56 protein-coding genes and 1 pseudogene (2 of these 57 only partly in view) are annotated in these 55,985 nt (G+C 56.4%); 11 read left to right on the plus strand and 46 right to left on the minus strand.

Translation table 11 applies throughout. From position 1 onward, the window contains the following. From rbsK to MMW58_RS23445, 8 genes are all read right to left on the minus strand, one after another. Positions 1 to 315, minus strand: partial view of a ribokinase gene (rbsK, locus tag MMW58_RS23410; RefSeq protein WP_133601381.1) — the start only. It extends 615 nt beyond the left edge of the window; the window shows 315 of its 930 coding nt (coding positions 1–315); it begins with the start codon at positions 313 to 315; its stop codon lies off the left edge, out of view. Continuing rightward, positions 312 to 1,247: an allose kinase gene (gene alsK / locus MMW58_RS23415; protein ID WP_241722218.1), complete on the minus strand. Its 936-nt coding sequence runs from the start codon at positions 1,245 to 1,247 to the stop codon at positions 312 to 314. The genes rbsK and alsK overlap by 4 nt, the downstream gene beginning before the upstream one ends. A 14-nt stretch (positions 1,248 to 1,261) precedes the next feature. Beyond that, entirely contained in the window at positions 1,262 to 1,942 is a 681-nt protein-coding gene (gene alsE, locus MMW58_RS23420) for a D-allulose 6-phosphate 3-epimerase (protein ID WP_133601379.1), read from the minus strand. 61 nt (positions 1,943 to 2,003) lie between these two features. Then, positions 2,004 to 3,044: an ABC transporter permease gene (locus MMW58_RS23425; protein WP_241723773.1), complete on the minus strand. Its 1,041-nt coding sequence runs from the start codon at positions 3,042 to 3,044 to the stop codon at positions 2,004 to 2,006. 37 nt (positions 3,045 to 3,081) lie between these two features. Continuing rightward, the gene (locus MMW58_RS23430) at positions 3,082 to 4,071 is read right to left on the minus strand and encodes an ABC transporter permease (RefSeq protein ID WP_133601378.1); all 990 of its coding nucleotides are present in this window, start codon (positions 4,069 to 4,071) and stop codon (positions 3,082 to 3,084) included. Further along, positions 4,064 to 5,596, minus strand: a complete 1,533-nt coding sequence (locus tag MMW58_RS23435) for a sugar ABC transporter ATP-binding protein (protein ID WP_159237651.1) — start codon at positions 5,594 to 5,596, stop codon at positions 4,064 to 4,066. The genes MMW58_RS23430 and MMW58_RS23435 overlap by 8 nt, the downstream gene beginning before the upstream one ends. 2 nt (positions 5,597 to 5,598) lie before the next feature. After that, entirely contained in the window at positions 5,599 to 6,585 is a 987-nt protein-coding gene (locus tag MMW58_RS23440) for a substrate-binding domain-containing protein (RefSeq protein ID WP_133601376.1), read from the minus strand. A gap of 59 nt (positions 6,586 to 6,644) precedes the next feature. Beyond that, positions 6,645 to 7,475, minus strand: a complete 831-nt coding sequence (locus MMW58_RS23445; RefSeq protein WP_133601375.1) for a DeoR/GlpR family DNA-binding transcription regulator — start codon at positions 7,473 to 7,475, stop codon at positions 6,645 to 6,647. A 337-nt stretch (positions 7,476 to 7,812) separates the two neighbouring features. On the opposite strand from MMW58_RS23445, the pseudogene MMW58_RS23450 reads away from it, so the two are divergent. After that, positions 7,813 to 8,183: pseudogene (locus tag MMW58_RS23450) on the plus strand (IS4 family transposase); the annotation flags it as partial. A 131-nt stretch (positions 8,184 to 8,314) separates the two neighbouring features. Here the strand turns inward: MMW58_RS23450 and MMW58_RS23455 are convergent. The 9 genes from MMW58_RS23455 to MMW58_RS23495 all read right to left on the minus strand — a co-directional run bounded on the left by MMW58_RS23455 (position 8,315) and on the right by MMW58_RS23495 (position 16,493). After that, positions 8,315 to 9,001, minus strand: a complete 687-nt coding sequence (locus MMW58_RS23455) for a D-lyxose/D-mannose family sugar isomerase (protein WP_241722219.1) — start codon at positions 8,999 to 9,001, stop codon at positions 8,315 to 8,317. Beyond that, entirely contained in the window at positions 8,998 to 9,915 is a 918-nt protein-coding gene (locus tag MMW58_RS23460; protein ID WP_241722220.1) for an ROK family protein, read from the minus strand. Before MMW58_RS23460 ends, MMW58_RS23455 begins: the two co-directional genes overlap by 4 nt. Before the next feature lie 48 nt (positions 9,916 to 9,963). Next, on the minus strand, positions 9,964 to 10,824 hold the full coding sequence (locus MMW58_RS23465) for a ketose-bisphosphate aldolase (protein ID WP_159237654.1): 861 nt from the start codon (positions 10,822 to 10,824) through the stop codon (positions 9,964 to 9,966). A gap of 81 nt (positions 10,825 to 10,905) precedes the next feature. After that, on the minus strand, positions 10,906 to 11,757 hold the full coding sequence (locus MMW58_RS23470; RefSeq protein ID WP_133601370.1) for a class II fructose-bisphosphate aldolase: 852 nt from the start codon (positions 11,755 to 11,757) through the stop codon (positions 10,906 to 10,908). A gap of 11 nt (positions 11,758 to 11,768) precedes the next feature. Next, positions 11,769 to 12,860 (minus strand): PTS fructose transporter subunit IIC, encoded by a 1,092-nt coding sequence (locus MMW58_RS23475; RefSeq protein WP_133601369.1) that lies wholly within the window; start codon positions 12,858 to 12,860, stop codon positions 11,769 to 11,771. 22 nt (positions 12,861 to 12,882) lie between these two features. After that, positions 12,883 to 13,197 carry a PTS fructose transporter subunit IIB gene (locus MMW58_RS23480; protein WP_039080096.1) on the minus strand — a complete coding sequence of 105 codons (315 nt, stop codon included), beginning with the start codon at positions 13,195 to 13,197 and terminating at the stop codon, positions 12,883 to 12,885. Between the two features lie 19 nt (positions 13,198 to 13,216). Further along, positions 13,217 to 13,687, minus strand: a complete 471-nt coding sequence (locus MMW58_RS23485) for a PTS sugar transporter subunit IIA (RefSeq protein WP_133601368.1) — start codon at positions 13,685 to 13,687, stop codon at positions 13,217 to 13,219. 26 nt (positions 13,688 to 13,713) lie between these two features. Further along, positions 13,714 to 15,267, minus strand: a complete 1,554-nt coding sequence (locus tag MMW58_RS23490; RefSeq protein ID WP_241722221.1) for a BglG family transcription antiterminator — start codon at positions 15,265 to 15,267, stop codon at positions 13,714 to 13,716. Between the two features lie 575 nt (positions 15,268 to 15,842). After that, positions 15,843 to 16,493 (minus strand): L-fuculose-phosphate aldolase, encoded by a 651-nt coding sequence (locus tag MMW58_RS23495; protein WP_241722222.1) that lies wholly within the window; start codon positions 16,491 to 16,493, stop codon positions 15,843 to 15,845. A gap of 270 nt (positions 16,494 to 16,763) precedes the next feature. Between MMW58_RS23495 and fucR the strand changes: the two genes are divergently transcribed. After that, positions 16,764 to 17,465 carry an L-fucose operon activator gene (gene fucR / locus MMW58_RS23500; protein ID WP_133601365.1) on the plus strand — a complete coding sequence of 234 codons (702 nt, stop codon included), beginning with the start codon at positions 16,764 to 16,766 and terminating at the stop codon, positions 17,463 to 17,465. On the opposite strand, the gene fucK is transcribed toward fucR, so the two are convergent. From fucK to MMW58_RS23530, 6 genes are all read right to left on the minus strand, one after another. Continuing rightward, positions 17,452 to 18,867 carry an L-fuculokinase gene (gene fucK / locus MMW58_RS23505; RefSeq protein WP_241722223.1) on the minus strand — a complete coding sequence of 472 codons (1,416 nt, stop codon included), beginning with the start codon at positions 18,865 to 18,867 and terminating at the stop codon, positions 17,452 to 17,454. The two genes, fucR and fucK, sit on opposite strands and share 14 nt — an antisense overlap. A 329-nt stretch (positions 18,868 to 19,196) precedes the next feature. Beyond that, positions 19,197 to 19,670: a NanQ anomerase/TabA/YiaL family protein gene (locus tag MMW58_RS23510; protein ID WP_241722224.1), complete on the minus strand. Its 474-nt coding sequence runs from the start codon at positions 19,668 to 19,670 to the stop codon at positions 19,197 to 19,199. A 229-nt stretch (positions 19,671 to 19,899) separates the two neighbouring features. After that, positions 19,900 to 20,730 carry an SMP-30/gluconolactonase/LRE family protein gene (locus tag MMW58_RS23515; RefSeq protein WP_241722225.1) on the minus strand — a complete coding sequence of 277 codons (831 nt, stop codon included), beginning with the start codon at positions 20,728 to 20,730 and terminating at the stop codon, positions 19,900 to 19,902. Positions 20,731 to 20,741: 11 nt separating this feature from the next. Further along, positions 20,742 to 21,842 carry a substrate-binding domain-containing protein gene (locus MMW58_RS23520; protein ID WP_241722226.1) on the minus strand — a complete coding sequence of 367 codons (1,101 nt, stop codon included), beginning with the start codon at positions 21,840 to 21,842 and terminating at the stop codon, positions 20,742 to 20,744. Between the two features lie 20 nt (positions 21,843 to 21,862). Then, positions 21,863 to 23,008 (minus strand): ABC transporter permease, encoded by a 1,146-nt coding sequence (locus tag MMW58_RS23525; RefSeq protein ID WP_241722227.1) that lies wholly within the window; start codon positions 23,006 to 23,008, stop codon positions 21,863 to 21,865. 22 nt (positions 23,009 to 23,030) lie between these two features. After that, positions 23,031 to 24,557: a sugar ABC transporter ATP-binding protein gene (locus MMW58_RS23530; RefSeq protein ID WP_159237659.1), complete on the minus strand. Its 1,527-nt coding sequence runs from the start codon at positions 24,555 to 24,557 to the stop codon at positions 23,031 to 23,033. 353 nt (positions 24,558 to 24,910) lie between these two features. On the opposite strand from MMW58_RS23530, the gene MMW58_RS23535 reads away from it, so the two are divergent. Then, complete coding sequence (locus MMW58_RS23535; protein ID WP_371822945.1) at positions 24,911 to 25,720, plus strand: IclR family transcriptional regulator; 810 nt, start codon at positions 24,911 to 24,913, stop codon at positions 25,718 to 25,720. 186 nt (positions 25,721 to 25,906) lie between these two features. Here the strand turns inward: MMW58_RS23535 and nagA are convergent, their stop codons facing one another. Continuing rightward, positions 25,907 to 27,004: an N-acetylglucosamine-6-phosphate deacetylase gene (nagA, locus tag MMW58_RS23540; protein ID WP_181955450.1), complete on the minus strand. Its 1,098-nt coding sequence runs from the start codon at positions 27,002 to 27,004 to the stop codon at positions 25,907 to 25,909. Between the two features lie 93 nt (positions 27,005 to 27,097). Between nagA and MMW58_RS23545 the strand changes: the two genes are divergently transcribed. Beyond that, entirely contained in the window at positions 27,098 to 27,964 is an 867-nt protein-coding gene (locus MMW58_RS23545; RefSeq protein ID WP_241722228.1) for a LysR family transcriptional regulator, read from the plus strand. Here MMW58_RS23545 and MMW58_RS23550 read toward each other — a convergent pair. The 3 genes from MMW58_RS23550 to MMW58_RS23560 all read right to left on the minus strand — a co-directional run bounded on the left by MMW58_RS23550 (position 27,955) and on the right by MMW58_RS23560 (position 29,275). Continuing rightward, positions 27,955 to 28,287: a DUF1294 domain-containing protein gene (locus tag MMW58_RS23550; RefSeq protein ID WP_133601355.1), complete on the minus strand. Its 333-nt coding sequence runs from the start codon at positions 28,285 to 28,287 to the stop codon at positions 27,955 to 27,957. The genes MMW58_RS23545 and MMW58_RS23550 overlap by 10 nt on opposite strands. A 126-nt stretch (positions 28,288 to 28,413) precedes the next feature. Further along, positions 28,414 to 28,800, minus strand: a complete 387-nt coding sequence (locus tag MMW58_RS23555; RefSeq protein ID WP_159237662.1) for a VOC family protein — start codon at positions 28,798 to 28,800, stop codon at positions 28,414 to 28,416. Positions 28,801 to 28,882: 82 nt separating this feature from the next. After that, on the minus strand, positions 28,883 to 29,275 hold the full coding sequence (locus MMW58_RS23560; protein WP_241722229.1) for a nuclear transport factor 2 family protein: 393 nt from the start codon (positions 29,273 to 29,275) through the stop codon (positions 28,883 to 28,885). A gap of 109 nt (positions 29,276 to 29,384) precedes the next feature. Here MMW58_RS23560 and MMW58_RS23565 point away from each other — a divergent pair, with 109 nt between their 5' ends. Both MMW58_RS23565 and MMW58_RS23570 read left to right on the plus strand, forming a co-directional pair. Next, positions 29,385 to 30,140: an AraC family transcriptional regulator gene (locus tag MMW58_RS23565; protein WP_241722230.1), complete on the plus strand. Its 756-nt coding sequence runs from the start codon at positions 29,385 to 29,387 to the stop codon at positions 30,138 to 30,140. 189 nt (positions 30,141 to 30,329) lie between these two features. Continuing rightward, entirely contained in the window at positions 30,330 to 31,379 is a 1,050-nt protein-coding gene (locus tag MMW58_RS23570; RefSeq protein WP_241722231.1) for a LacI family DNA-binding transcriptional regulator, read from the plus strand. Between the two features lie 54 nt (positions 31,380 to 31,433). Here MMW58_RS23570 and MMW58_RS23575 read toward each other — a convergent pair whose 3' ends face one another. From MMW58_RS23575 to MMW58_RS23595, 5 genes are all read right to left on the minus strand, one after another. Further along, positions 31,434 to 31,853 (minus strand): RbsD/FucU family protein, encoded by a 420-nt coding sequence (locus tag MMW58_RS23575; RefSeq protein WP_045854116.1) that lies wholly within the window; start codon positions 31,851 to 31,853, stop codon positions 31,434 to 31,436. Between the two features lie 46 nt (positions 31,854 to 31,899). After that, complete coding sequence (locus MMW58_RS23580) at positions 31,900 to 32,664, minus strand: SDR family NAD(P)-dependent oxidoreductase (protein WP_115193510.1); 765 nt, start codon at positions 32,662 to 32,664, stop codon at positions 31,900 to 31,902. A 172-nt stretch (positions 32,665 to 32,836) separates the two neighbouring features. After that, positions 32,837 to 34,711 (minus strand): TRAP transporter large permease, encoded by a 1,875-nt coding sequence (locus tag MMW58_RS23585; protein ID WP_133601350.1) that lies wholly within the window; start codon positions 34,709 to 34,711, stop codon positions 32,837 to 32,839. Positions 34,712 to 34,785: 74 nt separating this feature from the next. Further along, on the minus strand, positions 34,786 to 35,829 hold the full coding sequence (locus MMW58_RS23590) for a TRAP transporter substrate-binding protein (protein ID WP_241722232.1): 1,044 nt from the start codon (positions 35,827 to 35,829) through the stop codon (positions 34,786 to 34,788). Between the two features lie 403 nt (positions 35,830 to 36,232). Continuing rightward, entirely contained in the window at positions 36,233 to 36,565 is a 333-nt protein-coding gene (locus tag MMW58_RS23595; RefSeq protein ID WP_133601349.1) for a nuclear transport factor 2 family protein, read from the minus strand. A 274-nt stretch (positions 36,566 to 36,839) separates the two neighbouring features. Between MMW58_RS23595 and glaH the strand changes: the two genes are divergently transcribed. The 4 genes from glaH to csiR all read left to right on the plus strand — a co-directional run bounded on the left by glaH (position 36,840) and on the right by csiR (position 41,366). Continuing rightward, positions 36,840 to 37,817, plus strand: a complete 978-nt coding sequence (glaH, locus tag MMW58_RS23600; RefSeq protein WP_241722233.1) for a glutarate dioxygenase GlaH — start codon at positions 36,840 to 36,842, stop codon at positions 37,815 to 37,817. Positions 37,818 to 37,844: 27 nt separating this feature from the next. Further along, positions 37,845 to 39,113 carry an L-2-hydroxyglutarate oxidase gene (gene lhgO / locus MMW58_RS23605; protein WP_241722234.1) on the plus strand — a complete coding sequence of 423 codons (1,269 nt, stop codon included), beginning with the start codon at positions 37,845 to 37,847 and terminating at the stop codon, positions 39,111 to 39,113. A 22-nt stretch (positions 39,114 to 39,135) separates the two neighbouring features. Then, positions 39,136 to 40,584, plus strand: coding sequence for an NADP-dependent succinate-semialdehyde dehydrogenase (gabD, locus tag MMW58_RS23610; RefSeq protein WP_241722235.1), 1,449 nt, complete (start codon positions 39,136 to 39,138; stop codon positions 40,582 to 40,584). Between the two features lie 89 nt (positions 40,585 to 40,673). Continuing rightward, positions 40,674 to 41,366, plus strand: a complete 693-nt coding sequence (gene csiR, locus MMW58_RS23615; protein WP_241722236.1) for a DNA-binding transcriptional regulator CsiR — start codon at positions 40,674 to 40,676, stop codon at positions 41,364 to 41,366. Positions 41,367 to 41,385: 19 nt separating this feature from the next. On the opposite strand, the gene MMW58_RS23620 is transcribed toward csiR, so the two are convergent. The 6 genes from MMW58_RS23620 to gpt form a co-directional block, all read right to left on the minus strand. Beyond that, complete coding sequence (locus tag MMW58_RS23620; protein ID WP_241722237.1) at positions 41,386 to 41,658, minus strand: hypothetical protein; 273 nt, start codon at positions 41,656 to 41,658, stop codon at positions 41,386 to 41,388. 285 nt (positions 41,659 to 41,943) lie between these two features. Further along, entirely contained in the window at positions 41,944 to 42,498 is a 555-nt protein-coding gene (gene cas6f / locus MMW58_RS23625) for a type I-F CRISPR-associated endoribonuclease Cas6/Csy4 (RefSeq protein WP_133601344.1), read from the minus strand. A 578-nt stretch (positions 42,499 to 43,076) separates the two neighbouring features. Continuing rightward, a complete protein-coding gene (locus MMW58_RS23630; protein ID WP_133601343.1) occupies positions 43,077 to 45,362 on the minus strand; it encodes an FdhF/YdeP family oxidoreductase in 2,286 nt (761 codons plus the stop codon). 615 nt (positions 45,363 to 45,977) lie between these two features. Further along, complete coding sequence (crl, locus tag MMW58_RS23635; protein ID WP_133601342.1) at positions 45,978 to 46,376, minus strand: sigma factor-binding protein Crl; 399 nt, start codon at positions 46,374 to 46,376, stop codon at positions 45,978 to 45,980. Between the two features lie 57 nt (positions 46,377 to 46,433). Then, the gene (frsA, locus tag MMW58_RS23640) at positions 46,434 to 47,678 is read right to left on the minus strand and encodes an esterase FrsA (RefSeq protein ID WP_133601341.1); all 1,245 of its coding nucleotides are present in this window, start codon (positions 47,676 to 47,678) and stop codon (positions 46,434 to 46,436) included. A gap of 106 nt (positions 47,679 to 47,784) precedes the next feature. Further along, positions 47,785 to 48,243, minus strand: a complete 459-nt coding sequence (gene gpt, locus MMW58_RS23645; RefSeq protein ID WP_041144180.1) for a xanthine phosphoribosyltransferase — start codon at positions 48,241 to 48,243, stop codon at positions 47,785 to 47,787. A 257-nt stretch (positions 48,244 to 48,500) separates the two neighbouring features. Here gpt and pepD point away from each other — a divergent pair, with 257 nt between their 5' ends. Continuing rightward, a complete protein-coding gene (gene pepD, locus MMW58_RS23650; protein WP_241722238.1) occupies positions 48,501 to 49,958 on the plus strand; it encodes a cytosol nonspecific dipeptidase in 1,458 nt (485 codons plus the stop codon). Between the two features lie 40 nt (positions 49,959 to 49,998). Here the strand turns inward: pepD and MMW58_RS23655 are convergent, their stop codons facing one another. The 8 genes from MMW58_RS23655 to MMW58_RS23690 all read right to left on the minus strand — a co-directional run. Then, entirely contained in the window at positions 49,999 to 50,451 is a 453-nt protein-coding gene (locus MMW58_RS23655; RefSeq protein WP_133601398.1) for a GNAT family N-acetyltransferase, read from the minus strand. Between the two features lie 5 nt (positions 50,452 to 50,456). Then, entirely contained in the window at positions 50,457 to 51,512 is a 1,056-nt protein-coding gene (gene dinB, locus MMW58_RS23660) for a DNA polymerase IV (protein ID WP_133601339.1), read from the minus strand. Between the two features lie 136 nt (positions 51,513 to 51,648). Next, positions 51,649 to 51,864: a (Na+)-NQR maturation NqrM gene (gene nqrM, locus MMW58_RS23665; RefSeq protein WP_041147525.1), complete on the minus strand. Its 216-nt coding sequence runs from the start codon at positions 51,862 to 51,864 to the stop codon at positions 51,649 to 51,651. Positions 51,865 to 51,866: 2 nt separating this feature from the next. After that, positions 51,867 to 53,090, minus strand: a complete 1,224-nt coding sequence (nqrF, locus tag MMW58_RS23670) for an NADH:ubiquinone reductase (Na(+)-transporting) subunit F (RefSeq protein WP_128879000.1) — start codon at positions 53,088 to 53,090, stop codon at positions 51,867 to 51,869. A gap of 11 nt (positions 53,091 to 53,101) precedes the next feature. After that, a complete protein-coding gene (nqrE, locus tag MMW58_RS23675) occupies positions 53,102 to 53,701 on the minus strand; it encodes an NADH:ubiquinone reductase (Na(+)-transporting) subunit E (RefSeq protein WP_041144176.1) in 600 nt (199 codons plus the stop codon). Positions 53,702 to 53,704: 3 nt separating this feature from the next. Then, the gene (locus MMW58_RS23680) at positions 53,705 to 54,343 is read right to left on the minus strand and encodes an NADH:ubiquinone reductase (Na(+)-transporting) subunit D (protein ID WP_041144175.1); all 639 of its coding nucleotides are present in this window, start codon (positions 54,341 to 54,343) and stop codon (positions 53,705 to 53,707) included. Beyond that, positions 54,336 to 55,130: a Na(+)-translocating NADH-quinone reductase subunit C gene (locus MMW58_RS23685; protein WP_241722239.1), complete on the minus strand. Its 795-nt coding sequence runs from the start codon at positions 55,128 to 55,130 to the stop codon at positions 54,336 to 54,338. Before MMW58_RS23685 ends, MMW58_RS23680 begins: the two co-directional genes overlap by 8 nt. Beyond that, positions 55,123 to 55,985: the 3' portion of an NADH:ubiquinone reductase (Na(+)-transporting) subunit B gene (locus MMW58_RS23690; RefSeq protein WP_241722240.1), read on the minus strand. Its footprint extends 376 nt past the window's final position; only the last 863 of its 1,239 coding nucleotides appear in the window; the start codon falls outside the window, past its right edge — the gene reads right to left on this strand; it ends in the stop codon at positions 55,123 to 55,125. The genes MMW58_RS23685 and MMW58_RS23690 overlap by 8 nt, the downstream gene beginning before the upstream one ends.

A 55,985-nucleotide genomic window follows, 5' to 3' on the forward strand; every position in this document is an offset into this window, starting at 1 on the left:
ATCGGCGCCAGCAACGTAAATCAGCGCGTTGCCGGTTGGGCATTCGCCGGTGGTAAACAGCGTGACCGCGTCAAACCCCGCGTTGTCGAGATGGCGGCGCGCGAAAGTGCCGAAATCATCGCGCCCCACCTTGCCAATATAGTGTACCCGCGCTCCGGCCCGCAGCGCGGCAACGGCCTGGTTGGCCCCTTTACCGCCCGCGCCCATCATACTGTTGCGGGCAATCAGCGATTCTCCCGGCTGTGGAAAACGGCTCATCCCGGCGACAATGTCGAGGTTGAATGATCCAAACACACACACCTTGCCCTTATTCATGCCTCTCTCCTGAGTGGAAAATGCCGCTGCGATAGTTGTTGTGGTTTAAAACGCCGCTGCGCCGCCAGGCAGGCGCCGCGGCAGCCGGTTTCGTCGGAAGCGCCGCTGAGCGTAATGATCAGGCCGTTGGCCGGATACGGGCTGCGCAGGTGCGAACGAATCAAACGTTGCAGCGTCTCCTGCGGGAAACCGGCCATCGCCAGCACCCCGCCGCCGAGCACCAGGTATTGCGGGTCGAGAATATTCATCTCGCTGGCGATAGTGCAGGCCAGCCGCTCGACAAAGGCCTGTAAATCCGCACGATCGCCGTGCTTAACAAACAGCTCCGACATCGCCGTCTCCGGCGCGTGCCGCCGGGCCCAGCCGCTGAGCCAACTGCCGGAGGTCAGGGTTTCAACGCAGCCGGTTTTACCGCAGGGACAGGGCAGAAGATTATCCTTGAGAGGAATATGGCCAATCTCGCCCGCGCCGCCGTGCGCCCCGTGATAAAAATCGCCGTTCAGCCACAGGCTGTTGCCAAAGCCGGTACCGAGATAGACGCCCACCGCGACCTCGGGAAGCTCGTCGAGACGAGTTAAATCCCACCACATCAAATGGTTAACGTCTTTGTCCATACCGACGGGCAGCCCGAGCCGCGCCGTAAGCAGCTGCGCCACCGGCTGGCCGTCGAGGGCCGGGATAAACGGCAGCGACAGCACCGTCCTGCGGTCGTGGGATAATATTCCCGGCAGCCCGAGCATCACCCCGGAGACCGGGACGCTGACGCCCTGCAGGTACGCGGCAAGCAGCTGTTCAAGCCCGCCGATCGGGTCCGGCAGATCAGCCCAGCTGCGGGTGGCCACCTTCTGATAGCCCTGAAAGACCTGCTGGTCGTCCATCAGTATCAGCCGCGTACTGGTACCGCCAATATCTACACCGAGAAAATGCGCCATAGCCTCTCCTGCCCTCAGGCTGCCTGACGCGCCTGACGCATCTGATCGAGCATCTTGTCCCACGCGCGGTCCAGGTCCGTATCCAGATTGAACAGACCGGAGCTGCCGACGATCAGCACTTCCGCCCCTGCCGCCATCAGCCGCTGGTAGGTATTCACGTTGCATGAGCCGTCGATCTCAATCAGATAGCGGTGGTTGTGCTGCTGCTTGAGGTCACGCAGTTGGGCGATTTTCTGCAGCATCTCCGGAATAAAGGGCTGGCCGGCGTAGCCCGGATCCACGGTCATGACGGTGATCTTGTCCAGCAGGTGAATGTAGTGCTGGATAAACTCCACCGGCGTCGCCGGGTTCAGCACCACGCCGACTTTTTTACCCAGCGCACGGATCTGATTGATCACCCGGAAAGCGTCGCGGTTGATGGTTTCCGCATGCGGGCAGATGTAGTCCGCCCCGGCTCTGGCGATCGGTTCGATAAAGTCGGTGGGGTTTTCCACCATCATATGGACGTCGAGCGTCAACGGCGTGTGCGGGCGGATCTGTTCGATGAAGAACGGCGACAGCGTGATGTTTTTGACGTAATGACCATCCATGATGTCGATGTGCAGCATATCAGCGCGACGATTCAGCACCGCCAGCTGCTGTTTAATATCGATTAGGCTCATACACATCAGCGACGGAGATATTTTGTATTCCATGATGTTTTCCTGAAAGCAGAGAGATTGAAAATACGTGTCGTTAGTTCATCAAAAGGCAGGTCTAGGAGCGCGCCGCCCGGGCTTTTTCCGCGCTGAGCCTGCTCGCCCGCTTTTGCATATAGCGGGTGCGGAAGAATCGGAGGCCGAGAACCACAATCAGCACCGCGCCCCACATCGCCAGGCTGAAATGCGGGCTGACGTTCAGCAGGTTCAGGCCGGTTGAAATCACCTGTAAAACCACCAGCGAGAGCACCACGCCGCTCACCCGGCCGAAGCCGCCGAACGGATCGGTACCGCCGAGAATAATCGCCAGCACGGTGAGCAGCAGATAGGAGTCGCCGTAGCCCATGCGCGCCGAGTTAAAGCGCGCCATCATCACCAGGCCGGCGATCACGCAGAGCATGCTCGACAGTACGTAGATAGCGATCAGCACCCGGTGGGTATTCACGCCGCTGAAGTGGGTAGCGTTGATGTTGCTGCCGCTCATGTAGATATATTTTCCCAGCCGGGTGCGTTCGAGGAATACCGCGATCAGCACCGCCGTGGCCAGAAAGATAATCAGCGGCACCGGGATGCCGAGCAGGGTATCGGCGCCGATATAGCGCACGATATCAGGCATCCCGCTGATGGCCGCACCCCGGGAAAGGTAGATGCCAACACCGTTCACCATCGTCATGGTGGCCAGGGTGACCAGGATCGGATGGGCGCCGATATAGGCCACCAGCGCGCCGGTCAGCATGCCGATGGCCATCGCCAGCACCATGGCGCCCACCAGGGCCAGGGTCAGCCATACCGCCTGCAGACCGAGGCTGGCATCCGGCGGCAGATAGGTGAGAAATACCCACGCCATCAGCAGGCTGGTTAAGTTCGAGGTGGCGATGATGCACAGGTTCAAGCCGCCGCTGAGGATCGGAATAAACATCGCCAGCGTCAGCAGCCCCAGCTCCGGCAGCTGGAAAGCCACGCTCAGAAAAGTCGAGTCGCTGAAGAAGCGCCCCGGCAGCGCCAGACTGAAGCCGATAATGACCACCAGCAGCAGTAAACTCAGCCCTACCGTGGTGCTATCCACTTTGAAACGTAGCCCTGTACCGCTGGCGTTCATTTTCAGCCCCTTAGTTTTGCTTAACATTGCAGGTTCCTCATGCGAATCCGACATCGGTTTCTTTGCGTTTTTTGTAGTGCGTAACGGTGATAGCCACTACGATCGTCATGCCGATGACAACGTTCATGAAGTAGTTGGAAACGCCCACCAGGTTGAGGCCGTTCTTTAAAATGCCGATCAGGAAGACCCCCATCAGGGTACCGACGACGCTCCCCTTACCGCCGTTCAGGCTGGCGCCGCCGAGAACCGCCGCCGCCAGGACGTCAAGCTCGCCGCCGACCAGCGCATTCGGCACCACTTCCCCCACGCGATAGACCTGCACCAGGCCCCCGATGGCGGCCATCGCGCCGAGATAGCCGTAGGCAAACAGATGCAGCACGCCGACGCGAATGCCGATGCGTCGCGCCGACTCCTGGTCGCCGCCGACCGCAAACAGCTGGCGGCCAAGATGGGTTTTATTGAGCAGAATCCAGGTCAGAGCGGCGACGGCCAGCATCACCACCAGCGGCAGGCCAATCTGATAATGCCGGTCACCAATGTTGAACGGCAGCACCTGGAGCGGGGTAACCAGCCAGCCCGGCAGGTCGTACAGGCTGGTGCCGTTGGTGAACCACATCAGCATGCCGAACAGCAGCGACTGCATGCTGATGGTGACGATGATCGACACGATGCGCAGACAGTAGATAAGCACGGCGTTAATCATGCCGAAGAGGGTGCCGATGGCGATCGCCAGTAAGATCGTGCCGCTCGGGCTGGCCAGACCGTAATGAATCACCAGCGTCGCAATGATGTACTGCACGACCGAGGCGACGGCGGCGAAGGAGATATCGATCCCGCCGGTGACCAGCACCACGAACAGGCCGAGGGCAAAAATGCCGCTGACCGCATAGCTTTCCGACAGGTCCAGCAGATTTTGCAGCGTCAAAAAGCGATCGCTTAACAGCGAGAACGTGACGATCAGCGCCACCAGCACCCAGGCCAGGTAGCCCTCGTTGGTGGACGGACGTAACCGGTTGAGATTAAGCATTGACCGCCTCCGCAAGCTGTTGTTGGCTAATCATGGCGGGCAGGTACTCGCCTTTTACCGTTCCTTCGCTAAAGTGCAGGACGCGATCGCAATTGAAATAGACCTCCGGCACTTCGTCGGAGATCAGCAGGATCGAAATCCCCTCTTCCGCCAGCTGGTGGATCAGCTGGTAGATGCTGGCCTTGGCGCCGACGTCGACGCCCACCGTCGGCGAGTCGAGGATCAGAATCTTCGGCTGGGTCAGCACCCATTTCGCCAGCACGATTTTTTGCTGGTTGCCGCCGGACAGGGTGGAGATCGCCTGATCGGGGCTGGCGACCTTGACCCCCAGCTTTTCGATCCAGCGCTGGATGATTTTATTTTTGCGGTATTCGTCGATCAGATGAAAACGGCTGCGCAGCCGATCCATGATCGCCAGCACCGTGTTATCGCCGACCGACTGCTGCTGGATAAGCCCCAGCGTCAGGCGGTCTTCTGATACGTAGCCAATCCCCGATTTAATAGCGTCTTCATGTCCGCGAAAGCGCACCGGTTTACTGTCGAGGTAAATTTTGCCGCTGTCCGGGCGGGTCATGCCAAACAGGCTCAGCGCCAGCTCGGTACGCCCTGAGCCAAGCAGCCCGCACAGGCCAAGCACTTCGCCGGCGTGCAGCTTAAAGCTGACGTCGCGGTACTGGCCCGCGCGGCTCAGCTTGTCCAGCTCGAGCATGATCCGCCGATCGTTCTGGTTGGCGGCCTTCAGGCGGTAGTCCAGCTTGAGGCCGGTCATCAGTTCGGTGAGACGTTCGCTGCTGACCTCCGCCGCTGGCCAGGTGCCGACGCGCTTACCGTCGCGAATCACGGTCACGCTGTCGGAAATCTCCAGCACTTCGTCCAGGCGATGGCTGACGAACACCACGCTGATACCTTTATTCTTCAGATAATGTACGGTGCGCAGCAGCTGGTTGACTTCGGTACGGGTCAACGACGCGGTCGGCTCATCCATAATGACCAGCCGGGCATCGGCCACCAGCGCGCGGCAGATGGCCACCTGCTGGCGCTGGGCTATCGGCAGCGAGGAGACTTTAGCGTCGAGATCCAGGCTGTAGTTCAGCTCGCTGAGAATACGCCTGGCGGTGTCGCGCAGGCGCGATGGGCGATACCAGCCCATCAGCCCGTGCAGGTTATGATCGAAGGCGATGTTTTCCGCCACGCTCAGGTTCGGAAAGAGCGACAGATCCTGGTAAATCACCTGGACGCCAAAGCCGCGCGCCTGTTCCGGGCTAAGCCGACTGAATGTCTGGGTGTGGAAGTTCTTATCCGCGAGGGTGATGGTGCAACCGTCATCCGGCTGGTAGACCCCCGAGATAATCTTAATCAACGTACTTTTGCCGCAGCCGTTGGTACCCGCCAGGCAATGCACTTCACCGGGCATAAGCTGCAGAGAGATATCATTCAGCGCGCGCTGACCGCCAAAGGTCACCGACAGATTTTGCACAGCAATCAGCGGCGTCGTTTGGGTTGCGAAGATCCCGGAGATCGCCATCGTTACAGCCCCATTTTCACCAGTTTTGGCAGGTTCGCCTTGTCGAGACTTTCGGTTTTGTTCCCGAGGATGGTATGGGTGGTTTCGTCAACCTTCACTTTACCCATCCCTTCGATATCCATGCCGTCAACGATCGGCTGGCCTTTGGAGATCATGCTCGCCATGCGCACGAAGACTTCGCCGGCCACCATCGGGTTCCAGATATAGCCGCCGTTGATCGCCCCGCTGTTAACCAGCGCGATCCCCTGTCCCGGGCTGAACGAGCCGTAGACGCAGATATCGCCATTCTTACCGCGGTTCTGCACCGCCCGGCCGGCGCCGATCGGGCCCTGTGAACCGATCGCCAGAATGCCCTTCAGATTTTGATCTTTCGACATCAGGTCGTTGGTGGTGCGGATGGTGTCGTCAAGGGATTCGCCGACGCCAAACTTATCGCCAAGCTGGTGCATATTTGGGTAGTGCGCTTTCTGGTAATCGATCGCCGCGTCGGCCCACTTCTGATGCAGCGGCACGGTCAGGCTGCCGACGTAGACCGCATAGTCCCCGCTCTCTTTCATACACTTAGCGAGGGCGATCATGTGGTTAATACCGAGCTGGGCGGCATCGACCATTTCGAAGTCCCAGTTGGCGTATTTCTGGTTCGGCGACTCATGGGTAATCACTTTGATACCGGCATCGCGAGCGCGTTTCAGCACCGGCTCCAGCACCTTCGCGTCATTCGGCACCACGCCGATAATGTCAACTTTCTGGGCGATCAGGTCTTCAATGGCGCGAACCTGCAGCGCCGGATCGTCGCTGGTGGGGCCGACCTGCCATGCATCGATACCTTCCTTCGCCGCTTCGCTTTTAATCCCGGCTTCCATCGCGTTGAACCAGGCGTTGCCGCCCACTTTCACCACCACGCCCATGCGGATTTTGTCGGCGGCATGCGCCGCTGCTACGGACAGCACAGCGGAAGCTAACAAACAGGCCAGTACAGACTTTTTCATGTAGTTTCTCCACAGATGTTCAACTTATTCCGCAATCACCGGGCGAGAAGGCGCCGGCGCTACGGCTGTTTTTTGGTTTTCTTGTGTAGGGGTAAAGGAGCAACGTCAATCACGTTGACGTTGCTCCAGGCCAGCTCCTGTCGAAACTCCTCATCATCCAGACGATCGGTAATCAAAGTGTCAATTTCCCGGTAGTGGCATATCCGCGCAAACGAACTGCGACCGAATTTACTGGCATCCGCCAGCAAAATTTTGTGTTCTGAAGAGAGCAGCATTTGCTGTTTTAAACGCGCGTGGTGCTCGTTGCTTTCTCTGATCCCCCCCTCATGGCTGATGCTATGGCAGGAGAAAAACAGTTTGTTAATGGCGAACTCTTTCAGCATCTGCTCGGCGTACACGCCGATAAAATCTTCGTATTTGGCCGAGTACTCGCCGCCGAGACCGATGGTTCTGACGTTAGCTTTCGCCGCCAGCGCCTGGATGATATGCAGCGAGTTTGTCAGCACTACCAGCGGGATATCCGGCAGCTGCCGCGCCAAAAACCAGCTGGTTGAACTACTGTCGAGCAGCAGACAATCTCCCGGATCGATAAACTGCAGGGCCCGCTTCGCGATGCGCGTTTTACTGTCCGGCGACTGATTGCTGCGCTCGCGAAAAGACTCCCCCTGTTCGATCTGCGACGGAACGTACTGCTTTTCCGCGTGCTGGTGCTCGACGAACACGGCGCCCCCGTGGCTACGCACCAACAGTCCGCGCTTTTCCAGCAGAGCCAGATCGCGCCGCGCCGTCTCCAGCGAAATCTGGCACAGTTCGGCAACCTCCTGGACCAGGATTCGCCCGCGCTGGGCGAGGACTTCAGTAATAAAGCGGTGGCGTTCTACAGGCAGCATGTTTTTTCCTCTTGCCGATGTTTAATAGAATACGCAGGCCGTGGAATACGGAATGCGGGCTTCCTCAAAAGCGACTGCGTCCGCCCGGCGCGGCGCGGGTCATGTGATATTTGTCAAAAAAAGCGATGAATAGATGAAATGTTAAATGCTCGATCTGTGGCGCCAGCGGCAATAAATCGTCGAGCGGTCAATAAATGAACAGAAATAATTTTGCAAACGGTCACAAATCCTCGCGGCCATAATTGACCGATAATGACCGATTACGAGGAAGTGACCGTTTAGCGGGAAAATGGACGGCGGGCTGTCGCCCTACTGCGGCAGAAACCGGCGGCGACAATCGCGCCGCCGGATAATGGCGCTGTACAGTCGCCGGATGCAGATAGAGCAGAACTTCCGGGATGAAAAAAGCCCGCGTTTCGGGTTCGGACTGAGGCTGAGCCGCAGCCAGGGCAAGGGACGTCTGGCGGTACTGAGCGTCGTGGCAGCCATGGCGAGTCTGGGAATGTGGCAGGCAGGATGTCTGGCGGAGAAAAAGCAGCGCCACCTGCGCTATCAGGCAAACAGTATAAAAGACAAAAGGAGCCTGCCTTATGTGAGGCTGGCGGTTGAGGTTCTGCGGATGAGTCCGGAATACTGAGGCGGCTGAATGTCGTTAATGCACTGAAAACGTTAGGTAAAGAGTACAGTAATATGGTCATGGGGAACTGACCATATTACTGGGGATCTCTCAGCCCTGAGGGAGAGGGAGAAAAAGCGCTGCCGCATCAGGCACCGAAACCCGCTGGCGCGTCGGTACGATGCGTAGCCCGGATAAGGCGTTTACGATGTATCCGGGAAAATCAGGTCACATTCAAACGATCGTATTCGTTGCATAACAACCACTTCACGGGCTCATCCTCCTCGATGGCCGGGAAACGCCCGCCGGGTTCGAGGAAATGGTTATCGCGCTTATCGTTATTGACCATCGAAATCTCCCAGCCGAGCACAAACGCTTTCTCGGCCCAGAAACGGTGATACAAACGCGGCGGCAGGCACACACCCTGCCCCGGTTTTAACACCAGCGTCTCGCCGGGCTTAAACGTACGTTGCCGCCCGTCCACGCTCACTTCAACCGTGAGCCGCTCATCAAACAACGCCTCATCCGTCGCCCAGCCGAGCTGCATACACAAATCGCCGCCGCCCCGGTTCAGAATGTCTTCCATCTTATGAGTATGAAAATGCCACGGCGTCTGCTGCTCCTGCTGAATTTGCAGCATCTTTTCGGCATACGGCTTCGGGTACGCGCTCGAATTCAGCGCGCCGTTACGCAACGTCAGCAGCGTCAGGCCAATCTTGCCGAAATCACCCCGGCCAAAATCGGTGATGTCCCAGCCCAGTTGCAGATCCAGCACCTCACACCACTCCTCCAGCGGCTGCTTTCGCCAGGCATCGGCGGTAAAAAACGCAAACTCCGGCAGGCACACCCGGAACGTCTCGGCGATGGCATGGGCTTTATCAATGGCATAGTTAATCTGTGAACGTTTCATTCTGTTCTCCCGGTTCGAATGGCGAGCCAGGCAGCGCCGCGCATACCGCTGCTGTCGCCGTGATGGGCTTTCACGATGGGGGTAGAAAAATGATCGGTAAAAACGAAGGGGGCCACGTCAGCGTCCAGGTTCGCGATAAGCAACGCCGCATTCGACAGCCCGCCGCCAATCACAATCACGCCAGGGTCGAGCAGGTTCACCACCGTTGCCAGCGTACGGGCAAGCTGCTGGCGAAACCGCGCCACCTGTCGTACGGCATTAGGTTCCCCCTGCTGTGCCAGCGTCACAATCACATCGCCCGACAGATGTTGCCCGCTAAGAAGCTGATAGCGCTTACTGATGCCCGTTCCCGAGACAAACGACTCCACGCAGTTGTCTTTGCCGCAGTAACAGCGTGCTGGCGGCCCGTCGTGCCGCCCGCTGTAGCCCGGCAGGGTAATATGCCCGCACTCGGCGGCATTCCCCCACGTGCCAACGAACGGCTGGCGATTGATGGCTATTCCGCCGCCGCAGCCGGTACCGAGCGTAATGCCAAACACCACTTCATGCTGCAGCCCTGCACCGTCGCAGGCTTCCGACAAGGCAAAGCAGTTGCCGTCGTTCGCCATCACCACCGTCTGCCCCAGTAATTGCTGGAGATCCGTCTGCAACGCACGGCCATTAATCACCTGAATATTCGAGTTCTTAATCAGCCCGCTCAGCGGCGAGACGCTGCCCGGCAGGGCAATCCCGGTCATCATCGACTGTTGCCTGTCATGGCGAATCTGGTCGATAAAGGCGACCACCGATTCCACAAACTGCGAATAGCTCGCTTTTATCGTCGGGCAGCGATAACGGGCCATTTCCCGCCCCTGCGCATCCATCACCACCGCCGCGATTTTTGTGCCGCCGATATCCAGCCCCAGGTAGTCCATATCCCTTTCCTTGTTGCGAAAGAGGCGGGCGAACCCGCCTCGATGGCCTTAGTAGAGTGACGCTTTCCCGGTCGATCCAAACAGCTTCATTTTGTGGCGGATCACATCCCGTGCGGCGTTGATCGCATCCGGATAGATCACATTCGGATCCCACCAGCTTTCTCTGGCGAGGATCTCGCGCACTTTCTGGAAGTAGGCGTGTTTCATGTCGCTGGAAATGTTGATTTTGCCCACGCCCAGAGTCACCGATTCAGCGATTTCCGCATCCGGGTTGGCCGAACCACCGTGCAGCACCAGCGGAATATCTAGACGCCCGGCTATATCGCGAAGAATGTTCATTTGCAGCTCCGGCTGCATCCCTTTCGGGTAAATGCCGTGCGCCGTACCAATCGCCACCGCCAGGGTGTCTGCCCCGGTTCGGGCAATAAAATCTTCCGCCTGAGCCGGGTCGGTATAGGTTACTTTCGACACACCGCCTTCCACGGAGGTGCCCGTCTGGCCGATGGTGCCCAGTTCCCCTTCCACCGAAACACCCACCGCATGCGCCAGGCGCACCACCTCTTTGGTCAGCGCCACGTTCTCTTCATAGGGCAGCAGCGAGCCGTCGATCATCACCGAGGTGAACCCGCACTGGATTGCCCGCAGCACATGCTCGACGGACGCGCCGTGGTCCAGGTGCAGGGTGAACGGTACCGGGCTGCGCATCGTGATATCGCGGACATAGCTGAAAAAGGTATCCCCGACAAAATCGTGCTCGCTGGGGTGGATGGAGATAATGGCAGGCGTGTTGGTGGCTTCCGCTTCTTCCACCACCGCACGGATAAAGCAGCTATCCGCCACGTTGAACGCACCAATGGCGAAGCCGTGTTGGCGGGTGGGTTTCAGTAACTCTTTCATTGAAATTAACATGTTAATTCTCCAGTTTCAGGGTGTAGCAAGCCCTGCCGGTGCGTCGTTGCAGAGGCATATAAGGCGTGACAGAAAAATGAATCAGGCTTTGCCGATAGCGCCGCTGGCCTGCAGATACGGAATAATGACTTCCTCGCTGGCCTGCTCCATGGCCATCAGCACATCCACCAGTTCGCGAGAATTGTCATGACACAGGGTATGCAGCAGCGCGGCTTTACCGGCTTCAAACACCGCGGCACCGACGTTAATCTTGGCGACGCCAAAGGACGGGCAACGCTGCATCTGGTCAAACGGGGTACCGCTGCCGCCGTGCAATGCCAGGGGCACCGTTGATTTGCGGGCCACTTCTTCCAGGCGCTGAAAATCGATGGCAGGCGTGATGCCGGGGGCGTACATGCCGTGCGCGGTGCCGACCGATACCGCCAGCAGGTCAATCCCGGTCTGCTGGATAAACGGCTCAACGTCGGCGGCCTGGGTCATCAGATCCGCATTGGTGGCGTGATCGTAGCGCGGCGCATCGGCCAGATGGCCCAGCTCCCCTTCCACACACAGCCCGGCACTGGCAGCCAGTTCAACCACTGCGCGAGTCTGGCGAACGTTCTCTTCCAGCGGGAAGGCGGACGCATCAATCATCAGCCCGCTGAACCCGGCGCGAAACGCCTGGCGAATGCGCACCGGATCTTTTCCGTGGTCCAGTGCCAGCGTGACCGGCACCGTAGCCTCGTCGGCCAGCGCTTTCACCAACGCCACGGCCACCGGGGCCGGGAAATGGGCCAGATGCCCCTGATACAGGTTCAGGATGATCGGCGCACGGTGTTTCTCAGCAACCTGCACCGCAGCACGGGCGCTTTCGAGATTCATACAGTTGATGGCGAGCAGCGCATAGTGTTCACGCCAGGCTTTGGTCACCATGCTTTTCATATCGGCAAACATAGGGTCTCCGTTTATTCCAGGGTGAAGGTGATCTCTTCGTCTTTCAGCTTTTTCTCGCTGAGTTCGTCAAACTCTTCGTCACGTTCGGTCACCGATTTCTTCCACAGCGACAGCATCACGCCGCAGATAACCGTGCCGATCCCCAGCGCCAGGCAGAACAGCAGCGGATGGGTAAACAGCGGGACCACGAACATGCCACCGTGCGGCACCGGGCTTTCCACGCCCCACACCATGATCAGGCCACCCGCAACCGCCGAGGCCACCACACAGGAGCCGACCACGCGCAGCAGGTCGCGCGCTGCAATCGGGATAACCCCTTCGGTAATCATGCAGATCCCCATCGGGAAGGCGGCTTTCAGCGCTTCGCGTTCAGCACGGGTGTATTTATGGCGCGTCAGCAGGAACGAGAGAGTGATGCCGAACGGCGGAATAATGGAGCCGACAAACTTCACCGCTTCCGGCCCGTATACACCGCTCACCAGCAGCCCGTCGGCGAACAGCGACATGGTTTTGTTCACCGGGCCGCCGAAGTCGAACGTTGCCATCGCCCCGAGGATGGCCCCCATCAGGAAGCGTGAACCGCCCTGCATCGACTCCAGCATGTGGATCAGCGCTTCCTGTAGCCAGCCGATGGGCTTGCCGATCAGGGTCATCATCAGCAGGCCGCCGATAATGGTACTCAGCACCGGCAGCACCATGATGGGCATCAGACCCTGCATCGATTTCGGCAGACGAATATAGTGCTTAAGCAACAGGACGGTGTAGCCTACCAGGAAACCACCCAGCATCCCGCCGATAAACCCGGTATGAATTTGCCCGCAGACAAAGCCGATAATCAGACCCGGCGCGAATCCGGGACGGTCAGCAATGGAATAGGCAATCGCGGCGCTGATCAGGGGGACAATCAACCCCATTCCCCAGCCGCCAATCTGATTGAGCATCCAGGGGATGGTGCCCGTTTTTTCGCCAACGTTTGTGCCGCCGAGTACCTGGCCGAGGGCAATACAGATCCCTGCCGCCACAATTAACGGAATCATCCACGAGATGCCCGTCAAAAGATGTCTTTTAATTTCCTGCGAAACAGGAACTTTATTTTCACTCATGTGAGATCCCTCCGAATAAGGATCATGCATTAGCTAATGATTTTTCGACCTTTTCAAGAAACTGAACGGGTGATTTGATTACAATTTCGGTCTTAACTCGCACGATGCGTTTATTAATGAAGCGCTCTTCTCCTTTTATTTTGACATCGACCGCAAGAATAACGACGTCGGCTGCGGAAATATCTTCCGCCAGTAACTCATTTTCAGTACCGATAGTGCCCTGAGTTTCCACTTTAATATTATGCCCGAGCGCTTTTGCGCCTTTAATTAACTTCTCGCGGGCAATATACGTATGTGCAATTCCCGCCGTACAGGCAGCGACACAAACAATATTCATAACATGCTCCACTTTTTATTTAGCAAACATCGGATTCAGCATATTGACTAAACAAGTCAATAATCTTTTGTGGACTGCTCTCTTCCAGTAATTGCTCGATAATCTCCTCATCCGCCAGAGCACCCGCCACCTGAGACAGCAGACGGATATGCGTGGTGTTTTGATCTTCAAGCCGTACAGCAAACAAAATAATGCAGCGCACGTTACTGCCATCGAGGGTTTCCCAGGGAATATCGTGGCGTGTGCGCCCAATCGCCAGAGTGGTATTGACCACCGCCGACGATTTTCCATGGGGTATTGCGATATGATTTTCGAAGCCGGTCGACCCTTCTGACTCACGCTGCCAGACATCCTGAATAAACGTTTCCCGGCAATTAATCGCACCGTCTTTTTGCAACAGATCGGTTAGCTCTTCAATTGCCTCCGCTTTATTCGTGGCCTTCATATCTAAAATAACGCGATTCGTATTCAGGATTTTCGTTATATCCATTAATCATACCTCATGGAATTCAGACATTAATGTTCGACGACCAGAGACGTCGCACGATGCAATTTTTCCGTGATGAGCGTTTCCATCACGCGCTTAATATCGGCATCATTAAAGAAGGCGGTGACATACACCACCGACAGGGCAATGGCGGGCAGATTGATCGTCGAGACCACCAACTCAATATCCTCCGTTAGCATTGACGGCAGGCTCCCTGCGGAGACCACGCCTACGATGGTCCAGTCCGGGAAGGCGCGCAGAATGCGGCTTTTCAGCAGGTGCGACGTGCCGATGCCCGTCGAACAGACCAGCAGCACACGCTTGCGGGCAATCTGCCGCTCCATCGCCGCCTGGAAATGCACGGTCAAATAGCCAACTTCATCTTCCGACACCGCCTGTTCGCCCCAGCCGCTGAACACCCGGTTCACCGCGCACTGGGTCAGCCGCCAGACGTCCTGCAGCTCACCTTTGATATCGTCCAGCAGCGGGTTACGAATGCGAATCTGGTAATTAAGACGATTAATCAACGGCTTAACATGAATCAGCAGCCCGTCGTACAGTGCGATGTCCTGGCTAAAGTCGCTGTCGACCATATCGGCGAAGGTCGCGATAAGCCGGTGGGTAATCAGCCGAGCCTCGTCGCTGGAGTGCATATGGCCAATCACGCTGACGTCGTTATGCTCTTCGATGACCACGCCGGAAGAAATAATGTATTGATAAATAAACCAAACTTCGTCTTCCGGCAGCGGATGGGCAATGCGTGTTTCGATACGCTGAACCATGCGGCTGGCAACGGAAAAGATGTTTTCATCGAAGGCGCTCGCGTTGTCATCCTTTTTCGGCAGCGCATTGCCGCGCGTAATGCGGTACATCATGATCAGAATATGGGTGAAAATATTGACGTAATACGGCTCGCCCAGCGACCAGCAGAGATCGTTTTCCATCTCCTGTAATAATGACTGAACGAATAAAACATCGTCTTCGCCAAAATAATGAACCAGCGCGTTATAACTGCCCGGGTCAAGACGAGAATAGATCATGTCACCTGGTTCGTTATGGTTAATGACGCCGTTAATCAGCGATGCCATTGCCTGGCGAACGCTACTTTCACTGCCTTCGATATGCGTTCCGCTCTGGCTGCGAATCAACGTCAGCCCTAGCGGGGCAATCCAGGATTCAATCACTTTCAGATCATTAACGATGGAAGCGCTGCTGATAAAATAGCGTTCCGACAATTTGCTGATTGACGTTTCATGTGGCGTTTCGCTTAATAATTGTGAGGCTATTTTCACGCGCCGGGAATTGTTCATCATGCCATCGGTATCGTCACCTTCTGCACCCAGCAGCTGATCGAGGTGTAACAGGTCCGTTATATTATCTGCGCTTAACCTTACCCCGGCACCGGCACGTTTATTTATGCCGATACTCCATTCTGCTAACCACGGCTCCAGTATGCGTAAATCGCGTTGAATGGTTTTTTCTGAAACATTTAAGTATTCAGCGATTTTTAATAAGGTAATAAATTCCCTTCGAGAGAGAAGGAATTTCAATAATCTGTTTTGTCGCGAGGTAATCATTTGCATTATTTACCCTTACACAGATTAAAAATAATTAAGAAGCTCTGTACAGATAAGCTCCACTTGCAATCCGTGATGATAAATATAAAAGGGCATTGAAATAACGACAATACTAAATCGTGTCCTGCCTTCCGGACAGAGAATAAGACAAGAGTGGGGATCTCAGAGATATTTGCAGCGAAGATCACACTTTCCGCGCTAATTAACGTGATAGCGCTCGCAAATATGGGGAGGATAAAATTTTAAATCAGATAATTCTTTTGTAGATGTCTGGAGGGGGCCCCCAAACCCCGGTAGCGCAACGGTTTATCACGCGCCATGGGCACGGATCGTAGCCCGGATAAGGCGTTCGCGCCGCATCCGGGGTTCAGCGCCGTTGCAGAGCGCAACAGCAATGGAAGTGAGGACGTTAATACGGAAAGAATGAATCCCGCGTAAAAACGAGGAAAAGAATTTCTGGCACACTGTCTTTAAAGGCACTATGAGATCTCTTCTGATTTGTTAGCGCAACCAGTAGATCACACTTTATCGTGCCTTTCACTTTTTCTGGAGATTCCTCAGGCCGGAGGGGGAAGAGTGGGCTAGCGGGCAATATCGCTCAAACCATAGCCGTGGAATTTTTGCAGCACTTCATCGATCGCGGCATCGCTTAATACCGGCACGTCCGGAGTGACCGCCAGCGTCAGCAGATAGAGCCTCGCCAGCACCTCCACCTCCTGCGCCAGCCACAGCGCTTTTTCCAGCGTTTTGCCACAGGCAATCATCCCGTGATGCTGCAGGAGCGTGGCTTTATAGCCGGTCATGGCGGTGACCGCATAGTCGGACAGCGCCTGGGTGCCGTAAGTGGCGTAGCCCGCGCAGGGAATTTTTTTCCCGCCCGCCGCCGCGACCATGTAGTGAATGGCCGGGATCTCTCTATTCAAAATGGCCACCGCCGTCGCATGAACCGCATGATTATGCAGAACCACGTTCTCCTCCGGCTTCGCCTGCAAAATAGCCTGGTGAAAACGCCATTCAGTGGACGGCGTTTTGCCCGTTTCGGCGCGTCCCTGCCCGTCGACAAAAACGATATCGTCTTCGCTCAGCTGCTCGTAGGGGACGCTGGTCGGCGTAATAAGCATCCCGTCGCCAAAGCGGACGCTGATATTGCCCGATGTCCCCTGATTAAGCCCCATACGGCTCATTTCCAGACAGGTGTCGATGATCTGGCGTGCAATAGCGGTTCTTTCCATTGTGTTTTCCTCGGCGCAACAAACTAGGGTGGATGACGTTGGCGATATCTTCTGGCGGCGTCCCGGATGGCAATAGTCAGCCATGTAGATGTGTGATGATTGTCAAAATAATGGGCCCAAAAGGAGAAAACTTGCCGCTGAAAACCGTCCGCGCAGCGCCCGTTTGCCGGCGACTGAGGGCAAACGGGCAATTGGCCGCATCGCCCTCCTGCAACCCGAATGATTTAGGGTATAGTGCGCAAGATTGTGCGGTGAACGAGGAGTGAAAAGATGAACAGGCAGGACCGTCTGGCTGAGATTATTGCCCTGCTCAACGGCAATGCGTCTTTACGCGTCAGCGAGCTTGCGGCCGGGCTGAACGTCAGCAAGGAGACGCTGCGCCGCGATTTGCAGTATCTGCAGTTCAAGGGGCTGCTGGTCAGGGAGTACGGCAGAGCCAGAAAGCTGGAAGGCGCTTCGGAGGGTCCGGGCATGGCCTTTGACTCGCGATCGAAAAGCCACGCCCAGCGAAAAACCGCGCTGGCGGAGACCGCCATCGAGTGGATAACGCCGGGAATGTGCATCGCGCTGGACGCCAGTTCGACCTGCTGGCATCTGGCGAAGCGGCTGGCTGACCAGGATCTGACGGTGTACACCAACAGCTACCGCATTTGCGCCGAGCTGGAAAAGAAAACCCGCATCCGGGTACTCTGCTCCGGCGGCACGCTGGACAGAAAGTACGCCAGCTACATCAACGACTCGCCGCTGCATATAGTGCGCCATCTTGATATCGACCTGTTCATCTTCTCCTGCGACGGTATCGATGCCGACGGCAATATCTGGGATACCGATAACGGCAACGCGCTGTTCAAAAAATTCATGCTGAAAAAGAGTTTGCAAACTATTTTGCTGGTGGACTCCAGCAAAATAGCCCGCAGCAGCGAAGTGGTTATCGGCAACGTGGCGGCGGTCACCGCGGTTATCCGCCGCTAGGCTGGCCGGGGAGCCAGGTCTGATAATCGAAGCTCACCTGCGCCCGCGCCTCATCCGCGCTGCGATATACCCCGCAGCCGGCCCAGGCAAACATCGCGGCTCCCGCGACGGTGGTTTCGGCCTTCTCCAGCACCTTCACCGGCAGCTGCAGGGTATCGGCCTTAATTTGATTCCACAGCGCGTTGCGGCTACCGCCGCCGACCAGCACCAGTTCCCTGGCTTTGAATCCGGCCACCGCCTCCAGCATCGTCAACTGTTCGCGCAGGCGGAGCGACAGCGCCTCTAGCGCCGAGCGGTATAGATGCCCGCGCCGGGTGGACAGCGTCACCCCCTGCCAGCCGGCCTGCTTATCGCCCATCAGATCGCTGCGCATCGTTACCCCTTCGCAGCCTGCCGGCACGCGCCCGGCCTCCTGCAGCATCTGCTGATAAACCTGCGGAGCGGGCGCCCCCGGCCAGTAGAGTTCGCGGATCCACTCCAGGACCCCGGAGGCCAGATACTGGCAGCCGGGGTTAAAGTAGCCGCCAATGCTATCCAGCTCGCAGGTCGCCGCGCGGTGCGACTGCAGCAGATCGGTATTGATGCTGGCCGAGCGCACCATCAGGATCTCCCAGGTACCCGAGGAGAGCACCGGCTGATTAAGCCCCACGCCCGAACCGTAAAGCGCAAACTGGGTATCGTGGCCGCCGGCAATCACCGGAATGCCCGCTTCAAGCCCGAAGCGGGCCGCCGCCGCCGGCTGCAGCTCGCCGATCGGCTCGCCGGAGTTCACCATGCGCGGGAACAGCGATCGCGTAATGCCGATCGCCTCAAGCAGGCGCTCGCTAAAGGTCTCTTTGGCGACGTCCAGCAGCTGGCTGGTCCCTGCCATGGTTCTTTCCGTGGTCATTTCACCGGTCAGCTGAAAGCCGATCAGCGACGACATAAACAGCCACGCGTGGGCGCGTTCGAACACATCGGGGACGTTCTCCCGCAGCCATATCAGCTTATACAGGGTGTTGAAGCTGTACGGCGCCACGCCGGTAATAGCCTTCAGCTCGGCCGGAGCCAGGTACTTGTGGATATTATTCATCACCGCTTCAGTACGCGGACATTTCCAGCTGATCACCGGATACAGCGGCGCCCCGCGGCTATCCACGAGCGCGCCGTCGACGCCAAAGGCGGTAATGGTCAAGGCGCGCACCGGGTATTGCGGAAGTTTCCCGACCAGCGTCCGGCAGCAGTGTTCAAGACTTTCCATGATGTTTGCCAGCGGCCAGATGTGCCACTGCGGGTTTTCCGGCGGGTTGAGCGTAAAGTTTTGCCGGTGGACGCTGGCCAACACGTTACCCCGATCATCAATGGCCATGGCGCGAATATTGGTTGCGCCGCAGTCCAGCACGATCACCATCTCTTTCTGCATTTTTTCCCCTCCCCGCCAGACCGACCCCTCGCCGGGGCGCGGTATATTTTCTGTAGGGGATGGTTATCACTTCGCGAGTGATTGAAAAGGGGCATCGCTATCAGGGGCGATACTATGCGGCTGAACTGTGAAAAGGATCACTAAAAACCGCCACTTAACGGCAATACGGCGCGCACGGTTCTGCCCGTTTTCATCCAGCAGAGAGCAAGCGGGCAGTCGGGCGAGCTCCCTGCCGACAGATGCAGCCATAGCCGGGCGTTGGCCAGGACCGCGCCGTGAGCGTAATATTCCCTGCAGTCAACTTTCATTATGCAACCAGCGATATTCGCTCAGGGTTTCATGAGATCGGTTAACGGAATTTTTATCACGATCTTACGAATTGCCTCCGGCACCGTTGTCGCACAGTTAGGACGATGCAGATCCTGGGTAAACAGCACCGCAAAGGTGCCTGGCAACATCCTGATTCGGGTTTCATCGGCTACCGGCTTATAAAAAATAATATCCCTGACGGCGTCATAGGGCTCGTGAATTTCAAGATCGACGGGTTGGGTTTTAACATAAATAGTTTCATGACCGGTGACTAAAAAATGCAGGTCAATATATCGGCGATGGGCTTCAGGATAATTCTCCTGTTCCTGTTTTGTTTGCAAATCCTGAACCTGAACCTGCCACCCGGTTTGTTCATCGGCATGCACTCCCGATGGTAAAGCCGGTAAGTCCTGTTTAGCAAGGTACGACAGCGCGTACCTTACCGCAGGAGGATAATATTGCAGATCGGTGTTATCTATATGCCCGGTGATCATAATACTCTCCATTGCAGAAATTTTTGATTTACAACCTCATAGACATAAATAATCCTGCCAGGAAACCCGTCCACCGCCAAAGGACGAAATTAGCATATTGCGAAAAAACATGAACGCTGCTCCAGGGCAGGACTATTCAACATATTACTTTAAATATAAAAACGTTTAATATCGCCGCAATCATTTATGAAATGACCGATGGTTGCCGGTTTTATCTCATCCTCACAGGTTAACGTATTCGTATACAGTATAAAGAGGTTGTGGCCGTGATATATAACTCATTATTATCCGGGCCGCCAATCGTACAATTAGACACGGTCTCCGGCACGTCAATTTTACCAATTTTGTTGCCCATCTTGTCGAAAATGATAACGCCATCCAGACAGCTGCAGTAGATATCGCCATTACCATCGACACAAAACCCGTCTGGCAGTCCGGGTTCAACCTGCGCAAAGAAACGCCCCGCCACATTCTGGTCACCGTTAAGCTCGTAGACCCTTAATTGACGACGCCCCTGCCCGGGGAAGTCGGCAATTGACATATCGGCGACATAAAGTAGCGATTGGTCGGGAGAAAACGCCAGCCCATTGGGGCGCTGAACATCGCTGATAATAATCTTTATCTCGCCACTTTTAGGGTCAAAACGATAGACGTAGCAACCAATTATCTGACTGTGCGCATGATAACCTTCAATATCGCCGATGATGCCGTAGGGCGGATCGGTAAACCAGATGGAACCATCTTGATGCACCGCCAGGTCGTTGGGCGAATTAAAACGCTTACCTTCAACACGATCAATTAATAACGTAATGCTCCCGTCATGTTCTGTTCTGCTTATCCCGCGGCGGCCATGTTCACATGTTAATAACCGACCTTGATGGTCAAGCGCATTGCCATTCGCATAGTTTGAAAAAGGCCGCCAGACCGTTAAGCCATGCTCTCGATGCCAACGGTACATGCGGTTTCCCTTTACATCACTAAAAATAATAGCATTGTGGTCGGATAACCATACCGGGCCTTCGGCCCAAATAGCCGGGGAACAGAGTTTTTCAAGTTGCATTGCTACTCTCCTTAATTAACACCCCAAATGGTTTTATAATGTTGCTGATAATTATTATTTGGATCATATATATTCTGCGGGCCGCCATCCTCGCCGATATTATCCTTAGTCACGAGACGCGCCGGTGCGATATATCCGGAGATGGGCTGTCCGGAAAATACGCGGTTAAATTCATCAACTAACTGCCAGCCCTGTAATTTAAGCGGTTCGGCTACCGTCGCAATTTGACTATCACCGTTACGAATACGCTGGAAAGCGGAGATGGATCCGTCGCCCGCGGAAATATTAAATGGGGCATTCGCTCCACCTTTGCCTGCGGTTTTCAATGATGGCGCCATAAAGTCAAAGTACAGATCGTTGATTGCCAGAGAATACTGGAATTTATCACCGTATTTTTGCAACAGGCTGAAAGTCAGAGAAGGCATGCGATTGGCGGTGTCAGCCAGCGGAGTATCAATAAAGTTAACCACTTTACAACCGCTGCATTTTTCAATTTCACTTTTCATCACGTTCGCTTTGGATAACGCGATCTGATACAGCGAATCCGTAAAAATCATCACCTGAGCTTTACCACCTGAACGGACGACGGCATACTGCGCCGCCAGTCGCGCAACATCATTAGAGTCAGAGGTAATATTGTTTAAGATGTTGAACTGCGGAACCGGGCCTGGCTGGGGTTCAGCGTGCCACGACATGAGCACTATTTTTTGCTGCGCCGCTTTTTTCAGGGGAAACTTCGCGACGTTTGGATTCCAGGCTCCAATAATGATGCCATCAGGACGCTGTGCTATCGCCTGGTTCAACGCCGCCAGCTGCGCCTGCACCGAACCCGCTCCATCCAGAGTGACTAAATCCCAGCCCGCGGCCTTAGCCGCCTCGCTCAGCCCCTGCTGCACTCCCTGCACGCCTCCGTTTTTCATATCTTCGGCGATAAAAACGATTTTCTTTTTCGGTTGAATTTTCGGGCCCGTCGTTGGTCCATCCCATTGATTGCCATTTGAGGTTGCTTTGGCGATCGCCGCAGTGGCCTGGTCAAGGTAGCTATCCGCCATCGCGGGGAGTGATGCGGTCATAACTGCCATTAAGGTAAGAGCAAGTGCCTGATTTTTCATATTGAACCTCCAGGGATCGTTTATTGTTTTAGGTCAGTGGGTACAGATGAAACTGCTTTCTGGTTTGCAGCTGGAGAAGAGGATCGCGATGCGCCGGCGCCGGCAGAGTCACTCACCGCCGTCACGGAGGCATTCTTGACGACCGCCTTTTGATTAAGCATGCGGCGGCGCTGCGCATAGCCGGCCAGGGTGATAGACAATAGTAACGTCGCGCCATTAAACAGAGGTTCGACCCAGAATTCGCCGCCAAATTGCTGGATGCCGGCAATACCAATGGCCAGAATCGCGATACCGACGATCGTTCCCCAAATATTGACCCGCCCCGGGCGGATCGTGGTGCTCCCCAGAAAAGCCCCAACCAGAGCGGGAAGCAGGTAGTCAATCCCTACGCTTGCCTGTCCCACCCCCTGCTCAGCCGCGATCAGTACGCCACTAAAACCACTCAGGACGCTGGAGGCAATAAAGGTGCCGATAATATATTTATTGACCGGAATACCATTCAGTCTTGCGGCGGTAGGATTTCCCCCAACGGCATACATACAGCGGCCAAGAGGAGTATGTTCAGTAATTAACCACAGGACCAATGCCGCGAATACCACATAGTAGGCGCCGATCGGAATGCCGAATATCTCTGTATTTTGTAATGCGCTGAATGCATCAGGTAAATCCCCAACAATCTGTCGTCCGCCGGTATGCCAGAGAGCAATCGCATAAAGGACCGTCCCTGAACCAAGCGTCGCGACAAAGCTGTCGATATCCGCTAATGCCACCAGAATGCCATTTAATAGCCCATAAATAGCCGAGATGACCAGGACCACCACCACGGCCATTTGCCAGGAAAAACCGTATTCAACCTGCAGAGTAATCGCGAGGATATGCCACAATACGATACCAAACCCGACGTTGAGATCGATTTTCCCGACAATCATTGGCAGGGTGGCAGCAAGGGCCAGCAGGGCAATTTTAGCTTTACTTGCAATAATTGCCTGTACCGTCAGCATGGTAGCAAATGAAGGCGAGAGGACTGAGAAAAATATCGCCAGCAAAATACACAGAATCAATAAACCGTAACGCGTCATGATCTGCATACCCCAAGGGGCAAACCCCTGTTGCGCTAAACTCACCCGCTGCTCTAGCGCAGTAGATTTAATTGATGTTTTAGACATAAGATTACTCAGGCCTTATTAGTCATACTGCAATGAATGATTCGCTGCTACTTGCTGAAGCAAGCGCCAGTAAATTGGAAAAGGTTACCTGTTCATTTTTTAATTCACCGACAACCTGGCCACGATTGAAAACTAATGCTCGATTACAAATATGCGCTATTTCCTCAAGATCGTTGGAAATAACAAGCACTGCGATATTTTCCGCAAGAGCTTTATTGAGTAAATGATAAATTTCTTCTCGCGCTCCAACATCCACACCCGCAGTAGGATCTTCAAGAATTAATAATGGCGCATTAAGATGCATCCAGCGCGCCATAACAACTTTCTGCTGATTTCCACCAGATAAAGCGCTGATATCGACGTTCACATCTTTTGGTCTGATATCGAACAATTGTACCTTCCACCAGCTGGCGCCGATCTCCGCGCGCCGGGCGTAGCGTTTAAGCAACCGATGCCCGCTGGTACAAGGATTAAGAAACAGATTTTCTCTGACGCTCATGGTCATGACGAGGCTTTCGCCTGTGCGATCGCCAGCAACGAGAGAAACCCCGGCATTAATCGCCTCGATGGGATTTTGCGGATGGTAAGACTTTCCACGGAAACGAATCTGGCCGCCGGTTGCTTTGCGCAAACCGAAAAGAAGCCGACCGATTTCCTCCTGCCCGGCACCGCGTAATCCGGCCAGCGCCAGCATCTCCCCCGGACGAAGACTGAATGTCACCGGGCCGATCTCATTAATTTCTATTCCATTCAGGCCGAGTACCGCGTCACCGCTTTCAGGTAGGGGATGACGCTGTTTGTTTTCCAACGCTTCACCGACGATTAAGGTCACCAGGTCATGTAACTTGTAGTCTGACGTAATACCTTCCGCCACATGCTTGCCATCGCGCATCACGGCTATACGGTCAGAAATTTCAATCACTTCATCTAAACGATGCGTCACATACACCATGCCAACGTTGCGTTTTTTGAGTCGGTTGATGACTTCAAACAAGTGCTTTACATCGTTGGCAGGTAACGATGCGGTGGGTTCATCTAAAATCAACACTTCTGCGTTCACCGCAACCGCACGTGCGATGGCCAGTAACGACTTCTCTGTCCGCGATAAGTCAAAAACCCTGGCATCCGGGTCTAACAAGATGCCCACTTCGTTCAGGGCGGCTAACGATCTCTCACGCACCTGTTTCCAGTTGATCAGCCCCATCCGGCGTTTAAACCCCATGACCAGCGCCATATTTTCGGCAACGGTCATCCATTCAACCAGGCCAAGATCTTGATGGATAAAAGCAATGGGTTGAGAAGACGGGTTTTTCAGACTGGCCGCCGACGAGATACTCGTATCATGAAACAGAATGTCGCCTTCATCACGGGAGTAAACCCCAGCTAATACTTTGATAAGTGTGGATTTACCGGCACCATTCTCCCCTAATAACGCCAGCACTTCGCCAGGAAAGACCTTCAGACTTACGTTGTTCACTGCAGGATGACCGCCGAACCGTTTGGTGATATGGCTCAGGGTCAGTACTGCTGCTTTATCACTTTGCTGCATAACAGCCTCCGGAGAATTCCAGGTGAAAGTCATAGCCGTTTAACTAAAACAACACCGCTATATTCCAACATGCGAAATGACGTTCCAAGAATACTAGCTCCGGTCAAAAATAAATGCAAAGGGGCGCGGATTATTTTTTATCGTTAAAAAACAATAACTTATTTGTAATTATTGTAATCTGTGATGGAATTCTCACTTTAGATCACAACGTGTTCATATGAACAGCCGTAAACGGCGACAAACGATTAAGCGCAACAAATGAGCAATTTACAGGTTGTCGGGTATCAGTTAATCTTGTATGGAATCGTTGTTGATGGCGCAGGGTCAGATATAAGTTAGCCATGAGGATTAAAATGGAACTCTCAAATAAAGACACAAGCGATAAAGACAATAAACCATCGGGAACACAAAGTTTATTTAGAGGCTTACGGCTCATCGAGATATTAAGTAATTTCCCCAACGGTTGCCCGCTAGCCCACCTTGCTGAACTGTCAGGTATGAATAAAAGTACGGTGCATCGCCTACTGCAAGGATTGCTGACCTGTGGCTATATTACTCAAGCCCCTTCCCCCGGTAGTTATCGCCTTACAACAAAGTTCATCTCTGTCGGACAAAAAGCACTATCATCCCTGAATATTATTCACATCGCTGCTCCGCACCTGGAAAAATTAAATATAGACGTCGGCGAAACCGTTAACTTTTCTTTCCGCGAAGGCGACGAAGTAATATTGATATATAAGCTTGAGGCAACCACCGGCGTGATGCGGACCAGCTCTTACATTGGTCAACGCATGCCTTTATATTGCTCTGCGATGGGTAAGATCTTTATGGCATGGAGCAATGAAAAGTACCCTGCCAAATATTGGGAAACGCATAAGAATGATATTCACCAATATACGCAATTCACCATCACCCAGCTACCCGACATGCTCAAAGAATTACAGCACATTCGACAGAGCAAAATAGCGCTGGATAAAGAAGAAAAAGAAATAGGCGCCTATTGCATCGCCGCGCCAATCTTCGATATTCAAAACAACGTTCTTTATTCAGTGTCAATTTCCCTGGCCACGGCAAAATTAGAAAGCATAGGTATCGACAAAATAACTAAAGAGATTACTGAGTCAGCCAAAAATATATCTAAAGAGCTGGGATTCTACGGATAAAGAAAGGATATTACGCGGTAAAATATGAATATCCGGGCGAAGCGCGGCCTCATCTTCGCCCTCAGGAAATGATATAAACTTAAATAAAATCAATTAGTTATATCACAATCAAGGCCTTCTGTCCCGGGCAGTAATTGACGCTCATTATGATGCAAGAATGATGACGCCATCCATCTCAGGACCACCTTAATCGGTCAAGGGCACCGAAACCCCTTCGATAACCACCTTACAAAGCCTAAATTCATGGTCGAGGATAACGTAATCGGCCCAGGCTCCCGGCTCTATACGCCCGCGATCGCTCAAACCGAGGAATTCAGCAGGATAAAGAGAAACGCGGGCCGACGCTTCTTCTGGCGTCATCCCCAATCTGAGGAAATTACGTAGCGCCTGATCCATGCCGAGCGTGCTCGCCGCCAGATTGCCATCCTTGAGACGGGCCGCTGACATACAAGGATATTTATAGATCGTATGCGACCCCAGGCGGTATTCTCCGTCCGGCATTCCCATTGCAGAACAGGCGTCAGTAACGGCATAAAGTTTTGGAATCGCCCGCCGGGCGGCAAGCAATGCGCCGGAATGCACATGCTCAAGATCGGGGATGATCTCGGCAAACTCGGCGTGTGCCAGAGCGGTCGCCAGTACGCCCGGTTCACGATGATGTATACCGCTCATGGCATTAAACAGATGCGCAAATCCCGTCGCGCCGCAGCGCATAGCGTGAAGACTCTGATCATAGGTCGCCAGCGTATGTCCCTGCTGAACCCGAACGCCCCTTTCGATGAGGTAAGGTATCATTTCCAGATTCTCGGCGAATTCTGCCGCCAGCGTAATCAAACGGATATCAGCCAGTTCCAGTAAATGATCAATTTCCTGTCGGCTCGCCGGTCGCGACTCAGGCGGCTGGGCGCCAAGTTTTTCCGGGTTCACAAACGGCCCTTCAAGATGAACGCCGAGCACCCGGCTGGTATCGGCACTACGTGGCCGATCCATAAACTCCCGGATATCACACAATACGGAAGTCAGGGATTCAGGGCTCGCCGTTACGGTAGTAGCCAGTAAAGTCGTCGTACCGCAGCGCGCATGCGCCCGCGCCAATGTCCGAAGCGCATCGCCGCCTTCCATTAGGTCTTTCCCGCCGCCACCGTGCACGTGCAAATCAATAAACCCAGGCAGAAGCCATCCCTCTGGCTCTCCCTGCTCCTGTTTTATCGCACGGATCCTGCCCTGCGAATCGACGTCCAGAGTGCCGGTTAACCTGCCGCCAGGTGTGATGATATTCCACATAAAAATCGCCTCTTGATTACGTATTTCTCCAGTTTAGAGACAATAAAAGCATCGGTATAATGCATTTAATAACGTGATGCATACGGTATATACATGGAAACACATTTACTGAGAGCCTTTGTGACGATTGCCGAACTGGGATCGATTAGCCGTAGCGCTGAGGTACTTGCGGTGAGCCAGCCAACCCTGACAAGGCAGATCCAGCGCCTTGAAGAGAGCCTTGGCGGTATCCTGTTTACCCGCGGGCGCCACGGCAGCGAACTGACGCTTTTTGGCGCCCGGATGCTGTCTCAGGCCCGCGAAACGCAGCGCCATGCGCAAAAGCTTGAATCTGATGCCCGACTTTATCACCAGGGGATCAACGATCGGTTGCGTATAGGTTTTGGTTTCTGGGCGATAAAAGAGGTCACCAGCTTCGCCGCCAGATTTCGCCAAAACTTCCCCGCCGTAAGCCTGGAGCTTCGGGATATGTCGAGTATGGATCAGTTCACGGCCCTGAATGAGGGTCTGCTGGATATTGGATTTATGCGGCTAAGGCCCTGCGAAGGCCTTTCCCATCTGGCGTTGAAGCAGGATGGCCTGCTATTTGTTTTTTCCTCTGAGTTTAAATCTCATCTATCTTCCCTTCACGCTGCCCCCTTAGTGCTCATGAGCCAGGCCTGCGCTCCGGATTTCTGGCTGCAGGTGCAGAGCTATTTTGCCGGGCAAAAACATATCCCGCAGCTGGTTCAGACAGTGAACGAGTTCCATTCGGCAATCGCATGGGCGGCAACGGGCAATGCCATAACGATCGTGCCGCAAAGCATGTCATCCTTGTTATCTATTATGCCTGAACTTCACAGCGCTCCCGTGGATGATGTGAGCTGGCCTCTCGGTATCATGTGGCGCGCCCAGCCTCATCGGCAGGCATTGATGAATTTTATAGCGCAAATCAAAACCCAGTTTATAGGTCAAGGATAGAGTCGGTATAACGCCGCCAGCGCCGCGATATTCAGCATCACGCTGAGCAAGAAATAGCGCCTGAAGGGCTGCTTTTGCGTCTTATGGCGAAAGAGCTGCTGGCCCATAATCGCCCCAGGCCATCCTCCCACCAGCCCAAAAATCAGCAACGTCAGTTCAGGGATTCTGCGCCAGGCCCTGCGGGCCGCCATTTTATCGACGCCATAAATCGCCAGCGTCAGCGCGTTAACAAGTAAGAACCACGTTGCCAAAGCGTGAGGAAGAAATAAGCAGCTCAGGGCCGCCAGGCCGAGAAGAAGATAGCAAAAGCGATTGAGGTTCATTGATCCGAGGTAACGTTTATAAGCCGAAACAGGAAGGCCACTATACCCTTTCCTGCTCAGAAGCGGTAAGGCGCAACGTTCGACGCGTGACTTTCGATCTGCGGTTAATTACCTGGCGCGCGACCTTTACTTGCGGTACAGGCTTCCTTGACCCGAGCGCGCCCTGCTCCACAGCTCATCGTCAGAGAGCGTGGTTTGAATAAGCTCTATCGGCACGCCGCTGTCGTTAATCACCGCCACAAAATAGTCATCAACGGGCTCGTACGGCCCCAGAATTACCTCCTCTCCGCGTATGGCGGCAGCCAGGTCATCGACCTTAAATGCCACGTGCGGGACCGTTTTCAGCAGGGTATGCAGCGGAGAGTCCGGCGTAAAGCGGTGCCACTGGACGCGAAACTTTCCCGGATTGTCGCAGGTATACATCCCGGCCTTCTCGCTGAACGCACCCTTCTGCTCCCCGTCCTGCAGAGGTATGCCAAAATGATGAAATACGTAGTCAATTTCAGGCTTCATGATAAATACTCTCTTCATTCAAAACGCAATATGAAAACGCCGCTCTGACATATCGCCGCGCAGCCTCCGCGCTGGCGGCGCGCTAAGCGCGGCTGCCTAAATCGCGATCCTCCCGCTCACCAACGAGAAGGTGAGTAAGCTCATCGCAGCGCAGGATGCGCCCGGATGCCAGGGTAAAGCGCGCCATCACCGCAATTTCGCTCCGCTGGCCGCTTTTTTTATCCACTTTGACATGGTGATGGGTGAACACCGTATTCCCATCGCCGGCAATGGCCAAAATCGAGAGGCTCATTCTGGTCGTCAGCGTTTTAAGTAACGCCATATGCCCGACCAAGCCCTGGTAGTCGAGGCGCTTGCCATCCACCTGCTGCTGATAGTCAGGGGAGAAATAGCGGGCAATCTTATCCTCCTCATGCTGAGGGTTGGTAATAATTTCTCGCAGGGCGTCGATAACGGTCTGGGTTTCCTGGCTCATTTGATTCCTTAGTGAATGTATGTCGCGCGGTACCGGGTTGAATTAAGGTTAGAAGATCGCGCCCGTGGTACGATAGCCGTATTCGGACATGATATACGGCCAATCAGCCATGATGATGCGCATCGAAACCTTTGATTATCAGCGAGGCCACGTCACCGAGTGGCACGAGCATGACGGCGGTCAGCTCTACTGGCTTACAACCGGCATCATGGTCGTTGAGACCGACCAGGCGCAGTGGACGGTCACGCCGGGCTCCGTGGGATGGTTTCCCGCCGGCCTTCGCCACAGGGCCCAGGTGCCGGGCCGGCTCAGCGGGACAAGCCTCTACCTTCACGCATCGACCTGCGCGGGGCTGCCGCCAACGCCCGGGATCTACGGTACCGATAGCTTCATTCAGGCCCTGCTGGAGCGCCTGTGCGCCGGTCCCCGGCCGGGCCTTCCCGCGGATTATTCCTCCAGCCTGCTGTCGCTGCTGGCGGCTGAAATCACCAGTGCGGTCGAGCTTCCGCTGCAGCTGCTTTTGCCCACCGATCGTCGCGCGCGTAACGTTGCCGACCGGCTGCTCGCCCATCCGGACAGCCCGCAGACCCAGGCGCAGCTGGCCCAGCGCTGGGGCCTCAGCGTTCGCTCTCTCAGCCGCCTGTTCCGCGAACAAACCGGCCTGAGCTTTTGCCAGTGGCGACAGCAGGCGAAGGTGGTCACGTCGCTCCAGTGGGTGCTGGCAGGGGAGCCGATCGCCGAGGTCGCCGCGCGCAGCGGCTACGCCAACGTCAGCGCCTTTATCGAGGTATTTCGCGAACGCTTTGGCCGCACGCCCGGCCAGCTTCAGCTCGCCAGCGCCAAATCTCCCCTCGGCGGCGGCTAGCGCCCGTGCGCTCCGGCAAAAAGAGTGCCGCTAAACCGGCTAAAGCGCCGGTTTAGCGGCGGCATTACGCCATTGACAGCGCCAACTGTAACGTTACACTAAACCGTTGTAGTTTATGAATCCCATCAAAAAAGCGATGCTGAATGCGATGAAGACTCTGCCATTCACAAGTTGCTGCAAAGGAGATGTATGGCAAACATTCGCGATGTCGCAAAGCACGCCGGCGTTTCGGTGAGTACCGTATCCAACGTGCTTAACGGGCGTACCGATCAGATGCGCGTTGAAACCCTGGCGCGCATCCAGCACAGCATGCAGGCGCTGAACTACCTGCCGAATCGCGTCGCTCAGCAGCTAAAAACGGGGCAGGCAAAAATGATCGGCCTGCTGGTGCCCTCGATCGTTAACCCCAGCTTTGCCTCGCTGGTGCGCGAAGTGGATCTGGCGGCGAAAAAGCGCTTCTATCGGGTGCTGATCGGCAATACCTATCGGCAGATTGAAGAAGAAGAGGCCTTTATTGCCGATATGTTTGCCCACGGCGTGCGCGGGATCATCGTCGCCGCCTGCGACATTGAAAAGCCGCATTTTGCCCAGGCCGCCGCGCAGGGCATGATGATGGTCAACTACGACAGCCGGATGCCCACCGGGGCTGAATCCGGCGGCCTGGCCCTCGACAGCGTCTCGATGAATAACATCGAAGCAGGCCGCATGGCCGCGGAGCATCTTATCGCCCGCGGATGTCGGCGCCTGATCTTCACCACCGTCGCCGGCATGACCTCCAGCCGGGCGCACAAAATTGAAGGTTTTCTTAGCGCGGTGCGCCGCCACGGTCTTTTTTACGACGGGATGATTGTTGAAGAGAAAACCATGGCGGCCTACGGCGACACCGAAATGACCGAGCTGGGCCGCTCGCTGGCGAAAAAGATCTGCCGGCAGTCGCAGCGTCCTGACGGGGTGGTCGCCATTAACGATGCGCTGGGCATTGGGCTGATGGCCGGCCTGCACGAGGCCGGGATCAGCGTCCCGGGGGAGATCTCGATTATCGGCATTGATAATATCCCGCTCTCCGGGCTGGTTTATCCCGGTCTGACCTCCATCATGCCGCCGCTGGCAGAGATGGCCGAGGTGATGGTCGAGCGGTTAATTGAACGGATAGAGAACCCGACGCTTTCGCCGGCAGAGTTTCTGTTCCCTCCCGCGCTGGTCCGCCGGCAATCGGTACGCGAGGCGCCCGCGTCCTGAGGCAGGCGCGTTCCGCTGCGATAAAAGAGAAGCGCCCGGGGCGCTTCTCTTTTTTCATACCAGCGTCGGCCCGACGGTGAGCAGAATATTGGCAAAGCGTCGGGTTTCGCCAGACGCGATGGCTAACAGCGTATCCGACGATTTGGCCTGGGCGTAAAAGGCGTTGCGCTCAATATATTCAAGCTCGGTCGCCGGCGTCAGAACCTGGCGATATTCGCGCGCGATAGTATTATCAAACTCGGGCGGGCTGGCCATCAGCGTCGCTTTTTCAACGCTAATATAGCCAAGGATTTTTTGCAGGATCGTCACGCTGCCAATTAAGCCGGGAGAAAAGTTCAGGTACACAATCCGCGCCTGCGCTGCGCTGTTGGTCAAAATAGAATAATTAGCATCGGCAATAAGAATATTGGCCTTATGCCCGCACAGCGCCAGCGCCTGGAGTAAATCAGGATGGATAATATCGGACTTAATCATCAATATGCTCTCTTAATACGGGCGGCGTTAACCGCCCGGCTTTCCGCTATGCCCGGTAAATACCGCCGTTAATATCGATTGTCGCCCCGGAAATAAAGCCATCGTACTCGGAGGCAAGGAAACAGATGGCTCTCGCGACATCCTCCGGCGTGCCCGCCCGGCCCAGCGGGATCTCCTGGACCGTGCGATCGGCCGATTCCTGGGTGGTGTGCTGGTTATGGAAACGCGTTCCCAGAATCAGGCCCGGAGCGACCGCGTTGACCCGAATGCCAAACTCCCCCAGCTCGGCGGCAAGCGATCGCGTCCACGTCAGCACCGCGCCTTTCGTCGTGGAGTAGACCAGCGAGCCCGAGTGCCCGCCGGAGCGCCCGGCCAGCGAGGCCAGATTGACGATGCTGGCGCCGTCCGCGGCGCTCTTCAGCCACGGCAGCGCCTGCTGGGTCACGTTGAGCATGGTGGTCATATTGACGTCAATAACGGTCCGCCAGAAGTGGGCGTCAATCTCGCCGAGCCACTTGCGCCCGATGATGCCGCCGACGTTGTTGATCAAAATATCGATACCGCCTAAAAACTCTGCCGCCTCCGCCACGCAGCGGGCGGCGTCCGCCTCATCGGTCAAATCAGCACGGCCGCAGGCCGCTTTGCGCCCTTTTTGTTCGGCAATCGCCATCAGCTCTTTGGGGCCCTCTTCGCCGCTGAAATAGTGAATATAAATATCGCATCCCGCCTCAATTAATTTTCTTGCGGTCTCTTTTCCAATACCCTGTTCAGCACCGGTAATAAATACTTTTTTTGCCGTTAACAATCCCATTTCAGACTCCTGTTATTCAGACTCAACGCCACCAGAAAATAATATTTATCGCCTCGGGCAATTTTGGAACGTGGACGTCCCTGCCCCCTGGCATAGTAAATTTCAGCTTCCGGACAATTATTTCGGCGGCATAGCAACGATGCCGCCGCCTGGTACTCGATTAACGCAACGCTTAGTAACCCGCCAGCCCCGGCAGCCAGGTGGTTAACGGCGGCACCATCGCCACAATAATGATGCCGACCAGAACCACCGCCAGGTATTTCGCCATCGGCCGGATCACGTGCTTCATCTCCACGCCGCAGATGGCGCAGGTGGTATATAAGCCCAGCCCAATGGGCGGTGAAAATAGCCCAAAGCCCATTGCCAGAATCATGATGATGCCGAAATGCAGCGGATTGAATCCAAGCTGCACGGCAATCGGCACCAGAATCGGGGCAAAGATAATCAGGGCCGGCGCGCCTTCCAGCACCGCGCCGAAGATAATCAAAATCACGATGGTGAGCAGCAGGAACAGCCAGGCCCCCTGCTCAACGCCAATACCGACCAGCAGCCCGGCGATTTGCTGCGGGATCATCTGTATGGTCAGCGCGTAGGAGAGGCTGGTGGCGCAGGCGACGATAAACAGCAGCACCCCGGACATCGCGGCGATATCAATAAACATCTTCACCGTGGCTTTAAACGTCAGCTCGCGAAAAGCCAGCCGGCCAACCACGATGGCGTAGATCACCGCGAAGGCGGAGATCTCGGTCGAGGTGGCGATCCCCATCATCACGCCGCGGCCGATCATAAAGATCATCACCAGCCCAACGGCGGCGCCAAGATAGAGCTGAGCGCGCGGGCGCAGTACGGGATAGGCCTCGCTGACGTTAATTTTGCCGCCAAAGCGGTTGGCGGCAATCATCAGCAGCACCAGCAGACAGGCCGCGGGCACCAGGCCGGCAATAAACAGCGCCCCGATCGAGATATTGGCCACGAAGCCCATCACGATCAGGTTTACGCACGGTGGGATGGTTTCGGCCATTACCGCCGAGGCGGCGAAAACGCCAGCCGCCTCCTCGCCGTCCTGCTTCGCCCGCCGTACCGCCGGCATCAGCACGCCGCCCACCGCGGCGACGTCCGCCAGCTTGGAGCCTGAGATGCCCGAGAAGAAAGCCATCGACAGGACGGTGGTCATGTTTAACCCCCCGCGAAAGCGCCCCATTCCCCGCACGATAAGCTCCACGAGGCGCGTGGACATGCCGTTAATCTCCATCGCCGCGCCGGCGAGCAAAAAGAAGGGGATCGCCAGCAGGACAAAGTGATCGACCCCGGCCGCAACCTGCTGGGAGAAGAAGACAAACGGCAGCGACGGATCGCAGATAAAGAACACCATCGCCGACATGCCGAGGGTAAAGGCGATCGGCACGCCGGCGAGGATACCGAGGACGAAGCAGATAAGCATCAGCCCCGCCGCCGCGCTGGCCGGGTCGGCCATCAGCGACAGCTTGACGTAGCCAAGCGCGGCGAGCGCGAGGATCCCGGCGCCGCTGAGCAGCACGACCCTGGCGCGTTCGCGTAAGGCAAGCTCCAGCGCGGCGACCATCATCACCACCGACCCAATCAGCACCGGGATCACGTAGATGACCTGCGGTAAACCGGTTTCGGTAGTCTGCACCCGCGCGGCCTGAACCAGGTCATAGCTGGAGAGGACCAGCCCGACGGAAACCAGAAACAGGATCCAGCGGCTGGCGTGCACCACGTACGGCCGGACGTGCTGCGGCAGAAAGCGCAGGAACAAATCGACGCCGATATGCCCCCCTCTTGCCGTCGACGTTGCGACGCCAAAAAAGACCAGCGCAATCATCAGCGCCCGCGCTACCTCTTCCGCCCAGTGAATCGGGGAGTGCAGCGCATAGCGCCAGATAACGGATGCGAAAACCACCAGCACGTTGATAAACAGCACCAGCGCCCCGGCCCAGGCGGTCAGGGTCGTCAAAAATCGACTTAGCCTGCCGAGTAGCGCCAGCGCGACGCACTCATCCTTTGCTTTAATAGAGATATCAGCCATCTTGAACTCTCTGTGTAAGGTCATGGATATCATCACAGGCTCGCCGCGACGAACGGGCGAGCCGACGCTCCCCGCTACTGCTGGCTCTCCGGCGCCGCGGCGGTAATCTCATCAACGATAGGTTTCATATCCGGGTACTGGCTAAGGAACGCCTGCCAAACCGGCTGCACCTGCTGATAGAAATAGCGGCGATCGGTTTCGCGGAAGGTTACGCCCCTGGCCTCCAGGTTCTTAATAGCCTCCTGCTCTTTTTTACCGGCCTGCAGGCGTTCGTAGTCGGTCGCCTCTTTGGCCGCGGCCAGCACCTCGCCGCGCAGCTCCGCCGGGATCTGCTCGAAGCTTTTCTTATTCATGGCGATCATCAGCGGGTTGTAGCTATGGCGGGTCAGAGTGCCATTTTTGACAATTTCATAATATTTGCTCGAGTAGATCGTCGGGGCGTCGTGCTCTACGCCGTCAATCACCCCCATCTGCAGGCTCGAATAGACTTCTCCTCCCGGCATCGGAATCGCCACCGCCCCCATATGGTTCAGGGTGGCGATAAAGTTGGGCACCGGCAAAACGCGGATTTTGAGATTTTTCAAATCTTCAGGTTTTTCAATAACCTTCTTAGTATAAATATTGCGCGCGCCGAGGTTATAGCCGTAACCCAGCACCATCACGTTAGCCTTATTCATCATCAAAGCCGCCAGCTTTTCACCCGCTTTGCCGTCGAGGGTTTTGCCGACCTGAGCGTAATCTTTAAATAAGTAGCCGAGATCCAGGACGCCAATTTCAGGGACCAGCGTGGCCCAAATGGAGGTCCCGGAGATCATCATATTAATTGCGCCAATGCGTACCTGCTGGGTGGCGTCCGCCTCCTTCCCCAGCATGCCGTTGGGGAAGTAATTCAGCTTGATCTGCCCTTTCAGTTTTTCATTGTTATTCAGGTTTTCCTGAAAGCGGCTGAACCAGATGTAGTGGGCCGATGATTCATCCGCGGGCAGCGAAGAGTAGACCCGAAAATTAAGCGCCGCGTGGGCCAAAGAGGTCACGGCGCTGCCGGCTAACAGGGCCGTGCCCAAACATGCAACGGCAAAAATACGACTTACTGAACAAAACGGTTTCATTTTCATCATCGTTATCCTTTCACGTCCCGTTGAGATAGATGTCACCCTCTCAGGCCTTGCTGAATCGGCGGGGGAGTTAAACAAAAAAGTAGCTTCACGCGTCTACTGTAACGTTTTAGTGTAACGTTACAGAAACTATCCGGCGCCCTGGCTAAAAGCAAGGTGCTTAACGGGATCCTGGCGGATGAGATGTGATTTTTGTGGCGGACATCGCTAATTTGCGCCCGGGTGTTACACAGTGAAAAGCAGGTCGTGGCTGTTTAGTCACTGTTTAGCGCAGAGAAGGAGGAAGGCAGAGAGAGTGTGGCGCCGGCGCCAGCGGCAGAGCGTTTGGCCCCACCGCACCGGCGGCTATTCGCTGGCGAAAATAGCGCGGCCGGCAGATGGGCGCTCTCCTCACCGGCGAGGAGCGTCAGGCGGCAAAATAGAACCATGCGGTCTTAATAAGCTGATTCTCAACTTCAAAAACCGCCATACTCTCAATCGGCTCCGCGGAGAGTCCGTAAATCAGCTCGTGGTCGAAAACCTTATTGCCGAGAACGGTACGGAAAATAAGTTCCGCCCGCAGTTCAGCAACGTTAAAACGCTGGTTGACGTAAAACTCCCTTAACGCCGGAATGCCGATCATCGCGGGGGTTTCCGCCGGCATGCGGTACGCTTTGAAATCTTCGGAAAAGCAGGCAATAAATTGATTAATATCGTGGGCGTTGTAGGCCTTAAACTGCTTCTCCACCGGGCATTCCATGACGCATTCCTTTTCACTATAAGTAATTATAAATGCAAAATAACTGAATTTTTATTCAAACATCACCCCCTATTTTTGTCACTTATATCCCGCCAGCGCTCTTCTTCGCGTCCAGTCACCCCGCTGCACCAACGGCTCTCTTTTAACGCCCCGGATCACAAAAAACAAACAATCAGCGCAGTTAATGCGCACCTTTTGAAAATGTAGATATTTTTAAGCTATGGCTACGAAATCAATATTGCCGAGCCGGACCCTACCGCGAGGATCGATTCTGATGAATACGTTCACTGCCGTAAAACCCCATCCCGACGATAGCGCCCGCAGCGACGGCGGGTTCACCATCATCCCCTCTGCCCACTCGCCGCGGCTGCTGGAGCTCACCTTTTCCGCGCAGACTGCCCGCCAGTTTATGCAGCAGGTCGCACAGTGGCCGGTGCAGGCGCTGGAATATAAATCCTTCCTGCGCTTTAAAATTGCGAAGATCCTCGACGATCTCTGCGCCGGCCAGCTGCAGCCGCTGCTGTACGACACGCTGCTGGATCGCCGTCAGGGGGCGCTGCTGATCGGCGCGGAAGGAATTGATAGCGTGGGCCAGGCCGATGAGATGGTGAAGCTGGCAACGGCGGTTGCCCATCTGATTGGCCGCTCCAACTACGACGCCATGAGCGGCCAATACTACGCCCGCTTTGTGGTGACTAACGTCGATAGTTCAGACAGCTACCTGCGACAGCCGCATCGCGTCATGGAGCTGCATAACGACGGAACCTACGTCGAAGAGATCACCGACTACGTGCTGATGATGAAAATCGACGAGCAGCATATGCAGGGCGGAAACTCCCTGCTGCTGCATCTTGACGACTGGGAGCATCTGGATCGTTACTTCCGCCACCCGCTGGCCCGTCGCCCGATGCGCTGGGCCGCGCCGCCGAGCAAAAACGTCAGCCACGACGTCTTCCATCCGGTGTTCGACGTCGACCGCCAGGGCCGCCCGGTGATGCGCTATATCGATCAGTTCGTGCAGCCAAAAGATTTTGCCGAAGGCATCTGGCTAAGCGATCTTTCCGATGCCCTGGAAAACAGCCAGAACATCCTCTCCGTTCCGGTGCCGGTGGGCAAACTGCTGTTGATTAACAATCTGTTCTGGCTGCACGGCCGCGACCGCTTTACCGCGCATCCGGATCTGCGCCGGGAGCTGATGCGCCAGCGCGGCTACATCAGCGATGCCGACCACCGCTGCCGGCCCCATCAGTAAGCGCTATCAGTCGGAGGAACCGCGTGGATGTATGATTTTGTGATTATTGGCGGCGGCATTATCGGCATGTCGACCGCCATGCAGCTGCGGGAGGTCTACCCGGACGCCAGAGTTGCGCTGCTGGAGAAAGAGTCCGCGCCGGCCTGTCATCAGACCGGCCGCAATAGCGGCGTGATTCATGCCGGGGTCTACTACACCCCCGGGAGCCTCAAGGCGCAGTTCTGCCTTGCCGGCAATCGGGCGACCAAAGCCTTTTGCCAGCGGTACGGCATCCGCTATGACGTCTGCGGAAAAATGCTGGTCGCCACCTCGCCGCTGGAGATGGCGCGGATGCGGGCGCTGTGGGATCGCACCGCGGCCAACGGCCTGCAGCGCGAATGGCTTAGCGCGGAGGCGCTGCGCGAGCGGGAGCCGAATATTACCGGCACCGGCGCCATTTTTGTCCCCGCCAGCGGGATCGTCAGCTATCGCGAAGTTACCGAGGCGATGGCGAAAGCCTTCGTCGCCGGCGGCGGGGAAATTGTCTACGCCGCCGAGGTTAGCGCCCTGAAAGAGCACGCCGCCGGCGTGGTCGTCTACACTAAACAGGGACAGGAGTTTGAAGCCGCCACGTTAGTTAGCTGTAGCGGCCTGATGGCCGACAGGGTGGTCAAAATGCTCGGCGTCGATCCCGGTTTTATTGTCTGCCCGTTTCGTGGGGAGTATTTCCGCCTGGTGCCTCAGCATAACCAGATAGTGAATCATCTGATCTACCCGATACCCGACCCGGCGATGCCGTTTCTCGGGGTCCACCTCACCCGCATGATTGACGGCAGCGTGACCGTGGGCCCGAATGCGGTGCTCGCCCTGAAGCGTGAAGGCTATCGCAAACGCGATTTTTCACTCTCCGATACGCTGGAAATCCTCGCTTCGCCCGCTATTCGCCGGGTGCTGCAGGGCAACCTGCGATCGGGCTTAGGCGAAATGAAAAACTCCCTGTGCAAAGGCGGCTATTTGCGGCTGGTACAAAAGTACTGCCCGAGCCTCGCTCTGCAGGATCTCCAGCCGTGGCCTGCGGGCGTTCGCGCGCAGGCGGTTTCTCCGCACGGCAGGCTGATCGACGATTTTCTGTTCGTCACCACCGCGCGCTCCATTCATACCTGCAATGCGCCCTCCCCGGCGGCCACATCGGCTCTGCCCATCGGGGCGCATATCGTCGGCAAAGTACAGGCGCTGCTCGCCCGCCAGCACAACCCCGGCCGCAGCCTGCGCGCCGCCCGTAGCGCGGACTCCGTGCTTGCCGAATACACCCGTTAAACGCTTGAAACAGGACACTATCATGCAGCTCAACGACCCAACTTTGTTTCGCCAGCAGGCATTTATCGACGGCCAGTGGCGCGATGCCCTCAGCGGGGAGGTGATTACGGTCACCAACCCGGCCAACGATCAGCGGCTGGGCAGCGTGCCGAAAATGGGCGCCGAAGAGACCCACGAGGCCATTGATGCCGCCAACCGCGCGCTCCCTGCGTGGCGGGCGCTAACGGCTAAAGAGCGGGCCGCGATCCTGCGCCGCTGGTTCGATCTTATCATGGCGAACCAGGACGACCTCGCCCGCCTGATGACCCTCGAGCAGGGGAAACCGCTGGCGGAAGCTAAGGGCGAAATCGGCTACGCCGCCTCGTTTATCGAATGGTTTGCCGAAGAGGGTAAGCGCGTCTACGGCGACACCATTCCCGGCCATCAGGCGGATAAGCGCCTGATCGTTATCAAGCAGCCGATTGGCGTCACCGCCGCCATCACGCCGTGGAACTTCCCTGCCGCTATGATCACCCGCAAGGCCGGCCCGGCGCTGGCCGCTGGCTGCACCATGGTGCTCAAGCCCGCCAGCCAGACCCCCTTCTCCGCCCTCGCGCTGGCCGAGCTGGCGCAGCGCGCCGGGATCCCCGACGGCGTTTTCAGCGTGGTGACCGGATCCGCCGGCGCGGTCGGCAACGCGCTGACCAGCAACCCGCTGGTGCGCAAGCTGTCGTTTACCGGATCGACGGAGATTGGCCGCCAGCTGATGGCGCAGTGCGCGCAGGATATTAAGAAAGTCTCCCTCGAGCTCGGCGGCAACGCGCCGTTTATCGTGTTCGACGATGCCGATCTCGATAAAGCGGTTGAAGGCGCGCTGGCCTCCAAGTTCCGCAACGCCGGACAGACCTGCGTTTGCGCCAATCGCCTGTACGTGCAGGAGGGCGTTTACGAACGCTTTGCCGCGAAGCTACAGCAGGCGGTGGAAAAGCTGCAGCTCGGCGATGGCCTGCAAAGCGGCGTCACCACCGGGCCGCTGATTGATGACAAAGCGGTCGCCAAGGTGCAGGAGCATATTGCCGATGCCCTCGCCAAAGGCGCGCGCATCATGACCGGCGGCAAGGTGCACGAGCTGGGCGGTAACTTCTTCCAGCCGACGATCCTGCTGGACGTTCCCGATAGCGCTAAGGTTGCCAAAGAGGAGACCTTTGGCCCGCTGGCCCCGCTGTTCCGCTTTAAAGATGAGGCGGACGTTATCCGTCAGGCTAACGATACCGAATTCGGCCTGGCGGCCTATTTCTATGCCCGCGATCTGAGCCGCGTCTTCCGCGTTGGCGAGGCGCTGGAGTACGGGATTGTCGGGATCAACACCGGCCTCATCTCCAATGAGGTCGCGCCTTTTGGCGGCGTCAAAGCCTCGGGGCTCGGCCGCGAGGGCTCGAAGTATGGCATCGACGATTACTTAGAGATCAAATATATGTGCATTGGTCTGTAGGGTTACGCCCGACGCTGATGCCGTCAATACAACCCTAATACGCCCGTCCCGGCGCGGAAAGGCCGGGATAGCCGTTCAGGAGTAAGCCCATGACCGCCACCTCCCAGCCGACGGCCATCGACGGATACCGCTGGCTCAAAAGCGACATCATTCGCGGCCTGTATCAGCCCGATGAGAAGCTGCGTATGAGCCTGTTAACCGCGCGCTATGCGCTTGGCGTCGGGCCGCTGCGCGAAGCGCTCTCCCGGCTGGTTGCCGAGCGCCTGGTCACCGTGGTTAATCAAAAAGGCTATCGGGTTGCATCGATGTCGCAGCAGGAGCTGCTCGATATCTTCGACGCCAGGGCCAATATGGAGGCGATGCTGGTGCGTCTCGCCATCGAGCGCGGCGATGACGAGTGGGAGGCCGAACTGCTCGCGAGAGCGCATCTGCTCAATAAGCTGGAGTCCAGCGACGCCAGCGAGCAGCTGCTGGAGGAGTGGGATAGACGTCATCAGGCGTTCCATTCCGCCATCGTTGCCGGCTGCGGTTCACAGTATCTGCTGCAAATGCGCGAACGCCTTTTCGACCTCGCCGCGCGCTACCGTTTTATCTGGCTGCGCACGACCGTGCTGTCGGTTGCCATGCTGGAAGATAAGCAGCGTCAGCATCGAAGGCTAACCGAGGCGATTCTGGCGCGCGACGCCCCGCTTGCCGGCGAGCTGATGTGCCAGCATCTGCTGACGCCAATTCCGGTCATTCAGCGGGCGATGGCGGGAAAACTTCAGCACAAAGCCTCCTGACGAGGCGCTGCCGGAGGACTTATTTGGCCGGCTTCTTATAGAAAGGCAGCTGCGTAATCGGGTAGGTGTAGGTCTCCTGAACGACGCATCGATCGGGGGTCGCCATGCCGGAGTAGAAGAAAAAGTACTCGTTACTATCGGGGAAAAAGACCAGATCGTCGCCGTTTTGAAAGCGGGTGATGCGAAAAGGCACCTGGCTTTTCGTCTGCGCCTGCTTCATGCCCGAGGCGACCTGGAAATGATCCCCCCACTTCATGGTGGAGAGCTTGTAGTGGAAACGGGAGATCGTCACGCTTTTCCGCAGCGAGCAGGATAGTTTCACCGCGGTGCCGGCCCATGCTGGTGAGAGAAATAAGCCTATCAGGCTTGTTAGCAATATGAATTTCATGAAAATCTTATAATTTAAGGGGCTATTTTTCTCACGGTATCACGTATCGCTCCATCAGGCATTCCCGGCGGCCACATTCGCCAGGCGGACCTGGATTCCAGGAATTATCCTGGTCTTAATCGCGCGAATCCCCGAAAGACGATAAGCGGAGCGGAAAATTTCGGCGATGGCGCCCCACCGCCGGACTCTTCAAAAGAAGGGGACCGTCGCGGTGGAGCTCAGCCCGTAATGGTTAAACGTGCCCTCCGTTGGCGTATCGCTTAAGTCGCCTGCGGCAATAAACATGCGGAAGCTTCGACCCAGGGCCTGATTCTTTATCCAGATATAGGGTAAATCGGAAGTCGGCGTCGCGACCTGACGCCTGTGCCCGGTCGGCGCGTCGGCCGAGATAGCGCCGCGGCGATTCATATAGCGCTTCATGCGCTGGCGCGGCGTTTTAAGCTGCACGCGCCGGTAATGACGATACTGGACGTTATCGGGTACCGGCGTCGCCGGGCCAATCCAGATATAATGTGATAACTCATTAAGTAATACCCGAAGCCTGAGATTTTCCAGCCCGTGCCGCTGCCCGTGTAGCCTAATCACATTCCCCGGCGTTTGCTTAAATGCCGGCAGGCTTAAGCCAATATCCCCATGCCTGTGGGCGCTTAGCGCAACAAATAGTTTTTCAAACAGCGCGGAAAGGAGGGATGGCAGGCAGCGTGATTGGCGTGGAATAAGTTTAATTTCAATATAATAATCCATCGGCTATTTCTCCTTAATACATTGCCGCCATCCTTACCCATACAAAATACAAGACCATTGATACAAATCAAATTAGCAAAAGGTAAGGAAATAACAGCGTAGCGGTTGAAGCGGGGTTTAACCTGGCTAATTTCATCGCGTAGAGTCAATAAAATGGCGCGCCGAAATAATAGTTACGTCTGCGTTATTATTTCGCCAGGGTGACTATTACATGATGTGCATAACAGGCTGATGGCTGACGGGATTATTTATTGCGCGACATCCCTCGCTTTATATTTCCCTCGATGGCCTGGACATTGCCCTGTAGGCCCTTACCCTTTGACTGCGACAAGATAAAGCCCAGCCTGGTACGGAAGAAAAGAATAAAACAAACTGTCGATGGCGCAGAGATTAAAATCGAAAACATTTACGGGGAACGTTAGTTTCTATTCTGTGTGTGGCGCACTATTTTTCCGCTGTCCTGGCGGGGAGCGCTGATTATGATCGGTTGCGCCAGCGCGGCGGGCCGCCGGGCGCAAAGTGACCGACCGGACTGACGTGACGGGGATAGCATCGCGCTATCCCCGCTTTCCGGCGTCTCAGGACTTATAGATACGCACCGGGGCGCTCTTATAGGCCGGCGTCAGGCTCTGTTTATCAACCGCGTCCAGCGACAGTAAAATGTTGGCCTCCGGCAGATAGGCGGCGACGGACGACGCGGCCATCGGGACAATATAAACCGTCTGGCTGCGCATCACCCTCTCTTCACAGGCATTGCCCCGATCGTCCAGGGCCACAATATTGACCACATCACCCTGCGCCAGCTGGCGCTTTTGCGCTTCCTGACGGCTCAGGAAAATGACGTCACGGCGTCCGGTAACGCCGCGGTAGCGGTCGTCCATCCCGTAAATCGTCGTGTTGTACTGGTCGTGGCTGCGAATCGTTGTCAGCACCAGGCAGTCTGACGGCATACCCGCGCTATCCAGCGCCTCGGCATCGCAAACGTGGAAGGTCGCCTTGCCCGAAGCCGTGCGGTATTCGCCGCGCGAGGCCGGGTTATCGAGGCGGAAGCCGCCGGGGGCAGCGATGCGCTCGTTGAACTGATGGAACTCGGGGATGACGGCTTCAATCGCCTCGCGGATCAGCCGATAGTCCGCCACCAGCTTCTCCCAGGCGACCGGGCTGCGCGGTAGCGTGGCGCGCGCCAGGCCCGCCACAATGGCGGGCTCAGACAGTAGCCACGGCGAGGCTGGCTTCAGCGAGCCGGTTGAGGCATGCACCATGCTCATCGAGTCCTCAACGGTGACGGACTGCACGCCCGCGCGTTGCATATCGCGCTCGGTGCGCCCTAAGGTCGGGAACAGATAGGTGTTTTTGCCCGCCAGCAGGTGGGAGCGGTTGAGTTTGGTCGCAACGTGGACCTGCAGATCCAGGCGGCGCATCGCCGGGAAGGTTCGCAGCGGATCGGGCATCGCCACGGCGAGGTTGCCGCCCATGCAGATGAGCCCGCGAGAAACCCGGCTTTCGATGGCCTTAATGCTTTCGATGGAGGATCGTCCGTGCGCCCGCGGTACCGTGATACCGAAATAGTTTTCCAGCCGCAGGTTAAACGCTTCATCCGGCGCTTCGTTGATTCCCACCGTCCTGTCACCCTGGACATTAGAATGGCCGCGTAGCGGACAAATACCGGCGCCTTCACGCCCCATATTGCCGCGCATCAGCAGCAGATTGATCAGCTGCTGGACGTTCTGGGTGCCGTTACGATGCTGCGTAATTCCCAGGCCATAGCTGATGATAACCCGCCGGTGGCGGCGATAAATATCGGCAAAATATTCGATAGCGCTGCGCTCAACGCCCGCCCCGCGCTCAATATCCGCCCAGTCGAGGCCGCTCAGATCGTCAAATAGCGCCTGGTATCCCGAGGTTTGCGAGGCGATAAATTCGCTATCAATGACCGGCTCCTGCTGCAGGGAGCGACGCTGCGCGTCCATCTCCAGCAGCGCTTTCATGGCGCCGCGGAAAAACCACGCGTCGCCCCCAACGCGGATCTGGAAGTAATCGCTGGAGAGATCCGTGTGCCCGCCCATGAGCATGTCGCTCGGCGACTGGGGGAAGCTAAACCGCTCCAGGCCACGCTCGCGCAGCGGGTTTACGGAGATAATCTTCGCCCCGCGCTTCGCCACTTCGCGCAGGGTCGTCAGCATCCGCGGATGGTTAGTGCCCGGATTATGCCCGACGCAAATCACCAGATCCGCGGCGTCAAAATCGCTCAGCTCGACGGTGCCCTTGCCGATCCCGATTGAGGAGCCCAGCCCGGTGCCGGTCGGGCTGTGGCACATATTGGAGCAGTCGGGGAAGTTGTTGCTGCCGTATTCGCGCGCGTAGAGCTGATAGAGAAACGCCGCTTCATTTGAGGTGCGCCCGGAGGTGTAAAACTCCATCTCATCAGGGGAGAACCCGCGCATGATGTTACCGATTTCGGCAAACGCCTCCTCCCACGCGATGGGCTGGTAGGTATCGCTGATAATGTCGTATTTCATCGGATGAGTGAGCCGGCCGCTGTTTTCCAGCTCAAAATCGCTTTGCTGCCAAAGCTCGCTCAGCGTGTGGCGGGCAAAGAACGCCGGCGAGGCTTTTTTGCCGGTGGTTTCCCAGGAGACGGCCTTGACGCCGTTTTCGCACAGCTCCATCACCGAGCGGTGCTCCGGATCGGGCCACGCGCAGCCGGGACAATCAAACCCCTTCACCTGATTCATTTTAAACAGCGCGATGGTGTCGCGTACCGGCGTTTTTTGTCCCAGCACGTGCGCGGTACAGGCCTTAACGGCTCCCCATCCTCCGGCGGCGCCCTGGTATTCGTTTAATCCACGGGTAGTATCAGTCATCAGATCGTATCAGTTATATTTTCAATGCTGCTTTATTAACACAGGCGCTCCGTCGCGCTGATTCCTATCAAGGGGTACGGCGCTAACAGAAAATAATAAGAAAGAAGTATTTCGCTGGCGGGGGAATAAAGTTCCGCGGGTGCTTATGGCGAGATGAACATCAGGCCGGCCGGGACGATTACGCCCCTGCAAGCAGGACAAAATGAAGTTTACCCTTTCATAACAGCAGGATAGCTATTTATTTCCTGCTAAGACTACCCTTAACGGGTCAGGTTACATCGAGAATAATGAGTAAAAAAAACCGCCCGCACATTCTCCAGGCAGGACCTTGTTGCCCGCCCATGGTGTCGCGACAGGTTAAAAAGCAACAGCCGATATGCATCCAAAAATAAACCCGCAGAAAAAGCAGAATATTCTCTGCGGTTTAATAAACTGATTCGCGGACGGTTATTTTCCAGGCGCAATAAATATCTACCCCCTTTAATCCGGGGTATTAAAACAGGGTGATCAAGCAGGCCGGAGGGATTTACAATTAGTAAAAAATTTTCTACGTAAAAAAATGTCCACGCCGTGAGGCATGGACATTTTCGCTCAATTGGGTCTACGGACGGGGCATCAGGCTCTCAGCCTGACCGGCTCGCTAAAGTCATCAGCCGGTTCAAGCTTGAGGCTGAACGTTGCCAGCAGCGCGTTGGCTCTGGTGTGGAAATCACGGAGCGTTTTTTCAAGCCGTTCGCTAACTTCAGGATCGGCGATATCCACCGACTGCCATACCCCTTCTTTATCGAACAAACCAAACTGATAGCTGTACGTGAAGCGCGATGCCTGTGCTTCCATCTCCATCCACCAACCCCAAAACTCTCGTTTTTCCGGCGCCGGTTTAACGTTGACGCAAACTGCCAGGCAATCGAAAAAGAAGCGGTTGTCTTCACACTGCTCTTCGCGGATATAGGGGCCAAGAGCCGTGAATTTCTTAATCAGCTTACTCTTCAGGTGTCCACTCGGTAACGTCATTGCGATCTCCTTTAGTGATGCAACTGTTTTACCAAATCAATAAAATTTAGCAATAAATTAACTAAATCTATGATTGATCCACCGGCTAATCTGCCGCAATGCGTGATCAAAACTGCGATAAATCGGTTTCGATGGGATCTCGAGCAGCTTGCCATCGGCAGATGACGAGGTAATTAAACGCGACTCCTCTTCCGGGCTGAAAGGATCGTTTTTCCAGTAGCCGGAGAACATCGGCGTCGGGCAGCGGCGACCCAGAAGCCCCTGGGTTTTTAACGAGTAGCGGTTCAGCTCAATGCGCAGCGCTTCGTCAGAAGCGTCGTGCATTCCCAGACGCGATGCCAGCACGTCAAGATACATTTCAGGGACTCGCCCCTGGTGCAGAGGATCGATCAGCAGGCTGTGCACCACCGGCCCCAGACAGGCAACGGCCTTCAGGCGCTGTGACTCAAGATAGCCGAGCCGGACGGCAATATTGGCGCCAAAGCGGAAGCCGAACGCCGCGACCCGGGTATGGTCGACCCACGGAACGTTCTGCAGATGCCGCAGCGCGTGCTGGTGCAGCAGGCTGGTGTCCTGGGTCAGCTTCCATTTCGATGAAAAGCCGATGGAAGGCAGATCGAGGGTCAGCATCGCTATCCCCAGCGGGGCAAAATAGTCCTCATACAGGCTGTAGTAATCGGTCTGCAGCGAGTCCAGGCCGCCGCACATCATAATCACCGGGAACGGGCCTTCACCTTTTGGCAGGTGTAAAAAGCCGCTGACCGGCGCGCCGCCGGGTACCGGGAATTCGATCTCGCGTAGTTCGCCGGGCAGGCGCTGGGCGGCCTCTTCATAGGCCCGGTTGGCCAGCGCCTGCGCCTGATCGGCAAGCTCATCGCCTTTAATGTGCGGGTAGGCGGCAATGCTGTAGAGGTTGGAGGCGTGCAGCCAGTGGCGGCCGCTGAGCTCAAGGTCCGTTTCCTGACCCGCCATTTGCTGCCAAATCATGGCCTGTTTAGACCATTCGAAAATCCAGTTGCCGCCGCGATACCCCACGACGGTGTCGTACAGCTCCGGGTTGGTGCGCTCCGCATCGCTCATGACGATGCGCGCCTGCACGTCGAGGATCTCCTGCGGCGTCACGCCCCGGCGGATCCACATCAGGCGATTGATCAGACGATACCAACGATCGACGTTGCTGCCATCAAGCGCGGAGTGGATCGGCTGCTGCGAACCGGACGCAAACCGGCGCACCAGGGTAGACGTTTCTGGATGTTTGAATCGAGGTTTAAACAGCGTTTCGCTAAGGTTAGCCTGTGACATGTGCAGTCTCCATCGTGTTGCCACTCCTGCTATTGTAACCTGCTAACAGGCAAAAAAAACCACGCCCGGCAAAACCGGGCGTGGTAAATAGCACTTGCCTTGAAAATTAACGGCCTGAGATAGGCGGTACGAAGACCACGCCCATATCCCACGGCTGTTCAATCCAGGTTTCCTGCGGAATATCAACAACATAATCGTCAACCAGCGGACGACCGGCCGGCTTAGCGAAAATAGTGACGAAGTGTGCTTTTGGATACATTTCGCGAATGGCTACCGCGGTACCGCCGGTATCAACCAGGTCATCAATCACGATAAACCCTTCACCATCACCTTCAGCACGCTTAAGGACGGTCAGCTCACGCTGGTTATCGTGGTCATAGCTAGAAATGCAAACGGTATCAACATGACGAATACCCAGCTCACGCGCCAGCAGCGCGCCCGGTACCAGACCACCGCGGCTAACGGCAATAATGCCTTTCCATTGTTCAGAAGGCATCAGGCGACTTGCCAGTTTGCGGGCGTGAATCTGCAACATGTCCCAGGTGACGACGTATTTTTCGCTCATGTGAAGTGTCCCAGCCTGTGTTATACGGCTTAAATGATGTTCGAGGGGGAAAATGGTTGCGCGAGATTATAGAGATCTGACGCGCTAAAAACCAGTATTAAGCGGCCCTGGCGACGCTTTTTGCGTTGTTTCCACTACCCGTTAGCGTGGAAAGTGGTATTCTCAACCCCACCGCGCAAGCCCTCGCTTGACGTGTATTCTATTGCTAACCCTCGACCTGCAAAAGAATTTTGCAGGCGATCGTAAGGAGACTCATCGTGTCTGAACTGTCTCAATTATCCCCGCAGCCGCTGTGGGATATTTTTGCCAAAATCTGCTCCATTCCCCACCCTTCCTATCACGAAGAACAACTCGCTGAACACATCATGGGCTGGGCAAAAGAAAAAGGCTTACACGCAGAACGCGACCAGGTTGGCAACATTCTGATTCGTAAAGCCGCTACCGCCGGGATGGAAAACCGTAAACCGGTCGTACTGCAGGCGCACCTCGATATGGTGCCGCAGAAAAACAACGACACCGTTCACGACTTTACTAAAGATCCGATTCAGCCGTACATCGACGGCGAGTGGATCAAGGCCCGCGGCACAACCCTGGGCGCCGATAACGGCATCGGCATGGCTTCCGCTCTGGCGGTGCTGGCTGACGACTCCGTTGAACACGGCCCGCTGGAAGTGCTGCTGACCATGACCGAAGAAGCCGGGATGGACGGCGCGTTTGGCCTGCAGGCAAACTGGCTGCAGGCCGATATCCTGATTAATACCGACTCGGAAGAAGAAGGCGAAATCTACATGGGTTGCGCCGGTGGTATCGACTTCACCTCCAACCTGCCGCTGGCGCGCGAAGCGATTCCGGCCGGTTTCCAGAGCTTTAAGCTGACCTTAAAAGGGCTGAAAGGCGGCCACTCCGGCGGTGAAATCCACGTCGGTCTGGGAAATGCCAACAAGCTGCTGGCCCGCTTCTTCGCCGGTCACGCCGCCGAGCTGGACCTGCGCCTGGTTGATTTCAACGGCGGCACCCTGCGTAACGCCATTCCGCGTGAAGCCTTCGCCACCGTTGCGGTAGCCGCTGACAAGACGGACGCCCTGGCGGCCCTGGTCAACACCTACCAGGAGATCCTTAAAAACGAGCTGGCGGCCAAAGAGAAGAATCTGGTCCTGCTGCTGGATGCCGTTACGACGGATAAAGCCGCGCTGACGGCGCAGTCTCGCGACGGCTTCGTTCGCCTGCTGAACGCCATGCCGAACGGCGTGATCCGTAACTCCGACGTGGCGAAGGGCGTGGTAGAGACCTCCCTCAACGTCGGCGTGGTCACCATGACCGATGATAACGTCGAAATTCACTGCCTGATCCGTTCCCTGATCGACAGCGGCAAAGACTACGTCGTCAGCATGCTGGATTCGTTAGGTAAACTGGCGGGCGCTAAAACCGAAGCCAAGGGCGCTTACCCAGGCTGGCAGCCGGATGCAAACTCACCGGTTATGCATCTGGTCCGCGAAACCTACCAGCGTCTGTTTAACAAAACGCCGAATATCCAGATTATTCACGCCGGTCTGGAGTGCGGTCTGTTCAAGAAGCCGTACCCGAATATGGATATGGTTTCCATTGGGCCGACCATTACCGGACCTCACTCTCCGGACGAACAGGTTCATATCGAGAGCGTTGGCCAGTACTGGACCCTGCTGACTGAACTGCTGAAAGCCATTCCGGCGAAGTAAGTTCCGCCGCGAAAAGAGCTCGGGTACGGCGCGTTGCGCCCTATTCGGGCTCCCTCACCTTCTCCATGCGATAATTGATAAACCTCTCGCCGCGGACTTCCACCTGCTGTTCTTCCACCACTCTGAAGCCATGACGTGCAAAGCACGGTTTCGCCGTGATGCTGGCCTCAACCGTCAGCGTCCCCTGCGGAATTTGCCTGAACAGCTCCGCGAGCAGCGCCCCGGCAATTCCCTGACGGGCGCGCTCAGGAGCGACAAACAGGAGATCGATATCGCTGCCGATGGCGCTAATAAAGCCGACCGGCTGCCGGTCAATCACCGCCACTAGCACCCGCGAGTCGCGCATTTTTTGCCGCCAGCGCGCCTCATCGACCTGCGCCCAGGCGGCAATTTGCCGTGGCGAATAGTCGCGGCTGGCGGTCTGCCGAATCGCGCGCAGGAAGATGGCGCCCAGCGCGGAAAAATCGTCATCCCGGTAATCTCTTATCTGCAGCATAGCTATAGTCCCAGAACCAGCTGCCGCTCCAGCTGGGGATCGAGTAACGTAACGTGCAGCCCCACCAGCCGCACCCCGCGGCCGCCGCGCCGTTCATGCCAGGCTTTGTAGGCCGTGGCGAGCAAATCATCTTTACTCAGGCGCGGCCAGACGTGCTCCTGGGTGGTGAGCTGAAAATCATTAAACTTGAGCTTTACCCCCTGGCGGGCAATCAGCAGGTCCGGTTTAACCTTGAGCAGCCGCCGCTCCAGCTCCTGGTAGAGGCTCTCGATAATCGCCTCACAGTCACCCCACCGGTGAATATCCTCCACCAGCGTACGCTCGACGCCCACCGATTTACGCTGTCGCGTGTTGTTGATTTCCCGCTCGTCGATGCCCTGGCTTCTCTCCCACAGGATCCGACCAAATTTGCCGAAACGCTTGAGCAGCATCGCCAGATCGCTTTTCTGCACGTCTTCGCAGGTGCGCAGCCCCATATTTTCCAGCTTTGCCGCGGAGACTTTCCCCACACCGGGTATTTTCGCCAGCGGCAGGGTTCTGACGAACTCGGCAACCTGGTGCGGCGCAATCACAAACTGGCCGTTGGGTTTATTGAGATCGGAGGCGATTTTGGCGAGAAACTTCACCGGGGCGATACCGGCGGAAGCGGTCAGCTGCAGCTCACGCTGAATGGTCTGGCGGATCTCTTCGGCCATCAGCGTCGCCGAGCCCTGGCAGTGGACGCTGTCGGTGACGTCAAGATACGCCTCATCGAGCGAGAGGGGTTCGATCAGCGAGGTGTAGCGCGAGAAAATTTCCCGGATATGGGCCGACGCCTCTTTATAGGCGTCAAAGCGCCCCGGCAGCAGCGTCAGGTGCGGGCAAAGCTTAAGCGCCATCGCCGTTGGCATGGCGCTACGCACGCCAAACTTACGCGCCGGATAGTTGGCGGTACTGATGACGCCCCGCTGGACCCGGCTGCCGCCGATGGCGATGGGAATATCCCGCAACGCCGGGTTATCCCGCATTTCAACCGCGGCAAAGAAGCAGTCCATATCAACATGGATGATTTTGCGCATAGCTAGCCCTCACTGACCACTGGACAAGTATACAGCATAATTCTGCGCAATGAGAAGAGAGGGAAGCAAAATGCGCTGAGGCCAAACCCCGGCGTCGCTGAGCGCGGCCGGGGGCGATGAGGCTGGCAGGGAGAGGTTACAGGATCCGCTCCTGCTTACGCTGCGCTTCGCGCGCCAGGCGTTTTTTGCGCGCATCGCACGGCTCCGGGCAGTCGCAGACCTTTTCCAGACCCAGCGAGGCGATCCCGCCGCAGCTTCCCTGCAGGCTTTTGCGCTTCACCAGATAGCCCAGCGACATCCCCAGAATCACCAGGGCGAAAATCACAAAGGTGGCGAAAAACAGAGTCCACATCATCAGCCTCCAAAATCATCCAGCATGATATTGTCATCCTCGACGCCGAGATCCTTGAGCATTTTAATCACCGCGGCGTTCATCACCGGCGGCCCGCACATGTAAAACTCGCAGTCCTCCGGCGCCGGGTGATCGCGCAGATAGTTCTCATATAGCACATTGTGGATGAAGCCGGTGTGGCCATCCCAGCTATCTTCCGGCAGCGGATCGGACAGCGCCACGTGGAAGGTAAAGTTAGGATTTTCCCGCGCCAGCTGTTCGAATTCATCGTCGTAGAACATTTCGCGCAGCGAGCGCGCGCCGTACCAGAAGCTGATTTTACGCCCGCTGTGCAGCCGCTTGAGCTGATCGAAAATATGCGAACGCATCGGCGCCATGCCGGCCCCGCCGCCGATAAAGACCATTTCAGCGTCGGTATCTTTAGCAAAGAACTCGCCAAACGGCCCGGAGATGGTCACCCTGTCGCCGGCCTTTAGCGACCAGATATAGGACGACATAATGCCAGGCGGGGCGTCCGGTACCTTCGGCGGCGGCGTGGCAATACGCACGTTGAGCATGATGATGCCCTTCTCGTCCGGGTAGTTAGCCATCGAGTAGGCGCGCAGGGTCGGCTCTTTTACCTCAGAGACGTAGCGGAACAGGTTAAACTTATCCCAGTCGGCGCGGTACTCGTCCGGCACGTCAAAATCGGCGTAGGCGACCTTATGCGACGGGCACTCAATCTGAATATACCCGCCGGCGCGGAACGGCACGACTTCGCCCTCCGGCACGCGCAGCTTCAGCTCTTTGATAAACGTCGCTTTGTTATCATTGGAGATGACCTCGCACTCCCATTTCTTCACGCCGAAGATCTCTTCCGGCAGCTCGATCTTCATGTCCTGCTTTACCGCCACCTGGCAGGCCAGACGGCAGCCCTCTTTCGCCTCGCGCCGGGAGATATGGGAAAGCTCGGTCGGCAGGATATCGCCACCGCCCTCTTTTATCGTCACCCGGCACTGGCCGCATGAGCCGCCGCCGCCGCAGGCGGAAGAGACGAAAATGCCGTTGCTCGAGAGCGTGTTAAGCAGCTTATCACCGGCAGGAGTGCGGATTTGCCTGTCCGCCTCGTTGTTAATTTCAATGACCACGTCACCGGCGTTAACCAGCTTTGAACGCGCGGCGAGGATCAGCCCCGAGAGCACCAGCACGATCAGGGTGAACATCACGACGCCAAGAATAATTTCCATACTTTCCGCCCTTATAGCTGCACACCGGAGAATGACATAAAGCCCAGCGCCATCAGTCCCGTGGTAATAAAGGTGATCCCTAACCCGCGCAGACCCGCGGGCACGTTGGCATATTTCATTCTTTCCCGGATGCCCGCCAGGGCGACAATCGCCAGCGTCCAGCCGATGCCGGAACCGAAGCCGTAGACAATGGACTCCGTGAAGTTGTAGTCACGCTGCACCATGAAGGAGACGCCGCCAAAAATCGCGCAGTGCACGGCAATCAGCGGCAGGAAGATCCCCAGCGCGTGATGTAGCGCCGGGAAATACTTATCGAGGATCATCTCGAGGATCTGCACCAGAGCGGCGATAACCCCAATGAAGGTAATGAAGTTGAGGAAGCTTAAATCAACACCCTCCGCCAGCGCCCCGTCGCGCAGCACCAGGTTATAGATCAGGTTATTAATCGGTACCGCCAGACCAAGCACGATGGTGACCGTCAGGCCGAGACCAAAGGCGGTAGAGACCTTTTTCGACACCGCAAGGAAGGTACACATCCCGAGGAAGAAGGCCAGCGCCATGTTTTCTACGAATACGGCGCGGACAAACAGACTGATATAGTGAGCCGTCATCATTTACTCCTTTTCCTGCTGTTCCGGCTTCCAGCTGCGCAGCGCCCAAATCAGCAAACCGATAATGAAGAAGGCGCTCGGCGCCAGCAGGAACAGGCCGTTTGGCTGATACCAGCCGCCGTTTTGCACGGTCTCAAGGACGGTCATCCCAAACAGCTTGCCGCTGCCGATAAGCTCGCGCAGAAAGCCGACGATAATCAGAATGGCGCCATAGCCCAGACCGTTACCAATGCCGTCAATAAAGCTGGCCAGCGGCGGTGACTTCATGGCGAACCCTTCCGCCCGCCCCATCACGATGCAGTTGGTGATGATAAGCCCGACGAATACCGACAATTGCCTGGAGGTCTCATAGGCAAAGGCGCGCAGCAGCTGGTCCACCACGATCACCAGCGAGGCGACGATCGTCATCTGCACGATAATGCGCACGCTGTTGGGAATATGGTGGCGGATCATCGAGATAAACATGCTGGAGAAGGCCGTCACCAGCGTGACCGCGACGGTCATCACCAGCGCGGTTTCCAGCTTAGTGGTCACCGCCAGCGCCGAGCAGACTCCCAGCACCTGCAGCGTAATGGGGTTATTGGCCAGCAGCGGCCCCACCAGCACGCGCTTCATCTCTTTCGTATCGCCTGCTTCAGCCATTATTCAGCTCTCCATCACGCACTCTTTTCAGAAACGGGCCGAAGCCCAGCTCACCCATCCAGAAATCAAAGCTATGCTGCACGCCGTTGGAGGTCAGCGTCGCCCCGGACAGGCCGTCGACGGCATGGATATCTCCCGGGTGCGCCCCGCCCTTCACCACCTTCAGCGCCGGATGGCCGCTATCATCAAGCACCTGCTTGCCGATAAACTGCTGGCGCCAGTTGGGATTTTCCACCTCACCGCCCAGCCCCGGCGTTTCGCCGTGATCGTAATACGTCAGGCCCTTAATGGTACGGCCATCGGTACCCAGCGCCACGAAGGCGTACATCATCGACCACAGGCCGTTGCCGTAAATCGGCAGGATCACTTCCTGAATCCGCTGCTGCTCATCGCGCACCAGGTAAATTTCGACAATATTGCTCCGATGCTTGATGCCCGCCGGGTCCTGGCTGACCTCCAGCGAGAGGCTTTGCTCAGGATCTTTCAGCGCCTGCGCCTGGTTAAATTTAGCCGGGTCCTTATCCAGCAGCTCGCCGCTGGCTAAATCCACCAGCCGCGGGGAGATACGGGCGGCAAAAAGGCTCTCCACCTCATCGGCGCTCATCCTCGGCGTCATCAGCCCGGATACGGCGAGGATATTGCGCTGTTTATCCAGCTCACGCTGCTCCTGCTGCCGTGACTTCAGGCCCACGGCGGAGCCGGCAACCACGATAGAGCAGACCAGACACAGCACCAGCACCACCAGCAGCGTTTTGCCAATGCTATCGTTACCTTTATTCTCAGCCACGCGACTTCCTCCGCTTAATATTGGCCTGCACCACCAGGTAATCGAACAGCGGCGCAAAAAGGTTGGCAAAGAGAATGGCCAGCATCATCCCTTCCGGATAGGCCGGGTTGACCACGCGGATCAGCACGCACATCACGCCGATAAGCAGGCCATAGCTCCATTTGCCCTTATCGGTAAACGAGGCGGATACCGGGTCCGTCGCCATAAACATCATGCCGAAGGCAAAGCCGCCGAGCACCAGATGCCAGTACCACGGCATGGCGAACAGCGGGTTGGTATCCGAGCCGATAAAATTAAACAGCGTCGCGGTCGCCACCATGCCGATCGCCACCCCGGCAACAATGCGCCAGGAGGCTACGCGGCTGAAGATAAGAATCGCCCCGCCGATCAGGATCATCAGCGTTGAGACCTCGCCAATCGAGCCGGGAATATTGCCGAGGAAGGCGTCCAGCCAGCTCACCGGCTGGCCGCTGGCCACGTTTACCAGCGCTTCACCGCCGCCGCTCGCCCACTGAGAGAGCGGCGTCGCGCCGGAAAAGCCGTCCGCGGCGGTCCATACCAGGTCGCCAGAAATCTGCGCCGGGTAAGCAAAGAACAGGAACGCGCGCCCCGCCAGCGCCGGGTTAAGGAAGTTACGCCCGGTGCCGCCAAAAATCTCTTTGGCGATAACCACGCCGAAGGAGATGCCCAGCGCGGCCTGCCACAGCGGCAGCGTGGGAGGAACGATCAGCGCGAAAAGAATCGAGGTGACAAAAAAGCCCTCGTTGATTTCATGCTTGCGCACGATGGCAAAGAGTACTTCCCAGAATCCCCCGACGATAAATACGGTGATATAGATTGGCAGGAAGTACGCCG

Origin of the sequence: Klebsiella sp. HC6 (assembly GCF_022605325.1) — a bacterium.
Classification (GTDB): domain Bacteria; phylum Pseudomonadota; class Gammaproteobacteria; order Enterobacterales; family Enterobacteriaceae; genus Klebsiella; species Klebsiella terrigena.

What these genes read in the sequence shown, in the direction of transcription:
- alsK (WP_241722218.1), bottom strand. Translation starts at nt 1,247, where the DNA reads ATGGCGCATTTTCTCGGTGTAGATATTGGCGGTACCAGTACGCGGCTG.
- alsE (WP_133601379.1), bottom strand. Translation starts at nt 1,942, where the DNA reads ATGGAATACAAAATATCTCCGTCGCTGATGTGTATGAGCCTAATCGAT.
- MMW58_RS23425 (WP_241723773.1), bottom strand. Translation starts at nt 3,044, where the DNA reads ATGAACGCCAGCGGTACAGGGCTACGTTTCAAAGTGGATAGCACCACG.
- MMW58_RS23430 (WP_133601378.1), bottom strand. Translation starts at nt 4,071, where the DNA reads ATGCTTAATCTCAACCGGTTACGTCCGTCCACCAACGAGGGCTACCTG.
- MMW58_RS23435 (WP_159237651.1), bottom strand. Translation starts at nt 5,596, where the DNA reads ATGGCGATCTCCGGGATCTTCGCAACCCAAACGACGCCGCTGATTGCT.
- MMW58_RS23440 (WP_133601376.1), bottom strand. Translation starts at nt 6,585, where the DNA reads ATGAAAAAGTCTGTACTGGCCTGTTTGTTAGCTTCCGCTGTGCTGTCC.
- MMW58_RS23445 (WP_133601375.1), bottom strand. Translation starts at nt 7,475, where the DNA reads ATGCTGCCTGTAGAACGCCACCGCTTTATTACTGAAGTCCTCGCCCAG.
- MMW58_RS23455 (WP_241722219.1), bottom strand. Translation starts at nt 9,001, where the DNA reads ATGAAACGTTCACAGATTAACTATGCCATTGATAAAGCCCATGCCATC.
- MMW58_RS23460 (WP_241722220.1), bottom strand. Translation starts at nt 9,915, where the DNA reads ATGGACTACCTGGGGCTGGATATCGGCGGCACAAAAATCGCGGCGGTG.
- MMW58_RS23465 (WP_159237654.1), bottom strand. Translation starts at nt 10,824, where the DNA reads ATGTTAATTTCAATGAAAGAGTTACTGAAACCCACCCGCCAACACGGC.
- MMW58_RS23470 (WP_133601370.1), bottom strand. Translation starts at nt 11,757, where the DNA reads ATGTTTGCCGATATGAAAAGCATGGTGACCAAAGCCTGGCGTGAACAC.
- MMW58_RS23475 (WP_133601369.1), bottom strand. Translation starts at nt 12,860, where the DNA reads ATGAGTGAAAATAAAGTTCCTGTTTCGCAGGAAATTAAAAGACATCTT.
- MMW58_RS23480 (WP_039080096.1), bottom strand. Translation starts at nt 13,197, where the DNA reads ATGAATATTGTTTGTGTCGCTGCCTGTACGGCGGGAATTGCACATACG.
- MMW58_RS23485 (WP_133601368.1), bottom strand. Translation starts at nt 13,687, where the DNA reads ATGGATATAACGAAAATCCTGAATACGAATCGCGTTATTTTAGATATG.
- MMW58_RS23490 (WP_241722221.1), bottom strand. Translation starts at nt 15,267, where the DNA reads ATGCAAATGATTACCTCGCGACAAAACAGATTATTGAAATTCCTTCTC.
- MMW58_RS23495 (WP_241722222.1), bottom strand. Translation starts at nt 16,493, where the DNA reads ATGGAAAGAACCGCTATTGCACGCCAGATCATCGACACCTGTCTGGAA.
- fucR (WP_133601365.1), top strand. Translation starts at nt 16,764, where the DNA reads ATGAACAGGCAGGACCGTCTGGCTGAGATTATTGCCCTGCTCAACGGC.
- fucK (WP_241722223.1), bottom strand. Translation starts at nt 18,867, where the DNA reads ATGCAGAAAGAGATGGTGATCGTGCTGGACTGCGGCGCAACCAATATT.
- MMW58_RS23510 (WP_241722224.1), bottom strand. Translation starts at nt 19,670, where the DNA reads ATGATCACCGGGCATATAGATAACACCGATCTGCAATATTATCCTCCT.
- MMW58_RS23515 (WP_241722225.1), bottom strand. Translation starts at nt 20,730, where the DNA reads ATGCAACTTGAAAAACTCTGTTCCCCGGCTATTTGGGCCGAAGGCCCG.
- MMW58_RS23520 (WP_241722226.1), bottom strand. Translation starts at nt 21,842, where the DNA reads ATGAAAAATCAGGCACTTGCTCTTACCTTAATGGCAGTTATGACCGCA.
- MMW58_RS23525 (WP_241722227.1), bottom strand. Translation starts at nt 23,008, where the DNA reads ATGTCTAAAACATCAATTAAATCTACTGCGCTAGAGCAGCGGGTGAGT.
- MMW58_RS23530 (WP_159237659.1), bottom strand. Translation starts at nt 24,557, where the DNA reads ATGCAGCAAAGTGATAAAGCAGCAGTACTGACCCTGAGCCATATCACC.
- MMW58_RS23535 (WP_371822945.1), top strand. Translation starts at nt 24,911, where the DNA reads ATGGAACTCTCAAATAAAGACACAAGCGATAAAGACAATAAACCATCG.
- nagA (WP_181955450.1), bottom strand. Translation starts at nt 27,004, where the DNA reads ATGTGGAATATCATCACACCTGGCGGCAGGTTAACCGGCACTCTGGAC.
- MMW58_RS23545 (WP_241722228.1), top strand. Translation starts at nt 27,098, where the DNA reads ATGGAAACACATTTACTGAGAGCCTTTGTGACGATTGCCGAACTGGGA.
- MMW58_RS23550 (WP_133601355.1), bottom strand. Translation starts at nt 28,287, where the DNA reads ATGAACCTCAATCGCTTTTGCTATCTTCTTCTCGGCCTGGCGGCCCTG.
- MMW58_RS23555 (WP_159237662.1), bottom strand. Translation starts at nt 28,800, where the DNA reads ATGAAGCCTGAAATTGACTACGTATTTCATCATTTTGGCATACCTCTG.
- MMW58_RS23560 (WP_241722229.1), bottom strand. Translation starts at nt 29,275, where the DNA reads ATGAGCCAGGAAACCCAGACCGTTATCGACGCCCTGCGAGAAATTATT.
- MMW58_RS23565 (WP_241722230.1), top strand. Translation starts at nt 29,385, where the DNA reads ATGATGATGCGCATCGAAACCTTTGATTATCAGCGAGGCCACGTCACC.
- MMW58_RS23570 (WP_241722231.1), top strand. Translation starts at nt 30,330, where the DNA reads ATGGCAAACATTCGCGATGTCGCAAAGCACGCCGGCGTTTCGGTGAGT.
- MMW58_RS23575 (WP_045854116.1), bottom strand. Translation starts at nt 31,853, where the DNA reads ATGATTAAGTCCGATATTATCCATCCTGATTTACTCCAGGCGCTGGCG.
- MMW58_RS23580 (WP_115193510.1), bottom strand. Translation starts at nt 32,664, where the DNA reads ATGGGATTGTTAACGGCAAAAAAAGTATTTATTACCGGTGCTGAACAG.
- MMW58_RS23585 (WP_133601350.1), bottom strand. Translation starts at nt 34,711, where the DNA reads ATGGCTGATATCTCTATTAAAGCAAAGGATGAGTGCGTCGCGCTGGCG.
- MMW58_RS23590 (WP_241722232.1), bottom strand. Translation starts at nt 35,829, where the DNA reads ATGATGAAAATGAAACCGTTTTGTTCAGTAAGTCGTATTTTTGCCGTT.
- MMW58_RS23595 (WP_133601349.1), bottom strand. Translation starts at nt 36,565, where the DNA reads ATGGAATGCCCGGTGGAGAAGCAGTTTAAGGCCTACAACGCCCACGAT.
- glaH (WP_241722233.1), top strand. Translation starts at nt 36,840, where the DNA reads ATGAATACGTTCACTGCCGTAAAACCCCATCCCGACGATAGCGCCCGC.
- lhgO (WP_241722234.1), top strand. Translation starts at nt 37,845, where the DNA reads ATGTATGATTTTGTGATTATTGGCGGCGGCATTATCGGCATGTCGACC.
- gabD (WP_241722235.1), top strand. Translation starts at nt 39,136, where the DNA reads ATGCAGCTCAACGACCCAACTTTGTTTCGCCAGCAGGCATTTATCGAC.
- csiR (WP_241722236.1), top strand. Translation starts at nt 40,674, where the DNA reads ATGACCGCCACCTCCCAGCCGACGGCCATCGACGGATACCGCTGGCTC.
- cas6f (WP_133601344.1), bottom strand. Translation starts at nt 42,498, where the DNA reads ATGGATTATTATATTGAAATTAAACTTATTCCACGCCAATCACGCTGC.
- MMW58_RS23630 (WP_133601343.1), bottom strand. Translation starts at nt 45,362, where the DNA reads ATGACTGATACTACCCGTGGATTAAACGAATACCAGGGCGCCGCCGGA.
- crl (WP_133601342.1), bottom strand. Translation starts at nt 46,376, where the DNA reads ATGACGTTACCGAGTGGACACCTGAAGAGTAAGCTGATTAAGAAATTC.
- frsA (WP_133601341.1), bottom strand. Translation starts at nt 47,678, where the DNA reads ATGTCACAGGCTAACCTTAGCGAAACGCTGTTTAAACCTCGATTCAAA.
- gpt (WP_041144180.1), bottom strand. Translation starts at nt 48,243, where the DNA reads ATGAGCGAAAAATACGTCGTCACCTGGGACATGTTGCAGATTCACGCC.
- dinB (WP_133601339.1), bottom strand. Translation starts at nt 51,512, where the DNA reads ATGCGCAAAATCATCCATGTTGATATGGACTGCTTCTTTGCCGCGGTT.
- nqrM (WP_041147525.1), bottom strand. Translation starts at nt 51,864, where the DNA reads ATGTGGACTCTGTTTTTCGCCACCTTTGTGATTTTCGCCCTGGTGATT.
- nqrF (WP_128879000.1), bottom strand. Translation starts at nt 53,090, where the DNA reads ATGGAAATTATTCTTGGCGTCGTGATGTTCACCCTGATCGTGCTGGTG.
- nqrE (WP_041144176.1), bottom strand. Translation starts at nt 53,701, where the DNA reads ATGACGGCTCACTATATCAGTCTGTTTGTCCGCGCCGTATTCGTAGAA.
- MMW58_RS23680 (WP_041144175.1), bottom strand. Translation starts at nt 54,343, where the DNA reads ATGGCTGAAGCAGGCGATACGAAAGAGATGAAGCGCGTGCTGGTGGGG.